We start from the raw sequence: 54,045 nt of genomic DNA, 5'->3' as shown, positions 1-54,045 counted from the left end.
CCAAAGAGAAGGCGACCCCGGTGCCCCCGTCCCTCCGCTGGCGCTCCGGGCAACCTGCGGTGCTCGCGGCCTGGGCGCATTGCACAACTCGCACCGTTCACTGCGTTCACTCAGCTCGAACAAGTGCAATGAGTCAGTTATTGAAGCGCGAGGTTCCCCGCGCCGCCCAGGCCACTGCGCTCCTCGGCGTGGGCACAGGGGGAACTCCCACACGGGCCATCGCTGCGCTCGGCCTGGGGCTCGGGCCTTCGCTGCGCTCGGCCTCGAATTCGCGTTGCGCGAGGCGCTGAACGCCATGCCTGCCGACCAGCGCACCGTCCGCCACCTGCACGTGAAGGCCCCGCGTGCCGAGCACGCCCGCCGCCTGCTGCCGGTGCTGGAAGACGCACTGCGCTGCGCCAGCCTGGGCGACGCCGAGGGCACGCGGCTGCTCGTGGTGCGCCGGCTCGCGCTGGGGCCGGTGGCGGCCGGCATCTCGGCGCAGGCCCTGTCACGCCTGATCGAGCAGCGCAGCGCCGAGGCCGTGCAGCACTGGGTCGATGCCACCCACGCCACGGCCGACACTGCCGCCTGCGTGGCATTCAGCGGCGCGCTGGACGCGCGCGTGCAACTGGCACTGCGCCTGCTGCGCGGCCAGCCGTGCACCGCCTGGTACTGGCCGCTGGCCGTGCCCGAGTACAGCGCGCAGGCGGATGTGGCGACCAACCTGCGCGTGATCGCCTGGACCGTGGCCAGGTGGCCCGAGGCGCGCAGCGCACTGCCGGCGTGGCTGGCCGCCGCCGTGCACGCAGGGCAGGCAGCGGCGCTGGCGCAGGCCATCGGGCCGGCGCTGGGGCCGGCGCTGGTTCAGCAAGCCGGGCTGGGGTCGGTGCCGGCGCAGCCCACGGACGCCGTGGCACGCCCGGCGCACGGCCCCTTCGCGCGCCGCGGCGACCTGGCACACCAGGCCGCGCCCGCCGCAGGTCCACGCGCGCCGCTGCCGCCCTGGCTGCAACACGCGCTGCGGCTGGCACCGCCAACGTGGTTGCCGCCGACCTCGGCGGCACCGGAGACGGCACCCCTGGCGCCCGACCTGGGCGCGCCGCCTGACAGCCCTGCGCCGGTGCCGGCCGTAGCAGCGCCCAAGCCGACGCGCGTGCGCCGCCGGCAGTCCGCACCACCCCGCGCGCAAGAGCAGCAGACCCGGGCCGCACCCATCACTCCGGACTTGCCTGAGCCAGGGCTCCCGGCCAAGCCCGCCCCCCAACCGCTGGCCCAGCCGCCCTGGCGCGAACCCACCGCCTGGGGCGGCCTGCTGTTCCTGCTGCCCGTGCTGCAGCGCCTGCAGTGGCCGCAGTGGCTGGACACCCAGCCCGCCGACGCCGGGCCGCGCTGCACCGCCATGCTGCTGCACCTGGCGCTGCGCCGCCTGGCCGCGCCGCCGGACGATCCGCTCTGGCAGCTCGCCCTGCCGCTGCCCCCCGACGAAGACCTGCACGTCGCCCTCGCCGGCTGGCTGGCCGACGCACGCCGCTGGCTGCACCGCGCCGGCCGCCTGGGCCTGGTCACGCTGGCACGCCGCCCCGCCCGCGTGGCGCTCACGCCTACCCACGTGGACCTGTTCTTCCGCCTCGACCAGGGCAACCTGCGGCTGCGCCGCCTGGGCCTGGACCTGGACCCCGGCTGGCTGCCCTGGCTCGGCCGCGTGGTCGCCTTCCACTACGGGGATGTGCCGTGAACGCCCCCGGCACCCACCGCCACCTGCTGGCGCCGACGACCCCACCACTGGCCGAGACGGCCCTGCTGCAACTGGCCCCCGCCACGGCCGAGGCCGATGCCGCGCCCGAAGCCCAGTGGCTGGCCGGCCTGCACGCGCGCTGGCCGCTGGCGCAAGACCTGGCCACGGCGCTGCAGCAGTGGCAGGACCAGCCGCCCGACTGCGACGCGGCTCTGCACCGGCTGGCCCAGGCCTTCGCGCTGACCGAGGTCGAACGCCTGGCCGTCGCGCTGGCCCTGGCCGTGGACACCGACCCGCTGGCCGCCCGCGCGGTCGGCTGGCTGCAGGCGCCGCTGCGCGAGCTGCGGCCCACGGCCGGCCTGGTGGCCGCGCTGCACGCCGGGCCGGGCGGCGACGCCGCCGCCAGCCTGGCCACGCTGCTGGACGGCGCGGCGCTGCGGCACCAGCTGCTGCGCCTGGTCGAGGCGCCCGAGCGCACGCTGCCCGACACCGCGCTGGCCCTGCCCACGCCCGTGGTGCTGGCCGCGCGCGGCGCGCGCGGGCACTGGCCGGGCGTGACGCTGGAAGAACCCGGCGCCCCGCTGCCGCCCAGCCTGCAGTGCGAGGCCGAGCGCCATGCCGGCCTGCTCGCGGCTAGCGCGACGGGCGCCGGCGCGCTGGTGCTGCGCAGCGCCCACCCCGCCGAAGCGCGCAGGGCCGCCGCCGCAGTGGCCGCGCTGCTGGGCCGCCGCACGGCCTGCATCGATGGCGCCGAGCCGCCGGCGGGCCTGTCGGCCTGGCTGGTGCTGCACGGCGCATTGCCGGTGTTCTGCGCCCCACTGGCGCCCGGCGAGCGCCGCCGCGTGCCGGCGCTGGCGCCCGCCACCGGCCCCTGCCTGCTGGCCAGCGGCCCAGACGGCAGCTGGACGCTGGACGGCCACGCGCCGGCCGAATGGGTTCTGGCACTGCCCACCGCCGCCGAGCGCAGCGCCCTGTGGGCCCAGGGCGGCGCCGATGCCACGCTCGCCGCCGAACTCGGCGCGCGGCACCGGCACAGCGCCGCGCGCATCGCCGCGCTGTGCCGCGCCGCCGGCCCCGGCGCGCTGCAGCGCCCCGCCCTGCACCGCGCCGCGCGGCAGCAGCGCAGCGAGCTCGGCACGCTGGCCGAGGCCCTGCCCACCGACGTGCCCGACGCCGCCCTTGTGCTGGCCGCGCCGCTGCGCGCCGAGCTGGCCCACCTGCTGCAGCGCTGCCGGCTGCGCGACGGCCTCGCCGACGGCCTGGGCCCCGGTGCGCGCACGCGCTACCGGCCCGGCGTGCGGGCGCTGCTGGTCGGCGCCTCGGGCACCGGCAAGACGCTGTCGGCCGGGTGGATCGCCACGCGGCTGTCGATGCCGCTGTACCGCGTCGACCTGGCGGCGGTGACCAGCAAGTACATCGGCGAGACCGAGAAGAACCTGGCCGAGCTGTTCGCGCGGGCCGAGCACGACGAGGTGGTGCTGCTGTTCGACGAGGCCGACGCGCTGTTCGGCAAGCGCACCGAGGTCAAGGACGCCAACGACCGCTTCGCCAACCAGCAGACCAACTACCTGCTGCAGCGCATCGAGAGCTACGACGGCATCGTGCTGCTGACCAGCAACAGCCGCGCGCGCTTCGACAGCGCGTTCACGCGCCGGCTCGACGCCATCCTCGAATTCCCCGCGCCCGGCCCGGAGGAGCGGCGCGCGCTGTGGCTGGCCCACCTGGGCGAGGCCCACGCACTGGCACCGGCCGCGCTGAACCGGCTGGCCGCCGGCTGCGAACTGGCGGGCGGCCACATCCGCAACGTGGTGCTGGGCGCGCGCGCGGCGGCCGGCGGCGGCAGCATCGACGCGCCAGCCCTGGCCGCCGCGCTGGGTGCCGAGTACCGCAAGCTCGGCAAGTCCATGCCGGCCATGCTGCTGGCCCCGGCGGGCTGAGGCCATGGGCCGCGCCGCGCTCCCGGCGCACCTGCGCGCGCGCGACCGCCCGCCCGCCGCCACGGCGGCGCGCCGGACCGGCGCAGCGCCGCACGAGGCCGCGCCCGTGGCCGGGCCCGACAGCGCCGCGGCCGACGCCGCGCCGGCCTGGCCGCGCTATCTGCCACTGCAGGCCGCGCCCGGGGCACAGGCGTTCGGCGCTGGATCGGTGCTGGATGCGCGTCTGGATCGCCCGCTGGATGCCCGCCTTGACGCCCGCCTCGATGCTGGCTTTGATGCGCCACTGCTGCCGCTGTACCCGGCCGACGCATCTCCGCTTGCGCCACCGCGGCGCGACGAGCCCATGGTGCGGTCCATACCGCCCGAGGCTGCCCTGCCCCGTGCTGCGGCCAGCCCGGCGGCGCCGGCCGCGGCCCCCGCCCCCGCGCCCGCCGCTGCCGCCACACCTGCCGCCGCACCCGGCACCGCTGCCGCAGCCGACGCGCCCGCCGCTGACCGTCCAGCGCCCGGCCCAGCCGCCCCCGGCACCCCGGGCGCGGCCACACCCGGCGCCGCCACCGGACGCCCTGCCGGCAGTGGTGGCGGGCCGGCCGGCCCGCCCCGCGCCGACGGCCAGCCTGCCGCAGAAGGAGAAGACGGCCAGGCCGAGGGCACAGCCCTGCCCGACGCTGTCGACGCGCTAGCCGACGCCGCGCTGCAGGCGCCCCCGCTGCCCTGGCAGGCCCTCGACGCCCCCTGGGAAGCACCCACCGAACTGCCCGGCGATGCGCTGCAGGCTGCGGCGGAGCCTGGCCGTCCACCGCGCCCGGCAGCCGCGGCGCCGGCCGGCCGCGACGCCGCGGCCACGCCGCCCGCCGGCACCAACGCCGAAGACCAGCGGCGCGCCCTGCGCGAGGCCGCAGGCCAGGCGCGCCAGGCCTACGCCGGCACCGCCGACCAGCTGCGCGGAATGCACCAGCAGCTGCTGGCACGCGCCAACGACATCAGCCACTACATGGCCCAGGCCCATGGCCTGCAGGCCGGCGAGATCGTGCAGCGCCACGACCTGGACGGCGGCGCCATCGACCAGGCCGCCGACGCGGCCGCCGCCGCAACCGAGGAGGCCGGCCAGATGGCGGCCATGGCGGTGGACTCGGCAGCGCTGGACGCCGGCCAGGCCATCGCCGCGGCCGGCCGCAGCGCGCACGGCCTCATCAACGCCGGCGAGCGCAGCGGCGCAGCCCGCATCGCCAGCGTCGTCGGCGGCCTGGTCAGCGGCCATGTGTCGGCCTACAACGGTGCCGTGCGCCAGGCCCAGGAGGCCCACCAGGCGGCCAGCCGGAGCTTGGCGCAGTGGAGCGAGGCGCGTGCCACGCACTACTCGTCGCAGCGCGGCGCCTGGCTGGCGCGGGCCAAGAACGAGAAGCGCCAGCTGCGCATCCCGCGCTGGGTCGATCCCGAGGTCAAGGGCCTGGAGCAGCGCTTCGACGCCAAGAAGCAGGCCTGGGAGCAATCGCGCGACACCACTGCGTGCAGCCTGTCGTGCAGCTACCAGGCAGCGCTGGCCGGCGAGAACGCGCGCCTGGCCACGCAGGGCCGCACCAGCGTGGCCGCGGCGCTGCGCCAGGCGCGCAGCCGGCTGCGCGAGCAGCAGCAGGCCGCGCAACGGGCGCTGGCGTCGCTCACGCAGGGCCAGCTGCAGCAGCTGCGCACCCAGCAGCGCGCCGCCCGGAGCCGGCTCAACAGCCAGGCGCGCGGCGCGCTGAGCGGCGTGCGGCGCGAGGCGCAGCAGGCCGTGGGCGGCCTGCAAGCCGCCACGCGCGGCGCGCTGCCGACCTACCTGCGCACGGCCCAGGGCCTGGAGCAGAACCTGCGCGCCAGCGCCGCGCGCGGCGCGCCAGCGCTGCGCCAGGCGGCCGAACGTGCGCCCGATGGCGCGCTGCAGGGCGCACGGGCCAGCAGCGACCGGCTGGACCAGCGCCTGCAGGCCAACCAGCAGCGGCTGGAGGGCACCCTGGCCGAACAGGCCGGCGCGCAGCTGCAGCGCTCCGAGCAGGAGGCCAGCGGGCTGCAGGCCACGCTGGCCCAGCTGCAGGCCCAGGGCGCCGCGCAGCGCGCGCAGAGCACGGCCGGGGTCACCGAGGCCTTCGGCGGCCTGGCCGGCACGGTGACGCAGGCGGCCCAGTCCTGGGCCCAGCCGCTCACGGTGCGCATGGCCGGCTTCATCGCCCAGCAGCGCGCCCAGGCCGCCAGCGCGCTGGCCAGCCTGCGCAGCGACGCGCCCGCCGCCACGCCGGCCCCGCCCCCGCCGGCGGCCGACAGCGGCGGCCCGCCGGCGGCGCCTGCACCGGACTGTGGGCACTGCGCCAGCGCCGGCGGTGGGGGCGGCGCCGCGGCCGGCGGTCCGGCCCCGGGTCTGGACCGCCAGGTCCGCGAGGAGGTGGACTACAACGCCACGCGCAACGAACCGGCCACCTACTTCGCCAGCCAGCTGGAGGCCGCCGGCGCCGAGACCCAGACCGCGCTGGACGGCCGCGCCAACCGGGTCGTGGGCGCGCTGGGCGGCGGCTTCGCGGGCACCGTGGACGAGTCCGGCGTGCTGGCCGCGCTGCGCGGCATGACGCTGGCCCAGGGCCGCGCGCTGGACACCCAGGTCTACCCGCGCCGCCACCGCGGCCGGCACCTGGACACCGACCTGCGCCGCGAACTGGGCGCCGACAGCACCGACTACGAAGCCGCCAGCGCCTACCTGTACGGCGACAACGTGACCGGCGCCCGGCTGGAGCTGGCCGATTCGCTGGGCACCTTCAACGACGACGAGGCGCGCATCGAGGAGGTCATGCGCGCGCTGTCGCCCGAGCAACTGGCCGCGCTGGGCCGCGATGCCGGCGGCACCATGGCCGAGGTGCGCGACGCGCTGGGCGGCACCGACCGCGAGGTGTTCGACGCACTGGCCCGCGGCGAGCACGCCACGGCCGACGCGCTGCGGCTGCGCGACGCGGTGGACGAGGCGCGCGTGGACGGCGAGGCCGATGCCGTGCACAGCGCCATCGAGCGCTACACCGGCGCGCCGCCCGACGGCGACTGGCGTGCGGCGCAGGAGATGGACGGCGACACGCGGCGCCAGGCCGTGGTGCAGGCGCTGGGCGGCATCGTCACCGACGCGGCGGTGGCGCGCGGCATTGCGCCCGGCACCGATGTCGGGGGTCTCAGCGCCGAGGACCGCGCCGCGGCCTACGTCAGCCGCGACATCGATGTCTACGTGGGCGGCGCCGGCCCCGAGGGCGAGCCGCAGATGGTCACGCGGCGGCTGGAGGGTGCCAACCGCGACCTGGCCGGCGCGCTGCTGCGCCACGGCGAGAGCAGCGTGGAGGCGCGCGCGGCGCGGCTGGGCGTGGAGATGCAGCGCACCGGCGATCCGCCCAACGCCGTCAACATCGACCGAGCCACCTTCGACCCGCGCTTTCGCGCCGACCTGTCGGCCGCCAGCCCGGCCGAGCGCGAGGCCCACCGCCGCGCGGCCGAGGAGCGCGCGCGCGTGGTGATGCTGGCCGCCGAGCGCTATGCGGGCGGCGCCACCACGCCCGAGGACTTCGCGCCCGCCCACGACCCGGCCAACCCGGCCGCGGCCATGGACGACACGCGCGTGACGGCCGCGCGCGACCGCGTGATCGGCCAGCTGCAGACCCGCTTCGGCTCCGACAGCACGGGCGCCGCGCTGGCCACCGGCCTGCTGACCGACGCCCGGCCCTCGCCCGAGACCGCGGCGCTGGCCATGCAGCATGCGATGGCCGGTTGCGGCACCAACGAGGACCTGCTGTTCCGCTTCACCGAGCGGATGGACCGCGACGAGATCGCGGCGATGCGCGCGGCCTACCGGCGCAACACCGGCAACTCGCTCGACGCCGACCTGGGCACCTTCGGCGAAGGCTTCCTGGGCGAGGTCTCGGGCGACGACCGCCTGCGCATGGAACGCGCCCTGCTCGGCCAGCCGCGCAACGACCGCGAGCGGCTGGAGGTGGCGGCCTTCGCCATCGAGCAGCAGCGCCGCGAGGCCAGCGGCTTCGGCGCCTGGCTGGCCGACGGCACGCTGGCCGACGAGGCCATGGGCGAGACCGAGACCGAACTGCGCACGCTGGCCGGCGGGCCGCTGGCCTTCGGCCCGCGCGGCGAGGTCATCATGCGCGCGGCCAGCCCCAATTTCGACGCCCAGGGCCGCTACACCGGTGGCGACCGCGACACCTTCGCCGCGACCACCGCCACGGCCCAGGCCATCGCCGAGACCTATGGCCGGCGCATCGACGCCTTCGCCGACATCGCCACCACCGGCATCGCCATCCTGGGCGCCATCGCCGCGGCGGTGATCACGGTGGCCACCGGCGGCGCGGCCGGGCCGCTGATCGCCGCGGCCATCGTGACCGGGCTGGCCTCGATGTCGGCCAACTACGCGATCAAGGGCGGGCGCTACGGCTGGGAGCAGGCCGCGGTGGACCTGGGCATGACGGCGGTGCAGGCGGTGACGGCCGGCGTCGGCGCGCAGCTGGGCGCGGCGGCGCAGATCGCGTCCAAGGGCGCGCAGGCGGCCAGCACCGCATCGCGCACGCTGGTCACGCTGTCGCGCATCTTCACCGGCAACCCGGTGATCGACCAGATCATCGTGGGCACCATCACCGGTTCCATCGGCGGCATGGCCAACGCCGCCTTCGACGAGCGCACCTGGGCCCACGGCGCGGACGACGCCATCGGCGCGCTCTTCGGCGGGCTGATCAAGGGCGGGCTGTCGGGCGCGGCGACGGCCACGCTGACCAACTCCATCGAGGCGCTGGGCCGCAACGGCGCCGTGATCGCCGAGCGCGCCCGCGCCTACGCCGCGCAGGGCGGCATGGCGCGCGGCCTGGTCGGCCTGGCCGGGCGCGGCATCGGCGGCATGGGCCGCGGCATTGACGCGGCGCTGAACATGTCGGCCCAGGGCGGCATGGCGCGAGGCGCCGGTGCCATGGCTGCGCGCGGCCTCACGCGCGGCAGCATCTCGGCCGTCGGCGGCATGGGCGGGCGCGCCACCGAAATCCTGGTGGACGCCGGCAGCGGCCGCTTCAAGGGCGACGCGGGCGATGCGCTGCTGGACATCGGCCAGGCCGGCGCACACGCCTTCGTGCAGGGCATCGGCGAAGGCGCGGGCGAGTCCGTGGGCCAAGCCCGTCATGCGCGCGGCGCACAGCGCATGGAAGCGGAGATCGCCGCCGGCCGCGCCGAACGCGGCCTGCCGCCGCTGGCCCCCGACGCGCTGCAGGCCGCCGCGCACGACCTGGCCTTCATGAACCAGGTCGGCGAAGGCGGCGCGCTGGGCCGCGCCATCCACTTGGACCACGTGGTCACCCACGGCGGCCTGGAGCCCATGGCGGCGCCGGTGCGGCCGGCCGCACCCGAGGCGGCGCCAGCCGCGCACCCACCGGCCACCGAGGCGGGCGGCGCGGCCCCGCCGCACCAGGGTGGCGCAGATGGCAACGGTGGCGGCGGCGGCGATGGCGGCCCGCCCGGCGGCACCGGGGCCCATGCGGCGCCCGCAGCGCCCGACGGCGACGGCAACCGCCTGCTGCCCGGCCTGCGCAGCGCCGAGGTCGATGCCGCCATCGACGCCGCCCAGGCCGGCCCGGTGCTGCGCATCGGCGCAGACCAGCCGGGGGCCGACACGCGCCCGCTGCCGGCCGACCACGCCACGCTGGCCCAGCGCCAGCGCGCCGGCGCGCTGCACGAACAGGCCGACGGCCTGATGCAGCACGCCAATGCGCTGCTGGACACGGCCATCGCGCACGAGGCCGCCGCCGCGCTGGCCGACAGCCACAACCCGCGCCGCGCCGCCGCGTTGCGCGCCGAAGCCGACCGGCTGCTGAACCAGGCCGTGGACCTGGAGGCCCATGCCACGGGGCTGCGCGCCGAGGCGGCCGAGTTCGCGAGCGGGCGCCGCTCGGCCACGGCCGACCTGCCCGGCCCGGACGACGTGGACGCGCTGTTCGCCGGCCTGGCCAGCGAGCAGCCGGGCCTGGTGCGCGTGCCGCTGTCCGACGTGGAGCGCAACCCGGCGCTGCTGCAGCGCCTGGTGCGTCCGCTGCTGGAGGGCGAAGGCGGCGGCCGCATGGTGTTCCGCGTGGAAAGCGAGCGCAGCCGCAGCCTGGTGCACGTGGACGCCCATGGCAACGTGACCATCGAGGGCGGCGCCTCGGCGCACCTGAACTTCGGCTCGTTCGAGCGCGCCGTGGAGTTCGTGCTGCAGAACAGCCAGGGCCGCGCCCGCATCATCGCGTTCGAGGTGGACGAGGGCTGGGTGCGCGCACTGCGCTCGGCCGCCATCCCCGAACACGGCACGGCCGACCTGCACGGCCAGCCGCGCCTGGTGGACGTGCGCTTCGCCGACGACCAGATGGAGATCCCGGCCGGCCTGATCGGCGAGCTGGGCCGCGCCGTCGTGCCGGGCAGCGGCCGGGTGCATGAGGTCGGCGCGCCCGGCGGCGGCCTGCCGCCAGCCGATGGCAGCGGCGGCCACGCACCGGCCGATGACGGCGCCGGCCCCGCCACGCCGCCGCCCGGCACCGGCCCGCGGCCCGCGCCGGGCCATACCGACGAGAGCGGCCACTCGACCACGGCGGCTGCCATCCCGGGCAGCGAGTTCCATGGCGGCTCGGGCTTCGTGGTGCGGCGCGGCGGCGCCTCGCTGGCCGAGGCCGAGGCCGGCGCCGCACTGCAACGGCTGATCGGGCCCGACGGCCAGTTGCACGGCACCGTGCGGCCGACCCGCAACGACCCGGGCGTGCTGCTGGTGCCGCAGCACGGCGGCGGCGAGCTGCAGGTGACGGTGCGCGTGGGCTCGGTGGAGCCCAACGCCGACGGCCTGCGCCCGGTGGCCACCTACCGGCGCAACGGCGACCGCGTGGAGATCACCGTGTCCGAGCACGCCTCGGCCGCACAGATCCAGCGCGCGCTGGCGCACGAGCTGAACGAGCTGCGCTTCTCGCGCCACCAGCGCGACGATGCGCTGCGCCCCGGCGTGCGCCCCACCCCGCCGCCGGACGCCAATGCCCAACTGTCGCGCCACGACCGTGGCCGCGTGGGCGAGGTCGAGCACCTGGCACGCGCCATCGAGACCGCCCGCAGCCAGGGCGACACCCGGGCCCTGGCCCGGCTGCAGGACGAGGCCGGCCGCCTGGTCGCACACCTGGGCCTGGTGCACGGCGGCGAGGCGGCCGATGCGCGGCGCGCGCTGGCCCTGTCGGCGCTGGAGCCCACGTCGGCCGGCCGCCGGCTGCTGGGCGAGATGGTGGAGGCGGCCCGCGCCAACCCCATGCTGGAGCCGCTGACGGGCAGCCTGGACGATGTGTTCGTGCTGGCGCGCCAGGCCGCCCACCAGCAGACGCTGGGCCGCGGCGACCACCAGCAGCTGGCGCTGGCCGCGCGCCGCGTGGTGGAGGAAGGCCTGGTGCGCAACGGCGGCCGCACGGTGGACCACGACGCCATCGCCCAGGCACGCGAGCAGTTGCCCGATCCGGCGGCCCGCGCGCTGCTGGACCGCGCCATCGACGAGGCCCGCGCCAAGGGCAGCGCGATCGAGCGCGAGATCGTGCGCGACCTGCGCGCGGCGCCCGATCCGCTGGCGCGCGAGCTGGCCGCGCAGCGCTTCGGCGACCACGTGAACTACCAGGATTTCGCGCTGTTCCAGGCCCGCTACCTGGCGGCTCACACCTCGCTGGACGGCGCAGACCCGGCACTGCAGCAGCGGCTCTTCACGCTGTGGGCCGGTGGCGCCTTCGTGACCGCGGGCGGCGGCGTGCGCGGCATCTCCATCGGCGCGGTGCGCGCCGTGGCCACCGACGTGCCGACGGCCGGCCTGAGCCTGCGCGACAACCCCGCGCAGGAAGCCCATGCCCGCGTGCAGACCGATGCGATCCGCGAGCGCAACGACATCCTGGCCGAGCTGGGCGGCAGGCCGCCGCCGAGCGGGCGCACGCCCGAGCAGTTGGCCACCGCGCTGAGCCAGGCCATGGTCACCATCCGCGACAGCGGCGAGGCCCTGGGCGAGCACGCCGCGAGCCGCTTCGCCACCGACACGCTGGGCCTGGGCACGCCGCTGCCCTGTTCGCGCACCGGTGCGGGCGTGCCCGACCTGGCCTTCAACGGGCCGGACGGCCGGCTGGTCGTGGTCGAGGCCAAGGGACCGCAGGCCGACCTGGGCTTTCGCCGCACGGCCGATGGCCGCCGCGCCGAGCAGGGCACGCCGGAGTACCTGGAGAGCCTGGCACGTGACATGATGCGGCCGACCAGCCCGGCCGACGTGCAGGCGCTTGGCGCGCGCATCCTGGCCGCCGTGCGGGCCAACCCGCCGCAGGTGGACTACTACGTGGTGCGCCAGCCGCTGGACCGCCGCGGCCGGCCCACGCCCCTGGAAGCGCAGAAGTTCGACCTGACCACCGGCCGCACCACGACCATGACCGCCACCACGCCGTGACCGCAGCACCCGACAACGCCGATCCGCGCGACCCCGTGCTGTGGCATGGCCATGCCCAGGCCCTCGCCACCCGCGACGCGCTGCGCGAGACCGTGCTGGCCGCGCACTACGACGACGATGCGGCGCAGCTGCTGGTGCTGGCCGCCGAGCGCGCGGCCCTCGCCTCGCTAGATGCCGGCGCCGCCGCCGGCGCCGTGCTCGCCGCGGCCCTGCGCGAGGGCGCGGCCTGCGGCGGCGCCGCGGCGCTGTGCGCGGCACGCACCGAAGGCCAGGCCGAGCTGGGGTTGGACGATGGCCGCACGCGCGTGTTCCGCGCCGGCGGCCGCGCCGGCATGAGCGGCCCGCGCTGGGCCCTCGCCACGGCAATGGCCAGCAGCGCGGGCGATGGCGTTGTGCTGGAGGTGCTGACCCATCCCGCGGCCGTGGCCGCCTGCCAGGAAGGCGCGCAGACGGCCGATCCGTTCTGGACACCGTACTGCGTGGGCTTGGCTGCGCTGTACCGCGGCGATGCCGCAGCCGGCACGCTGCTGCAGGCCGCGATGCAAGCTCTGCATGCGCCGCCGCGCATCGCCGATGCCACGCAGCTCGCCGAACTGCGGCGCCCTGTGCTGCAGCTGGCGCTGCAACTGGCGCAGGCCGACGCCCCGGCAGACGCCCCGGCCGCCGGCGCGGCCGGTGATGCGGCCGGTGATGCGACAGGTGATGCGACCGGGGACGCGGCCGCGGAAGTGGCCAGCGACGCACTGCTGCTGGCGCTGCAGGCCCACGCGCGCTACCACGGTGCGGGCCCGGGCCGGGGCGAGGCGCTGGGCCTGCTGGCCTTCGAGCTGGGCGGGCTGTGCGCCTGGGCGCAACGCGCGGGCCACCCGCTCGCGGCCCAGCCCGCCGCGCTGGCGGCGCTGCTGCCGCCGGTGCTGCCGCCCCGGGACGCGGCGTTGGTCTACCGCTTCGCGCCGCGCCGCATCCTGCACGACGGCGAGCCGCACTGGTTCCTGGACCTGCAGGGCTTCCCGCGCGCCGGGCGACGGCACGTCGTGGGCGAGCGCGACGGCGTGCTGCAGGCCATCTACGAGGCGCAGGGCGCGCCCGGCCTGCCGCCCAGCCGCGTTGCCTTTGCGCTGCCGGATGCCTCAGCTGCCCTCGGTTCCCCAGGTGCTCCAGGTGCCCCCGCGCCGCCGCCCTGGCCGCTGGCGCTGGACGCGACGGCTCTGCGGGGCTTGCTGCACAGCGGTACGGCACAGGCCCACGCCGAGGCCGAGCCGCTGCAGCAGGCCCTGGTGCGGTATGGCGTCGAGCACGTCGGGGAGGCCGCGAGCACCGAAAGCACCGGGCGCAACGGCGGCGGTGCCACTGCGCCGGCCGGCAACGCCCAGGCCATGGCCATGGCCAGCGCCGCGCTCATCTGCGCCGAGGCGATGCCGCTGCTGCAGGCCCTTGTCGGTGCGCAAGGCGCCGCACTGGCCGCGCAGCTGCGGCCCCGGCCCGAGGACTACGCGGCCGTGTTCCGCCCGGAGGTGGCCGCCGCGGCACGCCAGGCCTTCGATGCCGTGTGGGACGCCGCGCCGCCGCACCCGGCCCGTGCTGCGGCCGGCGCGCGCATCACCTGCCATGCGGCACCGGCCGGCATGCTGGCCGACGAGAACGCGCTGTCGCGTCCCTTCCCGGGCGGCTACCGCGTGTTGGCCGCGCTGCTGCAGCCACGGCGCGTGTGGCTGGCCTGGAAGGTCATCGCGCCGGGGCGCAACGCCGGCATGGCCTACGACGGCCTGGTCTGGCTGGACGACCGCTGGGCCTGGTTCCCCAAGCCGTACCGGGTGATGGCGGCGCTGCTGAAGACGTGAGGTGCAAATCGGGGATCATCGTCCCATGCACGTCACCATCTTCCACAACCCCGCCTGCAGCAACTCGCGCACTGCCCTCGCCCTGCTGCGCGAACGCGGCATCGAGCCCGAGATCGTCGAGTACCTGAAGACCCCGCCGAGTGCCGAACGCCTGGCCGGCCTGCTGGCCGCCATGGGCATCACGCCGCGCGAACTGCTGCGCAGCAAGGAGCCGCAGTACGCCGAACTGGGCCTGGACGATCCGAAGTGGACCGATGTGCAGCTCATCGCGCAGATGGTTTCGCATCCGGTGCTCATGAACCGCCCCATCGTCGAGACGCCGCACGGCACGCGGCTGTGCCGGCCCGGTGAACGGGTGCTGGACCTCATCGGGGTGGTGCAGCCATGAAGACCATCACGCTGGTGCGCCACGGCGAGAGCGAGGCCAACGCGGGGCTGCCCAGCCACGACCCGGCCCTGATCCCGCTGACCGCCAACGGCATCGCCCAGGCCGGGCACTGGGCCCGCGCCATGGACTGGCAGCCGCCCCGCGTCTTCAGCTCGTACTACCAGCGCGCGCAGCACACGGCCGCACCCTGCGCCGCCCGCTGGCAGCTGCCCATCGAGACCATCGAGAACCTGCACGAGTTCGTGACGCTGCCGCCTGCCGAGGTGGCCGGCACCACCAACCTGGCGCGCAAGCCGCTCATCGACGCCTACTGGGCGCGCGCCGAGCCCGCGCACTGCACGGGCCCGGGTGCCGAGAGCTTTCTGGATTTCGCCGGCCGCGTCGACCAGGTGCGCGCGCAGCTGGAGGCCCTGCCCGACCGCAGCGTGGTCTTCGGCCACGGCATGTGGCTGGCCATGCTGGTCTGGCGCTGCATGGGTTTTCCGGTGGACAGCACGCGCGCCATGCAGGCCTTCCGCGCGTTCCAGCTCGGCCTGCCCATGCCCAACTGCTGCAGCTATGCGCTGCATGGCAGCGACGGGCACTGGGCCATCCGCTTCGCCGCTGTGCTGCCGCGGGCCCTGCCGACGCCGGGCGAGCAGGCGGTGCAGATCCAGTAGCCTCCAGGCCGCTCAGGGCAGCACGCCGAGCAGGCTGGTGCCCGAGGCCGTGATGTCGCTGGCGCCGGCCTGCAGCGCCTCGTCGCGCCAGCGCTGCGCGGCGTCGACGCTGCAGTAGATGTACAGCGGCACCTGCGTGCCCTGCGCCCGCAGGCGGCGCACGAGGTCGATGCCGGCGGTGCGGCCCTCGGCCCGGCCCATGTCGGTGACGACCACGTCGTAGCGCTGGGCGGCGAACCGGGCCAGGCCTTCGTCGGTGCTCAGCGCCGTGTCCACCTCGACGCCGCGCTCCTGCAGGGCGGCGATCAGGTAGCTGTTGTTGCGCGGCACGTCGTCGACCCACAGCACGCGGTGCCCGCGCGCCGGCTGCACGGTGCGGGCGGCCATCGGCGCGGCCGCGGCCTCGGGCGGCGGGCCGAGCCGCTTCTCGAGTTCCGCCAGCTTGGTCTGCAGGTCCAGCACCACCTGGCTTTGCTGTTCTGCCGCCTCTTCCATGCTGAGCTCGTTGCCGGCGATGGCGATCTTGAACTTGCGCTGCTTGGCCGAGGCGATCAGGTCGCCGACCGGCCCGCGCAGCCAGACCAGCAGGAAGGCGCACACCGCCGGCCAGGCCAGCGATGCGAGGGCGGAAACCAGAGCGGCGAAATCCTGCATGGCAGATGCTCCCCATCGAGGCCTGGACGGCAACGCGCCACTGTAGCCGCAGCGCGCGCATATGCACATGCGAAGTTCTTCGTGGCGCACGCGATGCGGCCCGCCTACGCTGGCCACCGTTTTCACGACGGATCTCCCCATGCCTGTTCTCCGCCGCCGCCAGGCACTGCAATTTGCCGCCGCAGGTGCTGGCGCTGGCCACCGAACGGCGCAGCTACGGCGTGGTAGCCCTTGAGCGACGCCATCGCGCAGGACCAGCAGCTGCTGGCCGATGCGTTCGCCAAGATCAAGCTGATCCCGAGGCCCGTGCAGGTCAAGGACGCATTCCTGGACCTGGACCTGGGGCTGGCGTGAGTTCCAATCCCGCCCCATGAGCACCAACGACGAACCCTATGACGTGGCCGTGGTCGGCCTCGGCGCGCTGGGCAGCGCCATCGTGCGGCCGCTGGCCGAGCGTGGCGCGCGCGTGCTGGGGCTGGACCGGCATGCGCCGCCGCACGACCTGGGCTCCTCGCACGGCGAGTCGCGCATCACGCGGCTGGCCATCGGCGAAGGCGATGCCTATGTGCCGCTGGTGCGGCGCTCGCACGCCATCTGGCGCGCGCTCGAACGCCAGACCGGCGTGCCGCTGTACGAGGCCACCGGCGGCCTGGTGCTGGGCGGCGAACGCAGCCGCCGCACCCACCATGGCAAGCCCGATTTCCTGCAGCGCACCATCGGCAGCGCGCAGCGCCACGGCATCGCGCACGAACTGCTGGACGCGCGCGAGATCCGGCGGCGCTTTCCGCCCTTCGCGCTGCGCGGCGACGAGATCGGCTACTGGGAGCCCGAAGCCGGCCTGGTGCGGCCCGAGCAGGCAATCCGCGCGCAGCTGGCCGTGGCCCGCGCATCCGGCGCCCACCTGCGCACCGGGGAGACGGTGCTGGCGCTGGAGCCCCACGGCGACGGCAGCGTGCTGCTTGCCACCGACCAGCGCCGCTACCGCGCCCGCCAGGTGGTGCTGTCGGCCGGCGCCTGGCTGCCCGGGCTGCTGCAGGGCCTGGGCCGGGACATCGGGGCGGCCTGGGCGGGCGAGTTCGCCGTGTACCGCCAGGCCATGCACTGGTTCGCCCTGCCGCCCGACGCGGCGCCGGCCTTTGCGCCGGGGCGCTTCCCGGTCTTCATCTGGATGTACGGCGACGGCGAGGAGGACTACTTCTACGGCTTCCCCTCGGTCGATCCGCAGCAGCCGGCGCTCAAGGTGGCGACCGAGCAGTACCTGGCCCCGACCACGCCCGACGCGCTGCAGCGCGAGGTCGGCGCGGGCGAGGCTGCCGCCATGCATGCCAGCCGCGTCGCCCACCGCTTTCCGCAGGCCGGGCCGCAGGCGCTGCGCTCACGCGCCTGCATGTACACGGTGACGCGCGACCGCGATTTCGTGGTCGACCGGCTCGGCGACGGCCTGCCCGTGTGGGTGGCCTCGGCCTGCTCGGGCCACGGCTTCAAGCACTCGGCCGGGCTGGGCGAGGCCATCGCGCTCAAGCTGCTCGACGTGGGCACGGGCGCGCTGCTGGCCTCGTTCGAGCGCCGCCCCGCGCCTTTGGCTCAGGCCGCGTCGCCAGCGGCCGCGCCGAACCGGTAGCTCGACACCGAGAGCCCGCCCATGAAGTCGCTCTCGTGGTAGATGCGGGCGGCCCGCTCGCCCTCGGCCGCGCCGACCGCCACCATGAGCGGAATCAGGTGTTCCTCGCGCGGGTGCGCGATGCGCGCGGCCGGCGCCTGTTCCCAGTCCACCAGCGCCTGGCTGCGCGGCGCCGACGCGCTGGCCAGCGTCTGCCCGAGCCAGTCGTCGAAGGCCTTGGAAGGTGCGGCGGCCTGCGGGCCGAAGGCGCGCAGGTTGTGGTAGCTCAGGCCGCTGCCCACGATCAGCACGTCCTCGTCGCGCAGCGGCGCCAGCGCGCGGCCCAGGGCCAGGTGCTCCGCCGGGTCCAGGCCGCGCCGGAGCGAGAGCTGCAGCACCGGCACGTCGGCCTGCGGGTAGATGGCCTGCATGGGCGAGAACATGCCGTGGTCGTAGCCGCGCTCGGTGTCCACGGCAGCCGGCAGGCCGGCGGCCTGGAGCAGCGCCTGCACGCGCGCCGCGATGGCCGGCGCCCCCGGCGAGCGGTAGTGCACCTGGTAGGTGTGCGCCGGAAAGCCGCCGTAGTCATACAGCATGCCGGGCTGGGCCGCGGCCTGCACGGTGAACGCCGGCGCTTCCCAGTGGGCCGAGACCATGAGCACGGCGGCCGGTTTGCGGCCGATCTGGTGCGGCATGTCGGCCAGCGCGGCCTCCAGCTTGGCGTAGGTGTTGCCCATCTCGGCCTTCATCCACGGCCAGGGGCCACCGCCGTGGGAAATGAAATAGGTGGGCAGGCGCGCAGCGGTGGCAGATGAGGCGGTCATGGGATGGCAGACAGTCGGGTGTAGGACGACATGTTAGGCCGCCGTGTCGCTTTGCAATGCGCGGTGCGCAGTCGGGCCAGGTCCGGCGAACCTGCATGCGCGGTTTGGGTCGTGCGGGCCCGCCATGCGCCGATCAGCGCTGTTGTTCGCCACCGTCGCGCTGCGGGTCTCGGCGCTGAGCGCCTGCAAGCTGCTCAGGTTGTTCTGGGCCGCATCAGCGCGGCTGCAGCAGCGCCAGCAGCTGTTGCGCCACCGGATCGACGCCGGCGGCCGGCCGCTGCAGCCCCTGCAGCAAGCGCTCGGCCACGCCCGCCGTGGGCAGCACCGGGCCGCAGAACAGCGGCTCGCCCTCCTGCGCGATCAGCAGCACCGGGAAGGTCTCGATGTCCATGACATCCAGCACGGCCTCCTGCGCATCCACGTCGACCCAGACGAAATGGTCCTGCGGGTGCGCCGCGGCGAGTGCGTCGAAGCGCGCGCGCCACTCGCGGCACACGCCGCACCATTCGGCACACAGGCAGTAGACATGGCGTGCGGCGGAGCGCGGGCTGGGGTCGGTGGCTGGCATGGGGCGCCATCATGCCAAAGGCGCCGGCAGCCTGCCGGGCGGCACTGCCCCGGTGGCCCTTGCCGGTGTCCCTTCTCGGCTCAGCGGCATTGCAGGCAGGGCCTGCTGGCGGTGTCGGGCCGCGCATCGGCCACGAAGCCGTCGCGGTTGGGCATGCGCACCTGCGGCAGGCTGGTGGCGTCGAGCACCGCGTCGGCCGGGACGATGCCGTTCAGGTGCAGCAGGTAGGCGGTGGCGGCGTAGACCTCGTCGGCCGACAGGCTCTGCGGCGCCTGGTAGGGCATGGCGCGGCGGATGAAATCGAACACCGTCGTGGCGTAGGGCCAGAAGCTGCCGATGGTCTTGACCGGCTTGCCTGTTGCCAATGTGCCCAGCCCGCCGACCAGCGCATCGGCCGGCTTGCCCTCGCCCTTGGCGCCATGGCAGGCCGCGCATTGCGCGGCGTAGACCGCCTGGCCCGCGGCCACGGAGCCGCTGCCCGGGGGCAGGCCCGTGCCATCGGGCGCCACATCGATGTTCCAGGCGGCGATGGCAGCCGGGCTGCCGGGCTTGCCCAGGCCGTAGACCTGGGCCTGCGTGGCACCGGCGAACAGCGCACCGGCCAGCAGCACGAGCTCAGACTTGCGCATTGGCGATGCTCCCGTCGGTGGCGACCTTCCAACTCTGGATGGCGTTGTAGTGGTACAGGGAGTTCAAGCCGCGTTGCGCGATCAGCTGGCGCCCGGTCGGCTGCACGTAGCCGGTCTCGTCCGTCACGCGGCTCTGCAGCACGGCGGGGCCGCCGTCCCACTGCCAGTCAGCGCGGAAACGGGTCAGCGCACGGTCGAGCACCGGGCCTTCCAGGCGCGCCTCGCGCCAGCTGGCGCCGCCGTCGGTCGACACGTCCACGCGTTTGACGCGGCCCTGCCCGGTCCAGGCCAGGCCACTGATCTCGTAGTAGCCCCTGCCGCGCAGCCGGTGGTCCACGGCCGGGTAGGTGATGACGGACTTGGCCTCCATCGTGAACGTGAACTGGCGCGCCTTGCCGTCGGGCAGCGAATCGGTGTATTTGGAGGTTTCCTCGCGCGTCATGAAGGGCGCGGCGCCCAGCTTCAGGCGCCGCAGCCACTTGATGCTGGCGTTGCCTTCCCAGCCCGGCAGGAACAGCCGCAGCGGGTAGCCGTGTTCAGGCCGCAGCATCTCGCCGTTCTGGGCGTAGACCAGCAGCGCGTCTTCCCAGGCCTTGGCGATCGGGATGCTGCGCGACATGGCGGCGCCGTCCGCGCCCTCGGCCAGCACCCAGGCGGCCGCAGGGTCCACGCCCACCTCCTGCAGGATGGTCGACAGGCGCACGCCGGTCCATTCGCAGCACGACAGCAGGCCGTGGCTTTGCTGGATGGAGGTGCTGGCGGCGCCACGCCACTCCACGCCGGTGTTGCCCGAGCATTCGAGGAAGTGGATGCGCGAGACCGCCGGGAAGCGCACCAGGTCGTCCATCGAGAGGATCAGCGGGCGCTGCACCAGGCCGTGCACCACCAGCCGGTGCTGTGCCGGGTCGATCTGCGGGATGCCGGCGTGGTGGCGCTCGAACACCAGGCCGGTCGGCGTGATGATGCCGTGCAGGTTCTGCAGCGGCGTCAACGACGAGGCCGCGCCGGGCAGCACGGCCGTGCCACGCGTGCGCCGCACCACATGGGCCTCGTGTGCATCGGGCTGGCCGTAGGCATGCCAGAGCACGGGCTCGCCAGGTGTGCGGGTCCAGGCCGGCACCTCCAGCGCGGGTTCGGCGCCGGTGGCGCGCGCGGCCGGCAAGGCGGCGGCGCCCAGCGCGGCCGAAGCCCGCAGGAAGCGGCGGCGCGGCGTGGCCGCGGATCGGGAAATAGGCATGTCTGGCGCATCCATCGCAGGGAGAAGCGGCGCATTCTGGGCAGGCCTGGGGCCAGAACGAACGACCGAAATCGCGTTTGCTTATGCGCAGAGCGTTGGCGGCAGTGGCGGCGCGGCGGATGCGAAGAAGGGAAGGCCCCGCTGTGGCGAAGTCATCAGACAACTAGCCGACAACACCTATCCGCCGTAGGCGCATCTAACGACGCGCCCTGCACGTTGTCGTACAACGAGGCACAATGCACCGTTTTGGTTCACGCATCCACCCATGTCGGCCTCCCCCGCATCCGTTCCCCACGACCGCCCTTCTGCGCTGACCGACCGCAAGACCGTCTTCCTGCTGGCCATGTTCTGCTGCCTGCTCTGGGGCAGCTCCTATCCGGCCATCAAGGGCGGCTATGCGCTGTTCGGCATCGCCACCGACGACATCGCGTCCAAGCTGGTGTTCGCGGGCTGGCGCTTCGCGTTGGCCGGGGCGGTGCTGCTGGCCTGGGCCGCGGCCAGCGGCAAGCGAGTGGGTGGCTGGCCGGCGCGCACGCTGGGCCAGTTCGCGCTGCTGGGCCTGGTGCAGACCACGCTGCAGTACGTGTTCTTCTACATCGGCCTGGCCCACACCACGGGCGTGAAGAGCTCGATCATGAACGCCACCGGCACCTTCTTCAGCGTGCTGCTGGCGCACTGGATCTACGCCAACGACCGGCTCAGCTACGGCAAGGCGATCGGCTGCGTGGTGGGCTTCGCGGGCGTGATGGTGGTGAATCTCGGGGCCGGCCTGGGCGGCCTGCTGGCGCTGGACTTCACGCTGCTGGGCGAAGGTTTCGTGGTGATCGCCGCAGGCGTGCTGGCCGCGGCCAGCATCTATGGCAAGCGCATCTCGCAGGGCGTGGACCCGATCGTCATGACGGGCTGGCAGCTGGCGATCGGCGGCGCGGCGCTGCTGGCGCTGGGCTACGGGCTGGGCGGCACGCTCACGCGCTTCACGCCGGCGTCGACCGCCCTGCTGGCCTACATGGTGCTGCTGTCCTCGCTCGCGATCTCGATCTGGAGCCTCTTGCTCAAGCACAACCGGGTGAGCCTGATCACGGCCTTCAACTTCATGGTGCCGGTGTTCGGCGCGCTGCTGTCGGCGCTGTTCCTGCACGAGACCATTTTGGAGTGGCGCAATGCCATCGCGCTGGTGCTGGTCTGCGCGGGCATCTGGCTGGTGACGCGCGAGCCCAAGGCCGGCTGACAAGCTGTAACCACTTTCTCGGCCGCACTGCATCCAAGGGCGCCGCCCATCGGTAGTGCTGGGGAGTCCACGCCATCCAGGCCTGGGCCACCCCATTCCCAAGGAGCCACCCGATGATCTTGCGCACCGCCATCCACTCTTCCCTGCTCGTCCTGGCCACGGCCGGCCTCGTCGCCTGCGGCGGCAGTGACGACGACGACACGCTCCCTGCCAGCGTGCAGGTCGGCGACACCATCGTGCTGACCAGCGCCGGGCGCCTCGTCTCGTTCAACCGCGCAGCGCCGGCCACCGAGGTCGGCGCGGTCGCCGTGACCGGCCTCGCCAGCGGCGACGCGCTGGTCGGCATCGACCTGCGGCCGGCCGACGGTGCGCTTTATGCGCTGGGCACCAGCGGCAACCTCTACACCGTGGACCCATCCACCGGCGTGGCCACGCGCAAGTCCACCCTGATCGCCGCGCCCGGCGACAGCGCGCCCTACACGGCGCTCACGGGCACGCAGTTCGCGGTCGACTTCAACCCCGCGGCCGACCGGCTGCGTGTGGTCAGCGACACGGGCCTGAAACTGCGCATCAACGTCGACACCGGCGAAGCCACCACCGACGGCAGCATCACCCCAGCCACCACCTTCGTGACCGCGGCGGCCTACACCAATTCATTCGCCGGCACCGTCGGCACGCAGCTGTTCGGCATCGACGCCGCCGCCGGCCGCCTGGTGCTGCAGGACCCGCCGAACGACGGCGTCGTCAACGCCGGCGTGCCGCTGGGCGTGGTGGCCGACACGGCCAACGGCTTCGACATCGACCCGCGCACCAACACCGGCTATGCCGCGCTGCGCGTGGGCGGCAGCACGGCCCTGTACACCATCGACCTGGCCGCCACCGGCAATGCCGCCACGCGCGTGGCCACCATCGCCGGCGGCGAAGCCGTGCGCGGCCTGGCACTGAACGGCCCGGCCAAGCTGCAGGCGCTGGCGCTCAGCGCGGACAACCGCCTGCTGGCCTTCGACCCGGCGGCGCCCAACACCATCACCGCCACCATGCCGATCACCGGCCTGCAGGCCGGCGACACGGTGCTGGGCATCGACTTCCGGCCCAGGGACGGCATGCTCTACGCGCTGGCCACGGGCGGGCGGCTTTACACGGTGGACGCGGCCAATGGCGCGGCCACGCTGCGCGCCACGCTCATGGCCGACCCGACCGACGCCACGGCGCCGTATGCCGGCCTCACCGCACCGCGCTACACGGTGGACTTCAACCCCGTGGCCGACCGCATGCGCGCCATCGGCAGCGACGGCCAAAACCTGCGCATCGTGGTCGAGACGGCCACCACCAACGGCACCACGGTGACGGCCGGCCGCACCATCACGGACGGCGCCATCAACCGCGCCGGCACGCCGGCTTCGGTGATCGCTTCGGCCTACACCAACAGCTTTGCGGGCACCACCGCCACCGCGCTGTACAACCTGGATGAAACCAGCGACCAGCTCACGCTGCAGAACCCGCCCAACGACGGCACGCAGGTCAACGTGGGTGCGCTGGGCCTGGACGTGACGGGCGCGGCTGGCTTCGACATCGCAGGCGGCGGCAACGGTGCGGCATTGGCGGCGCTGCGCAACGGGGCGACGGGGCCGTTCACCCTGTACTCCGTCACGCTGGCCACGGGTGCCACGGCGCTATACCGCAACACCACGGGCGATGCGAGCCGCTCGCTGATCGGCGGTGCGGGCGGGCCGACGAACCTGGTCGACCTGGCGCTCCGCTTCTAAGGGAAATCGGCTGGGCGCATCGGCCATTCCTAGAATGGCGCGCCCATGCCCTCCCAGCCCACCGACTTCGACTACGAATCCACCGTGGAAGCCTGTGCCCGTGGCGACGCCGCCGCCCTGCAAGCGCTGTACACCCGCGAGTCGCGCTGGCTGCTGGGCGTGGCGCAGCGCATCGTGCGCGACCGCGACGCGGCGCACGACGTGCTGCAAGATGCCTTCGTGCAGATCTGGCAGCGTGCATCGACCTTCGACCGCGCGCTGGGCTCGGCCCGCGGCTGGGTCTACACCGTGGTGCGCCACAAGGCGCTGGACGAAAGCCGGCGCGCGCAGCGCGAGCTGCCGGCCGGCGACCTGCTGGAGCAACTCAGCACTGAGGCCGCACCCGAGGCCGTGGCCAGCGACGCCGATGCGCTGAGCCGCTGCCTCGATGCGCTGGACGCCCCCAAGCGCGACTGCATCGTGAGTGCCTTCGTCGAGGGCCTCACGCACGAGCAGATCGCGGCGCGGCTGGCTGCGCCGCTGGGTTCGGTCAAGTCGTGGATCCGCCGCGGCCTGCTCTCGCTGCGGGACTGCCTGTCATGAACCTGCAAGACGCCAACGACCGCAGCGTGGCCGCAGCCGAGTACGTGCTGGGCACGCTGGACGCGCCCACGCGCGCCGAATTCGAACGCCTGCTGCAAGACGACGCCGGCCTGCGCGCCGAGGTCTACACCTGGCAGGACCGGCTGCTGCCGCTGGCGATGCGCACGGGCCCCGAGACGCCGCGCGAGGGCTTGTGGCCTGGCATCGCGGCGCGCATTGCGCCGGCGTCCATCGACACCGCCACGCCCGCCGCCAACGACGCGCTGTGGCGCAGCCAGCGCCGCTGGCGCGCCACCGCCCTGCTCTCGATGGCGGCCTCGGTGGCGCTGGCCGCCGTGCTGGTGCTGCGGCCGGCCGAGACCCAGGTGCGCTACATCACGCTGCTGCAGGCACCAGAGACGCAGCGCACCGGCTGGGTGGTCGAGACGACTGCGGGCGAGCGCATCCGCCTGGTGCCCATCGACGCGGGCACCGTGGTGCCGGCCGACAAATCACTGCAGTTCTGGACCAAGCCGCAGGGCGCGGACCGGCCGACATCGCTGGGCCTCGTGAATCCCAATGCGCGGCTGGAACTGCCCGTGGCCCGCTCGCCCGGCGTGGGCGAGCAGCAGCTGTTCGAACTCACGCTGGAGCCGCAAGGCGGCTCGCCGACCGGCCTGCCGACCGGGCCCATCCTGTTCGTCGGGCGCTCCGTCCGGCTCTGAACGCCCTACGCGGGCTGCGCGCCTTCGAGCAGCGCCGCCACCCGGCGCATCGCTGCCGCCACCGGCGAGATCACCGGCACGCCGAAGCGCCCGGCCAGGCGCTCGGCACTTTCTGCCAGCGGACCACCGCCGATCACCACCGCCTGGGCGCCATCGGCCTCGATGCAGGCGCGCACGGCCTCGCCGAGCAGCTGGTCCTGCAGACCAGGGTCGGCGGCCAGCCGAAGTGGATCGTCCTGCGGAATGCGCGTGCCGCTGAACTGCGCCGCGAGCCCCAGCCGTGTTACGGCCTGGGCGATGGAAACGGCCAGCCCCGGCGTGGTGGTGGCCACGCCGAAGCGCCGCCCCTGCGCCGCCGCCTCGCGCATCGAGGCTTCGCCGATGCCGACCACCGGCACCTGCACGCGCGTGCGCAGCGCAGCGACCGCCGGGTCGCCGAAGGCCGCCACCACGATGGCCGCCACGCCGGCAGCCTCGCGCACGCCGATGGCCAGCACCTCGTCCACGGCCGTGGCGAGTTCGGCATCGCTCGTGATCATGGGCGCGCCGCGTGCCGCCGTGGCGCTGCGCAGGGCCAGCCCCGGCGGCAGCGCTGCGCGCGCCAGCGCCAGCATCATGTCGGTGGTGGCGGTGGAGGTGTTCGGATTGACCAGCAACACAGTGGGGCGCATGTCCGCACCCATCACCGTGTGGCCTGTGCCGGCTGCAGCACCGCGGCCGGTTCACCGGCCTCGGCCTCGTCCTCGATGGACTTGCCAAAGGTCTCGGGCGCGAACTGCACGGCCACCCCGAAGATGGCGTACATCGTCGCGATCATCCCGAACATGCCCGCGACGCCGTAGAGGTCGAACATCCTGCCGGCCAGCAGTTGCGACAGCGCGCCGCCCACCGTGCCCAGCGCGAGAAGGAAGGACGTGCCCAGGCCACGCATGCGCGTGGGGTACAGCTCGGGCGCAAAAATCCAGATCGAGGTGTTCAGTGTCAGCACGCAGAACTGGAACAGCGCGCCGCAGACCAGCACCATGGCCACGCTGTTGGTCAGGTTGCCGAAGGCCAGGCCCGCCAGGCATGCCGAGATGGCGCCGACCGTCAGCACGCGCTTGCGCGGGAACCTGTAGCCCAGCACCGACGCCGCGATGGCCCCCAGCAGACTGCCGCTCTGCATCACGATGGTGAAGGCGAAGCTCTTGGTGATCGAATAGCCCTGCGCCACCAGGATGGTCGGCATCAAGGTCAGCACCGACAACTGGGCACCGAAGGTCATCCACGAGGCGATGCCGACAGCGATGGTGCGCCGCGCGTAGCCGCCGCTGAAGATGTCGGCCAGGCGCGTCTTGCGCACCGGCTCTGCGGTCGTCTCGGCGTCGGCGGTGATCCAGTCACGGTGCGGGAACTGCGCATTGGCGAGCTTGCCCGAGGCCAGCATCGACAGCACGTGGTTGGCCTCCTGCACGCGGCCCTGCGACAGCAGGTAGCGCGGCGTCTCGGGCACGAAGCGCCGATAGAACACGATGAACACGGCCGGCAGCACCAGGCAGCCGAACAGCCAGCGCCAAGCGTTCTCGCCCGGGAACAGTGCGAACACGCCCAGCGCGAACGCCGGCGCCAGCATATTGCCCAGCCCGCCGCCGCCCACGTTGATGAGACCCACCGCGGTGCCGCGGAACTTGGACGAGCAGAACTCAGCCAGCATGGTCACAGCCGTGGTGATCTCGCCACCCAGGCCCAGGCCCACGATGAAGCGGCCCACCGCCAGCACCGCGTAGTTGGGCGACAGCGCGCACAGGATGGCGCCGAAGGTGAACAGGCCCAGGTTCACGTTGAGCATGAAGCGCCGGCCCTTGCGGTCGGCGAAGTAGCCCGATCCCAGCCGGCCGATGGCGGCGGCGATGAAGGTGATGGTGTTGAGGAAACCGATGTCGGTCGCGTCCAGCCCCCAGTGCTGGCGCAACAGCGGACCGACCAGGCCCACGGCGTTCTGCTCGAACACGTCGAACAGCACGCCGCAGACCACGAGGAAGATGATGCTTTTGTGCGAGCGCGTGACCCCGATCTGCTCGAGCGCAGATTCGAGTTGGTGCATCTGCGCCGTCTGGGGCTTTGACGCCGAGACCATTGCTTCTCCGGCCATGGTGAGAACCTCCGTTTGCCTGTGATGAACGACTGGCAGCCGCCAAGGCCGCACCCGTGTGGTGCCCGGCATCGGGCACTGGGACTGAAAAGCATTTTTCAGACCAGATTGTTTGTGAAATACGGTTTTCACAAACATCCGGACAAACCCGCGGAGCCGGTGACAGCGGTAGACGCCGTCGCGCCCTGCTGCTCGCTCGCTGGATGCCGAGTCTGTTCAGGGCTGCAGGGGCGCCGTTGCTATCGGCAACGGGGTGGCTCGCTCGGGCCACGGAGGCGCTGGGGCCGGCGCTGAGCCCCAGGCTGTGCGGCGCGCCAGCCGCGGCGGGCGGCTGCCAGGCGTGCACATTGGGCAGCCGCAGGTGCGGCTACCGGCCCCGTCCAGGCACGCGCCTGGGCCGGGGCTTGGAGGCGCTCAGGCCTTCTTGCGGCGGCGGTTGGCAGCCAGGCCGGCCAGCGCCAGGCCGACCAGGGCGAGCGAGGCCGGCTCGGGGACTTCGCCAGGCTCCTGCGGCTCCACCGGGCGCAGGTTCGGGTCGAACCAGATGTACTGGTTGTCGACCACGTCGTTCATGCCCGGCGTGTTGGAGCCGGCGATCACCACGGCATTGCCCTGCCCGTCGCCGAAGCCGACGGCAGCGGTCCGGCTGGTGTCGGTCTGCTCCCAGTCCATGTTGCCGTAGAAGAAGCCGATCTGGCCTTCGCCTTCCGGCAGCACGTAGTCGTTGCTGCGCAGCACCAGCTGAAAGCTGTTGAACAGGTCGGCCTTGCCATCGAAGTAGCCGACCTGGTCCCAGGTCACGACCAGCTGGTTGGCGCTCAGGCTGTAGCGCATCACGCCCGACGCGGCGTTGGTGGTGTCCACGTCGCCGAAGTAGGTCGAGATGATGGGGGCATTGGCGCCCGTGGGACCTTCCGGGTTGTACGCCGAGATCCCGCTGCCAAAGCTCACGTTGCCGTTGTTGTTCAGGAACAGGCTGGTGTAGGTCTGGCCGAAGAAGCTGAAGCTGAACCCCAGGTTCAGGGCCATGTAGCCGTCATCGTTGCGGCCGTCGGCCCCACCGATGTTGGGCGTGGCGCCGCCGCCGGTCATGACAGCCACCTGGCCGAAATTGTTGGTGTAGTAGCCATTGGGCGTGTAGACGCCGCTGGATGCGCTCAGCGCCGAGGTCGGAAGCGTGACGACGGCAGCGGAAGCGGCAGGCGCCACCACGGCGCTGGCGAGCGCCAGCACGGTAGCCGCTTGCTTGAAAGACAGCATGGAGATCTCCGAATAGTTGAGGAAATGGACCAAGTTCGAGATTCGAACGAGGCTTTTAGAGCAGCATCTGTGCCAAATGACCCAAGTCCTTGACACAACAAGAAAATTTCGGAGAAAAGCGTGACAAATCATGCGCGCCGCATGAAGGGTTGTCAGGTATTCCGACGCGCCGTCGGAAAGGCGTCAGAGGTCGGCGGCGTCGCCTCTTGGCGCAGCGCGCAGCTGGCCCAGTGCCGCGTGCGCGGCCTCCACGCTGGCCAGCCGCTGGCGGCCTGCCGCGCCGGCTGCCTCGAGCGTGCGCGTGGCGAGCAGCTCGCACAGCAGCATCAACGCCACATGGCTGTCCAGCGCACCGGGCGCGGCCGTGTGGCAGCGCAAGACCCAGCGCGCACCCGCGCCGTCCGCCGACGAGGGCTCGGTCACCAAGACGACCTGTGCGCCCGCCTGCGCAGCACGCTGGGCGAAGGCCGCCGCCACGGCCGGGCTGCGGCGCAGCGCGAACACCACGAGCACATCGCCCGCGGCGATGTCCACGGCGTACTCGGCCAGCGTCTCGCCCGGGCCCGGCAGCACCTGGGTGCGCGGCAGCACCTGGGCCAGCTGCCAGCGCAGGTAGGCGGCAAAGCTGCGGTTGTTGCGAAAGCCCAGGAACCAGACCGCGCGCGCCTGCACCATGGCCTGGGCGATCGCATCGAGCTGTGCATCGTCGATGCCGCGCAGGGTGGCGGCGATGTTGTCGTGCGCGGCCTGCACATGGGCGGCGGGCCCCGCACCCGGCGCCCCGGCGGTGCGCGGAGACAGGTACAGCGGCGAGCCGGCCGAGCGCTGGTCGCGTGCGTGGCGGCGTGCCTCCTCGTAGCTGGCATAGCCCAGCCGCTGCACGAAGCGCGTGACGCTCGCATTGGACACCCCCACCAGTCCAGCCAGTTCGGAAGCGCTGTAGCTGGCCAGTTCACCCGGGAAGTCGAGGATGAAGCGGCCCAGCCGCTGCTCGGTCGGCGGCAGCTGGTCCAGCAGCTCGCGGATGCGCGCGAGGAAGGAGCCGGAAGGGTCGTCGTTGGCAGGCATGGGCGCTGGCGATGCTAAGCCAAGGCGATCGACAGGCCCATCGATGCCTGACCCATAATGTTTTCGATGCATGCGTCGCTTGCCCGCCGACTCCCCGAAATCGCTGCCCTGTGCAAGCGATACGGCGTGGCGCACCTGGAACTCTTCGGTTCGGCGACCACACCCGATTTCCAGCCGACCACCAGCGACTACGACTTCCTCGTGGAACTGGATGCGCAGGCGCCTGGCTCGCTGGCACGCCGCTGGACCGAACTGGCCGATGCATTGGAGGCATTGCTGGGACGCCCGGTGGACCTGGTGAACCCACGCTACATCCGGAACCCGTATTTCCTGGAAGCGGTCAACCGCAGCCGGACCGTGGTCTATGACCGACAGGCTTCCCAAGCTACTGGTTGATGCGCTCGGCGCCATTGCCGCAGCGCAGGAGTTCGTCGCAGGGATCTCGCTGCAGGGCTACCTGGCCGACAAGATGCGGCGCTCGGCCGTCGAACGCCAGCTGGAGATTCTCGGAGAGGCATGCTCACGCCTGGCCAAGCTGGAGCCAGACACCGCCGGCGCCATCACCGACCTGAAACTCGCCATCGCCTTGCGCAACCGCGTGATCCACGGCTACGACGCCGTGGACGACGAAGTCCTCTACGCCACCGTGGTGGACGATCTGGATGCGTTGCAATCCGACCTGGCGCGTCTGCTGACCGCCCGCATCACAGCTTCGCGATCGACACCTCCGTCGACTTGACCAGCGCGACCACATCCGAGCCCGGCTTGAGCGCGAGCTCGTCGACCGAGCGCGTGGTGATGACGGAGGTGACGATGCCCCAGGGCGTTTCGACATCGACCTCGGAGACGACGTCGCCGCGGATGATCTCCTTGACCTTGCCGCGGAACTGGTTGCGCACGTTGATGGCTTGGATGCTCATGGACTAACTCCCTGTGGTGGTGAAGGATCAGACCGCCCAGCGCAGGGCATGCGCGGGGTGCAGGCGGTCGGGTTCGGGTTGCTCGATGCCGGGCTTTTGCAGCACGCGGTCGAGGATGCGTTTCTCGATGGCCGCGAAGGCCGCGTCGCCCTGCGAGCGTGGGCGCGCCAAGTCGATGCGCTGGTCCAGCGCGATGCGGCCGTCTTCGATCAGCACCACGCGGTCGGCAAGGGCCACGGCCTCCTGCACGTCGTGCGTGACCAAGAGCGCGGTGAAGCGGTGGCGCTGCCACAGGCCTTCGATGAGGCGGTGCATCTCGATGCGCGTGAGCGCGTCCAGCGCGCCCAGCGGCTCGTCGAGCAGCAGCAGTTGCGGGCGGTGCACCAGCGCGCGCGCCAAGGCCACGCGCTGGCGCTGGCCGCCGGACAGGCGGGCCGGCCATTCGCGTGCACGCTCGGCCAGACCGACCTGGGCCAGCACCTCCTCGCCACGCGGGCGGGCCGCTTCGGGCAGGCACAGCAGCACGTTGCCCAGCACGCGTTTCCAGGGCAGCAAGCGCGCCTCCTGGAACATGATGCGGGTCTGCGGGTTCAGGCCGGCTATGGCCTGGCCGTCGACCTGCAGGCTGCCGCCGCTCGCCGCCTCAAGGCCGGCAACAAGGCGCAGCAAGGTGCTCTTGCCGCAGCCGCTGCGGCCGACGATGGCGATGAACTCGCCCGGCGCGATGTCCAGCTGCGTGTGCTGCAGCACGGTGCGCGCGCCGTAGCGCTTGCTGAGATTGCGCGCCTGCAGGCGCACGCCGCCGCCTTCGCTCATGTGGCGCTCCCGTATCCCGGGTGCCAGCGCAGCCACCAGTGCTCGAGGGCGCGCGCCAGCAGGTCGGCCAGCTTGCCGAGCAGCGCGTAGAGGAGGATGCCGACCAGCACCACGTCGGTCTGCAGGAACTCGCGGGCGTTCATGGTCAGGTAGCCGATGCCGGCCTGGGCCGAAATGGTCTCGGCCACGATCAGGATCACCCACATCAGGCCCAGCGAGAAGCGCAGGCCGACGAGGATGGACGAGACCGCGCCGGGCAGGATCACCTCCCTGTAGAGCTGCCAGCGCGACAGCCCGTAGGTGCGGCCCATCTCGATCAGCTGCGGGTCGACGTTGCGGATGCCGTGGAAGGTGTTCAGGTAGATCGGGAAGAACACCGACACCGCGATCAGGAACAGCTTGGCCGTCTCGTCGATGCCGAACCACAGGATCACGAGCGGGATCAGCGCCAGCGCGGGGATGTTGCGCACCATCTGGATGGTGGAGTCGAGCAGGGTCTCGAAGAACTTGACCGAGCCCGTCAGCAGGCCGAGCAGCAGGCCCAGGCCGCCGCCGATGGCCAGTCCCGCCAGCGCGCGGCCGGCACTCACCTTCACATGGGTCCAGAGTTCGCCCGAGGCGGTCAGCGTCCAGGCGGCCGTGACCACGTCGATGGGCGCGGGCAGCACGCGCGTGGACAGCCAGCCCAGGCTGGAGGCGGCCTGCCAGGCCACCACCAGTGCCACGGGCACGAGCCAGGGCAGCAACTGGCGCGCGAAGACGGCCAGCCAGGCCGGTGCCTCGGTGCGGTCGGGCGCATCGGCCACGTCGGGAACCGGGGTGACTTGCGGCTCGCGGATCTCGGAAATCAGGGTGCTCATGTGCCGTTCCCTAGCTCTGGGACGCGAGCCGCACCGGCGCATCCAGGTTGGCCACGACCTCGCCGAATGGCCCCGTCACGTTGCCGCCGGACAGGCGCTCGCGCAGCCGGAGCGGCAGCAGCGGGAACACCAGTTCGGCGAAGCGGTAGGCCTCCTCCAGGTGCGGATAGCCCGAGAGGATGAAGGTGTCGATGCCCAGGTCGGCGTACTCCTGCATGCGCGCGGCCACGGTCGCGGGGCTGCCCACCAGGGCGGTGCCCGCACCGCCGCGCACCAGGCCGATGCCGGCCCACAGGTTGGGGCTGATCTCCAGCGCTGCGCGCGATCGGCTGGAGGCACCGCCCTTGGCGCGCGCCTGCGCGTGCAGCGCGGCCATGCGCTGCTGGCCCACGGAATCCATCTTGGCGAACACCGCCTGGGCGCGGTCCACGGTGGCGTCATCGAGCCGGCTGATCAGCGCGTCGGCCGCGCGCCAGGCTTCGTCCTCGGTCTCGCGCACGATCACGTGCAGGCGGATGCCGAACTGGAGCTGGCGGCCCTGCCGGACGGCGCGCGTGCGTACCGCATCGATCTTGGCGGCCACGTCGGCCGGCGGCTCGCCCCAGGTCAGGTAGGCCTCGACCTGCTCGGCCGCCAGGTCTTGCGCGGCCGCAGAGGAGCCCCCGAACCACACCGGCGGGTGCGGCTTCTGCACCGGCGGGTACAGCAGCCGCGCGCCCTTGACGCTCAGGTGCTTGCCCGCGAAGTCGTAGCTTTCCGTGCCATGGCTGCGCGCCAGGATCTCGCGCCAGATGCGGATGAACTCGGCCGACTGCGCGTAGCGCGATGCGTGGTCCTGGAACACGCCATCGCCCTCCAGTTCGCCCTGGTCGCCACCGGTGACGAGGTTGACCAGCAGGCGCCCGCCCGAGAGCCGGTCGAAGGTCGCGGCCATGCGCGCGGCCAGGGCCGGCTGATGCAGGCCGGGCCGCACGGCGACGAGGAACTTCAGGCGCTGCGTCGCGCCGACCAGGCTGGATGCGATCACCCAGGGGTCTTCGCACGAGCGGCCCGTGGGGATCAGCACGCCCTCGTAGCCCAGGCGGTCGGCCGCACCGGCCACCTGCTGCAGATAGGACAGATCGACCTGGCGCGCGCCCTCGGCGGTGCCGAGGTAGCGGCTGTCGCCGTGGGTGGGGAGGAACCAGAAGACTTGCATGGTCGATCAGGCGGCGATGCCGGGCGCTGCGGCCTCGAGCACCTTGATGGGCTTGGGGATGAGCTTGAGTCCGTAGAAGGTGTCGGCGATCTGCTGCTGCTCGGCGAGGATGGCGCGCGTGATCGGCGTGGTGCCGTAGCGGCTGCGGCCGACGGACAGCTCCAGCACCGGCTTGGGCAGGCCCAGCAGCGCGGCCAGTTCGCCCGCGAAGGCGTTGTTGTTGGCCTCCGCCCAGCGGTCCAGCGCGTCGATCTCCGCGACCACGGCGGCCAGCACGTCGGCGTTCCTGGCCGCGTAGTCCAGCGAGGAGAAGTAGTAGGCACGGTTGCCCACCACGCCCTGCGCATCGGCCAGCACGCGCCCACCCAGTGTCTTCTCGGCGGCAGCGAGGAACGGGTCCCAGATCACCCAGGCGTCGATCGAGCCCTTCTCGAAGGCCGCGCGCGCATCGGCCGGCGCCAGGAAGACCAGGTTCAGGTCGCTGTACGCCAGGCCGTGCTTTTCGAACAGCTTGACGATGAAGTAGTGGACGTTGCTGCCCTTGTTCAGCGCGATCTTCTTGCCCTTGAGATCGGCCACGCTCTTGATGGCCGACTGCGCCGGCACCAGCACGGCCTCGGACGCCGGCCGGTGCACGGTGGCGGCCACGTAGGCCAGCGGCGCGCCGGCGGCCTGGGCGAAGATGGGCGGCGCTTCGCCCACGTCGCCGAAGTCGATGGAGCCGACGTTGAGCGCTTCCAGCTGCACCGGGCCGGCCGTGAACTCGGTCCACTGGACGGCCAAGCCGAGCGGCGCCAGCCGCTTGTCCAGCGTGCCGCGGCCCTTGAGAACGCTGAGCACGCCCTTCTGGTGGCCGATGCGCAGGCTGCGCTGCGGTGCCCGCGCGAAGGCGCCGAAGGTTGGCAAGGCGATGGCGGCGGCCGTGGCCTGCACCAGGCGGCGGCGCGGAAGGGAGATGGTGGTGGTCATGTCTTGTGTCTCTGAACAATCAATCCTGGGCGAACGCCGCGGCCTGGCCCACCCGGAAGGGCTGGCGAGCCGGCTCGGGCGCGTGCAAGCTGTCGGCGATCCCCTGCGGACCGGCCGCCCAGCCACGGGCGATGGGCTGGGCGTTGATCCCGTCGCGGCGCAGTGCGGGTTCGCCCCCTTCTGCGGGCAGGCCCTGCAGCGTCGCGATGCGCTCGGCACGCGCCTGGGCCTTGACGGGCATGGACAGCAGGCCCACGGCCAGCGCGATGGCGGCCACGGCCAGCAGGGCCGCGCCGAAATGGCGCAGTGCGCTGCGCCAGAACGGGGCTTCAGGGGTCGGCGCTTGGGCAGGCGCAGCGGCTTGGGGCAGCATGGACGGGTCTCCGGCAGGGTTGGTGCCGCCAGTGTCCGAAGCCCGGTCCCTCATGAGAACGAATCAATGTGTGCGTGCTTATGCGTTTTCCGAGCAAGCACGCCATGCGACGCGCCGTCACGTGAATGGGGGATGTGCGGCGGCCCCACCCCGTCCTAGCATCCACCCGCCGCCCCGCACATCGGCCGGGGCCTGGGGAGTCGCAATGCAACACGCCAACGCAGTGCTTCTGGGAATCACCCTGCTGCTCGGTGCCTGCGCCAGCATGGACACCGCGCCGCCGCCCGCGCCGCAGAGCCGGCCTGCCACCGCCGAGGAACAGGCGACCGCCGCCTTCTATCTCCAGTACGCGGTGCTCGCGGCCGATGTCTACACCTCGGAGATGGAGCTGCAGATGCAGGTGGTGCGCTCGCTGAGTTCCCCGCTGATCGCCCAGGATGCCGAGGTGGCCGAGAAGATCAAGAACTTCGGGACGGACGCCTATGCCGCCAACCTGCTGGCGGGCTATCTGAAGGCCATCTCGGACGGCTGCCGGGACGCGGACCCGACCTCGGTCGAGCTGCTGCACCAGGAGGAAGACCTCGCCTCGCTGGTGCAGGACATCCAGACCATGGGCTGCGCGGAGGCACGGCGCCGGCATGGAGGCAACACCGAGCCGCGGAGCCGACAGGCCGGCCGCGACTGCGGCCTGAAGGATGTGGCGCCCGCGCTGTACGCCCCAGCGCCCGAGATGCAATGGCGGTATGTGCCGGAGCTGCAGAAGTACGCCCGCGCCAGGAGTTGGGCCGTCTTCGTGCCGCATCTGAAGATCGACGTCTGGTACCGGACTCGGCTGACGGAAAAGGATGCACCCATCACGGAGTACGCCATCGTCTTCCGTGGAACCGCCGGCTCGGGCGGCTGGCTGTCGAACCTGCGTGGCGTCTCGATCGTGACGCCGTTCATCTACGACCACTATCTGCAGGCGCGCAAGTCGACCGAGGACATCATCCAGCAGATCGTCTTCACCCACAGGCTCAAGGCCAGGATCCTCGGCAAGCCGGACGACAAGGTCCTCATCACCGCCGTCGGCCATTCGCTGGGCGGCGGCCTGGCGCAGTACGCCTACCTGACCAACCCGCAGATCACCCGCGTGGTGGGCTTCAATCCCTCACCGGTCAATGGCGCCTCGACCATTCCCGTCTCCGAGCGGGCCAACGTCAACAGCGGGCGTCCGGTCAACCTCCGGGCGCCCGCCCATCCGAACCGCGACGACAGCGAGGGCGCGTACAACGCTGAGATGCTGCGCCGGCTGGACAAGGCGTCGGAAGAGGCCGGCCCCAGGACCATCGACGCAGATCCCCGCCCGACGGCGGCACCGCTGCGCAAGCACATCGCCCGCCTGGCCGAGCCCGGGCACACCGATGCGGCCATCTTCCTGCTGTACGAACGCGGGGAGATCCTGACGGGCTTGTTCCCCTGTGCGCGCGGTGCCATGTGGTCCGCCGGCACCGGCCCGGTGGTGGCCTGCGACGCGGTCAACTACCAGGTGGGCAATTCGCTGCGCCAGCATGAGATGGGGCCGCTGGTCTGCGGCCTGGCCGCATCGGCGCGCCACCCCCAGCCTTCCCAACTTGCAGGAGTTCAGCCATGAGCACGGTCCATTCCCCGATGAAGCTTCTCGGCGCCGTGTGCCTCGCGCTGTCGATGGCCCTGTCTGCAGGCTGCGGCGCCTTGCCACCCGTCCAGGAGAAGATCAGCACACCGGACACCGAGGATGCGGCCGCGCCGCGGGACATCTTCGTGTTCCTGGACGGCACGCGCAACGACCCCTCGAGCGCCACGAACGTGTGGCGGCTGTACGAAGCGGTCAGCCGCGCCGGGCGGCACGCCATCTACATCGAAGGCGTCGGCTCCGCAGAGACGCCGCTGCTGGGCGCCGCCTGGGGTGTGGGCATGGAGGCGCGGATCCTGCGGGGCTACGCCTATCTGTCCAGCACCTACCGCCCTGGCGACCGGATCTTCATCTTCGGATTCAGCCGCGGCGCGCACCAGGCGCGCGCGCTGGCCGGACTCATCGCCTATGCGGGCCTGATCGGCAACGCCGGCCAGTACAGCGCATCGCAGTTGCGCACCCGCGGCAACAGGGTTCTGGAACTCACCAAGCAGTACGACGACATCGCCACCAGCGCCCCGATGCAGGCGCATCCCGAGACGCCGCCCCTGCTCGGCGTCGTCGCGTCCAGGCTGGGCATGTCCAACGTCGTGGCGCCCGTCGAATTCCTGGGCCTGTGGGACACGGTGCCGGGCTCGTCCTTCAAGGACTACAAGGACTGCCGCGAGGTGGCCGACGGCCGCGAAGGCGACCGGTACAAGGTGGGTTCGTATCCGCTGATCAGGCACATCGCCCACGCCGTGGCGCTGGACGAAAAGCGCAGCAAGTTCGCCCCCATCGCCCTGTGCCAGCCGGTGGCGGGCCACCTCACCCGCACCGACGAACAGTGGTTCGCGGGCGCGCACTCGGACGTCGGGGGCGGCTATGCCGTGTCGACGATGCACCTCGCTGCGCTGAACTGGATGGTCGGGCTGCTGCGCCCGCACCTGAGCGCAGCGATCGCGGACTTCCCCGGCGCGGCGCCCGCGCAGCCGGCCCATTGGTCCATGGCCGATGCACCGGGCAATGCGTTGAGCGAATGCATCGACCGCGCGGTGCCCGACGGTGCCACGCTCCACCCGTCCGCACTGGCCTACAGAAGCGCCGCCAGCGCGCCTCTCCTGGTCAAGGGGCGGGTGGTGGACAGCCCCAACCCGCCCCGCTGCGACAACGTCGGCGCTCGTTAGCGCCACGCCAACGCCGGCCGGCGGCGGGCCACTGCCCAGCGATTGGGCAATCCGTGTGCAGGCCGCGCCGTTGCTGGGCCTGCGCCCACTGCCCAGCCGTTCTTCACAGTGTTGTCCACAGGACCTGGGGGCAAGCTGCCGGCGCCCGCGCGCCACAATCGCCGGCAAGGGAGGCGCACAGGATGCTGGAAGGCTACGCAGCGGTGCTGCTGGTGGGGCTGCTCGCGGGTGCGGTCAGCGGGGTGATCGGCACGGGCTCGTCGGTGATGCTGCTGCCGGTGCTGGTCCACGCCTTCGGGCCCAAGCAGGCGGTTCCCGTCATGGCGGTGGCCGCCGTCGTCGGCAATGCGGCACGCGTGCTGGCCTGGTGGCGCCTGGTGGATTGGCGGGCCGTCTGCGCCTACGCGCTGCCGGGCGCGCCGGCCGCAGCGCTCGGCGCGCGCACGCTGTGGGCCATGCCCGCGCACGCCGTCGACATCGCGCTAGGCCTGTTCTTCCTGCTCGTGGTGCCGCTGCGCCACTGGCTGCAGCAGCGCCAGTGGCGCCTGCAGCTGTGGCAGCTGGCCGTGGCCGGTGCCTTCATCGGCTACCTGACCGGGCTGGTGCTGTCGACCGGGCCGCTCAGCGTGCCGGCCTTCTCGGCCTACGGCCTGGTCAAGGGCGCCTTCATCGGCACGGAAGCCGCCAGCGCACTGCTGCTGTACGTGGCCAAGTCGCTGGCCTTCGCGCAGCTCGGCGGCCTGCCCCCGGAGGTGCTGGCCAAGGGCCTCATCGTGGGCGCGGCGCTGATGGCCGGCACCTTCGCCGGCAAGGCCTTCGTGCTGCGCCTGCCGGGGACGCTGTTCCAGCGCCTGCTGGACGCGCTGCTGCTGCTCTCGGGGCTGGCGCTGCTGGCGGCGGCCTGGCGCTGAGCCGACCGGCCTGCCCCGTTGTTGCCCGGCGGTCAGCCCAGCTTCAGCTTCCTGGTGGAGATCAGCCGCTCGACCTGCCCGGCCCCGGTGCGGATCAGGTCTTGCAGTCCGCCCGGTGCCGGATCGCTGTCGACCGTCAGGTGCTCACGCCCCAGCGCCGTCCTGAAGTCCGGATCCATCACCACGCTGGCCGCGGCCGCCACCAGCGCGCGCAGGCGCACGGCCGGCACGCGCCGGTGGACGAACAGGCCGTGCCAGTTCTCGATGTCCACGCCGGGCATGCCGGCCTCCCGCAACGTCGGGACCGCGGGCAGGGACGGCAACCGCGATGCCGAGCTGACCGCAAGCGGCCGCACGCGCCCCTCGCGCTGCAGCGTGAGGGCCGTGCCGACGTTGACCAGGTTCAGGTGCAGACGCCCGGCCACCAGATCGGGCAACGAGGCCGCGACGGACTTGTACGGCACATGCAGCAAGGAGACGCCAGCCTGCGCGCACACTGCCTCCATCACCAGGTGCGGCAGGCTTGCCTCGCCGGTGGAGCCATAGGCCAGGGCACCCGGCCTGGCGCGCGCCAATGCGAGCACATCGGCAAGCTGCGCCGCGGGCACGCTGGCCGATGCCATCAGCACCGCGGCGGTGGAAGCCAGCTTGGCAACGGGAACGAGCCGGTCCGGATCGGGCGACTGGCGGATCGCCGGCCGCACCACCTGGGTGCCGGTGTTGCCGAGCAGCAGCATGGAGCCATTGGTCGGACCCTGCGCGATGGTCTGCAGCGCAATCGCACCCGCGCCACCGGGCCGCTCGAGCGCGACCATGGCCTGCCCGGCATAGGTGGGCCACGCCGACGCGAGCGCGTGGGCCAGCTTGTAGGAAGCACCGCCGGCCGCCGCCGGCACCACCAGCTGGACCCACGGCGTGGCCGCCTCGACGGCCGCCAGCGCCGCCGCCGGCCGCAGCACCAGGCAGGCCGCGCCCATGCAGGCCGTGCGCCGCCTCATGCGGGCGCTCCGGCGGGCGGCACGAGGCAGCCGCAGCGCGCGGCCACGCTGCGCACGGTCTGGCGCATCCAGTCCAGCCCGCCGTCGCCCTCACGGTGCTGGCTCCACTGCATCAGCATGCGCACCGGCGACAGGCGCCACGGCGTGGGGAGGATCTGCAGGGGCAGTTCCTCGGCCTGGCGCCGCGCCAGCTTGGAGGCCACGGTCGCGATCCGGTCGGTGCCGACGACGAACGCCGCCAGCATCGCCGGGCTCGCGCAGACCACCTCCACACGGCGCACGATCTGCAGCCTGTCCACCGCATGCTGCTCGCCGCCCGGCAGGCCCTGCGGGCCGTAGCGCGTGCCCACGTGGCCCAGGGCCTGGTAGGTGCGCCGGCTCAGGCCGCGCGCCACACGGCGGTTGCCTTTCCAGGCGATGCAGACGTACTCATCCTCGATGACGGGGACGCTCGGGAACGCGGGGCTGGCGAACGGTTCGCCTGCAAACGCCAGGTCGATGTCGCCGCGCCGCAGATGGTCGCCGATGCGGTCCGGCGAGGTTTCCATCCACTCGAGCGTGACGCCAGGCGCCGCCTTGCGCAGGTGCTGCACCAGGGGTGCACCCAGCACCAGCAGCGTCATGTGCGATGCGCACAGCACGAAGCGCCGCCGGTCGCGCAGCGGCTCGAAGGTGGGCCGCAGCGATACCGTCTCCTCGACCTGCTGCAGCAAGGCGCGGACTGGCGTGCGCAGCACCTGGCCCAGGGGCGTGAGCATCAGCACGCGCCCTGCCGGCACCAGCAGTGGATCGTTGAAGTGCTCGCGCAGCCGGGCCAGTGATCCGCTCATGGTCGACTGGGTCACGTGCAGGCGCTCTGCCGCAGCGGTGACGCGCTCGGTCTGGAGCAATGCATCCAGCGCCAGCAGCAGGTTCAGGTCCAGTCCGTGCAATCGCATGCGCTGACTATAGGCAGCAGGGCCCGTGCGCCGGATCGGGGCTTACGTCAGGTATCGGCGCCGCCGATGTGTCCCATGGCGGCAAACCATTGTTCAGCTGCCCGCTGCATCGCTAAGGTTGCGCTCGCCGGAACCGACCGGATTCCTACAGGAGACAACATGCAAGCACACCAGGGACCCAGCCCGCGCTGGAAGCACGCCGGCCATGCCGCGCTGGCCACGGCCACCATCGGACTCATCGCGGCCTGCGGCGGCGGTGGCGACGACGACACCGCCGCGCCACCGCCGGCCGCGGCACCGCTGGCCATCAAGACCTGCGAAGGCCTGCAGGGCCAGAGCGTCGCGGCCGCGGAGATCGGCCTGCCCAGCGGCGGCGCGACCATCACCTCGGCGACGCGCGCAGCGGCCGTGGCGCCCTATGCCGATGCAGAGGGCGAACACCTGCTGACCACGCCGGCGCGCTGCCTGGTGCTGGGCCAGATCGCCTCCGTCGATCCGGCGGCGCCGCCGGTCAACTTCGCCATCAACCTGCCGCTGGAGAACTGGAACCGCCGTGCACTGCAGTCGGGCGGCGGCGGCCTGGGCGGGGCCGTCGTCACGGCCCCGGGCCAGAAGGCATCGGGCCGTTTCGACCCGATGCCGGTGGACGCGCCCTACCCGATCACGCTGGGCTACGTGACCTTCGGCAGCGACGGCGGCCACAGCGGCTCGGCCGACTATGCGTTCACGCGCAGCGACGAGGCCATGCGCAACTGGGCTTCCGAGCACCTGAAGAAGACGCGCGATGTGGCGCTGGCCGTGGTCCGGCGGGCCTATGGCGAAGCCGCGCAGAAGGTGTTCTTCAGCGGCGAATCGGCCGGCGGGCGCGAGGCGCTGATGGTGGCCCAGAAGTACCCCAACGACTACGACGGCGTGATCGCCACCTCGCCGGTGATCCAGTGGAACGGCATCCACCTGTTCGACAACCGGCTGCGCGACCGGCTGGCCACGGGTTTCCTGGACGCGGCGGCCATCCGGCTCGTCGCCGACAGGACACGCGCCAGCTGCGACCTGGCCGACGGGCTGGCCGACGGCGTGGTCGCGCAGTACCTTGCTTGCAGCAACGACGTGGCGACGCTGCGCTGTCCGGACGGCAACACCGGCACAGGCTGCCTGTCCGACGCGCAGATCGCCTCGGTCAACGCGCTGCGCGAGCCCGCCGAACTCGGCGTCACGCTGGCCAACGGCAGCAGCCGCTTCCCCGGCTATGCGGTCACGGGCGACGAGGACGGCACGGGCTTCCAGTGGCCCTTCTATCCCGTCGGCAGCGTGGCTCCGTCGCTGGATCTGCCGCCGGGGCGCGGCAACGAGGCCGGCCGCGGCGCGGTCCTGAACTTCGCGACCTACTGGATCCGGCACGCCATCGTGCAGGACGACAGCTTCAACCCCTACGGCTTCGACCCCGCGCCCTATGCGGCCCGCATCCAGTACCTGTCCAGGCTGTTCGACGCGACCAACCCCGACCTCGCCGCGTTCTCCGCGCGCGGCGGCCGGCTCATCGTGGTCCATCCTTCTGCGGACAACGCGGCACCGCTGACGATGTCGGGCCAGTACTACCGCAGCGTGGTCGCCACGATGGGGCAGGAGGCGGCGGACCGCGCCATGCGCCTGTACGTCGGTCCCGGCGGCAGCCACAACGTCGGCGGCGTCACGCAGATCGACGCGCTGACGCTGCTGGAGAACTGGGTCCTGAAGGGCGAGGCGCCGCCGGATGCCCCGGTGGCCTACTACAAGAGCGTGGCCGATGCCAGCACCATCCGCGCCATGCCGGCCTGCCGCTACCCCGCCTACCCACGCTATGTGGGCGGCGACCAGAAGCTCGCGGCAAGCTTCACCTGCACCACCCGCAGCGACCCGCTGGGGGGCTGAGCGCCCCGGCCCGGCCTTGCCGGGCCGCTGCCCTACCGGCATGCCCGAGGCCTGGGCCGGCGCACCGCGGTCGGCCACAATCCAGCCAGCAGAATCACCCGCTGGAGCATGACCAAAGCACCGCAGCCCCGCGCCCCGGCCCGCACACCGGGCGCGCAGAAGAAGCCCCATCCGACCGTCGACCTCGACCACTACGCGCCGGCTTACCTCACCTGGATCGCGAACAAGCTGTCCGGGGGCGCATCCAGCGCCTACCTGCGCGCGTTCGAGGTCGGCATCGAGACCTGGCGCATCCTCGTCCTGCTGGCCATCGAGGATGAGCTCACCGCGCAATCCATCTCCAGGACGCTCGGCATGGACAAGGCCTCCGTGAGCCGGGTCTTCAAGACCATGCAGGCCGACGGCCTGCTCACGTTCGGCCTGGACGACAAGGATGGCCGGCTGCGGCTGGCGACCATCACGGAGAAGGGCCGCACGCTGCACAACCAGATCCTGGCGCTGGCACGCGAGCGCGAGCGCGTGTTCCTGTCGGTGCTCTCCCCTTCGGAGCAGGGCACCCTGCTGGACCTGCTGCGCCGGCTGCACGACAACCTTCCTGCCGTGGAGAAGGCCACCTCGGCCTTTCTCGAACAGCACTACCCCGCGGCCGCCACACGCCGGCCGCGCGGCTGACGCGCACGCTCAGGCCGACGCGGCCAGCAGGCGCTGGACCACCCGGCGGGCCCGGTTCCCGCCCGCGTCGACATGGATGTCGATCCACTCGGGCTTGCCGCCGAACTGCCGGATGTTGCGGTACTGCTCCTCGATGACGAGGCGGTCCTCGTCGAAGGTGAACGCGGTCTGCTGGATGACCGCCTGGCTGTTGTCCGGCTTGTCCGGGTGGCGCGTGCTGGACATGCTCCAGAAGTAGTGGCAGGTGTCCTCGGTCTCGGGCGTGATGCCGTGCAGGCCGCGCATGTGGAAACCGCCGCGCTGCGGATCGTCGATGGAATCCGTGCCGGGCTCGATGGCTCCCGTCCAGATCCTCAGGTGCGACAGCGCGAACTCGATCTCCTGCCATCGGTCGCAGGTGTCGCCGAACGGCCAGGCCGCCTTGTAGGTGGGCGGCGGCCGCGAGCCCGGCATCTGCCGCACCACCTTGACGGTGTCGCCGTCCTGCGTGACCTGCATGCCCGCGTTCATGTGCAGCCGCGCATCGCCGCCGATGGTCTGCAGGTGCACGTAGCCCAGGTGGCTCAGGTCCAGCAGGTTGTCGTGGATGAGCTGCCACGGTGCCTTGTAGTGGTATGCGCCCGTTCCGAAGGTGTAGCGGGGGTCGTTGTGCCAGGGATAGTCCGGCGCCTCGCAGGTCGGCGCACCGCCGGCCTCCCTGGGCATCCAGATCCACAGGATGTGGTTCTTCTCGGCGATGTGGTACGCCCGCACCTTGGCCTTGCTCGGAACGCGCTCCTGGCCCGGTATCTCCAGGCACTGGCCGTTGGGTGCGTACAGCATGCCGTGGTAGCCGCAGCGCACGCCCTTCTCCTCCACCGTGCCGCAGGACAACGGCAGCGAACGGTGGCAGCAGCGGTCTTCCAGCGCCGCCACCTGGCCGTCGGCGGTGCGGAACATCACCACGCGCTGCTCCAGGAACGTGCGGCCGACCGGCTTGTCCACCACGTCGGTGGAAAAGCCGGCCATGTACCACTGGTCGAGCGGGAACTTGGGGGCGGCCGGGGTCGCCGACACCGGCTGGATGGGAATGCACTGGGCGGTCATGGGTTCTCCTTCAAGGGCGTGGGCTGTGGCTCACAGGTCTAGAACAAGGGCGGCTGTCCTGGCGCGCGAACAGCACGGCGTGAAGAGCCGGTTGTCCGCGCGCTCGGCGTCCATCAGGCAGCTGTCGCGGTGCTCGGGCGTTCCCTCGAGCACGGCGGTGGTGCAGGTCCCGCACACGCCGGACTCGCATGAATAATTTACGTCGATGCCGGCGTCCAGCAGCACCTGCAGGGCCGTCGTGCCGGCGGGCACATCGAGCGTGGCGCCAGACCTGGCCAGCCGCAGCTGGAACGGCCGGTCGCTCGAGGCATCTGGGGCGGTGCCCGCGAAATGCTCGCGGTGCAGGCGCTCCTGCGCCCAGCCAGCGGTCGCGGCCGAGGCGAGCACGTGGTCCATGAACCCGGCCGGGCCGCAGACGTAGAGGTGCGCACCCGGCGGCGCCGCGCACAACGCCGCCACGGCATCGAACTGCCGGGTGGCCGCCTCGCTGAAGTACAGGCGGGACCGGTTGCCGAAGGCCCCCAGCGCAATCTCGTCGCGGAACGCCATGCGCGCAGGTGAACGCGCGCAGTAGTGCAGTTCGAAGGGCTTGCCGTCCCGGTGCAGCTGCCGCGCCATGGCCAGGATGGGCGTCACCCCGATGCCGCCGGCGACCAGCACGCTGTGCGGCGCATCGCACAGCGCGAACAGGTTCTTCGGTGCGCTGACCTGCAGCCGCGAGCCGACCTGCACGAGCTCGTGCATGCCCGACGACCCGCCGCGCGACGCCGGCTCGCGCAACACGCCGATGCGCCAGAAGCTGGCGTCCCCCGGGTCGCTGCACAGCGAATACTGGCGCACCTGGCCCGACGGCACACGCACGTCGATGTGCGCGCCCGCGCGGAAGGCCGGGAGCGATGCGCCCCCTGCGCGCTCGAGCTCGAAGCTGCAGATGCCGTCCGCCTCGACACGGCGCGCACGCACCCTGACATCCAGTTCAACCATCTCGTCTACCTCTCTCCGTGCCGCCCCGACCTGGGCGGCTCTTGGGTTCCCGGGCGGAGAGAAACCGCTCGGTCGCTTCCTCCACATGGGGCAGGTTCTCGTGCACGCGCTGGAGCAGCGACAGCAAGGACTTCGCCTCTTCGTCGGTGAGCACCTTCAGCAGCGCCCGCTCGCGCTCCAGCGCCACGCCGCGGATGGCGTCGTGCAGGGACCGTCCCTTCTCCGTGAGCACCGCGATGCGCGCACGGCCGTCGTTCTGGTCGAGCGCAATGCGGATGAGGCCGCCCTGCTGCATGCTCTTGAAGCAGCGGCTGACCGAGGCCTTGTCCATGCCGATCACGCGCGAGACCTGGTGGGCCGAGCAGGCACCGTCCACCGCCAGCAGCACCAGGCAGCGCCAGACCTCGATGCCGACGCCGAAGTGCCTGAGGTAGAAGCCGGAGGCGCCACGCGACAGCTTGTTCGCGGTCCAGGTCAGGTACGCCGGGACATAGCGCTCCAGGTCGATGTGCGTGCCGCGTTGGCCTGCCCGCGGCCGGCCTGCCCGCAGATCGCGGTTCTCGGCGTGCATCTCAATGCACCGCCATGCCGACCCAGCGTTCCAGCGTGTCGGTGTCTTTCGCCAGCTTCGCGGCATCGTCCTCGTGCACCACGGCCCCGTGGTCGAGGATCACGGCACGGCCCGCGTAGGCCAGGGCCTCGTCGACCTGCTGCTCCACGATGACGACGCTGATGCCGGTCTGCTGGCCCATGTGGCGAAAGGCCGCCAGCAACTCCTGGCGGATCAGCGGCGCCAGGCCTTCGAGCGGCTCGTCCATGAGCAGCAGCCTGGGCTGGCCCAGCAAGGCACGCGCAACGGACAGCATCTGCTGCTCGCCGCCCGACAGCTGGTTGCCGCCGTTGTGGCGCCGCTCCGCCAGGCGCGGGAACAGGTCGTAGGCCTCGCTGAGCGCGGCCTTGGGCCGGCGCTTCAGACCGGCCAGCAGGTTCTCTTCCACCGTGAGCGAGGGGAACACGTCGCGCGTCTGCGGCACCAGGCCCAGCCCGCGCTCCGCGCGCTGGTGGGCCGACAGCCGCGACACGTCCTCACCGGCGAAGAGGATGGAGCCACCGCGCAACGGCACCACGCCCATGACCGCACGCAAGGCCGTTGTCTTGCCAACGCCGTTGCGGCCGATCATGGCGAGCCGCTCGCCGCGCGCGACCTGGAAGGACAGGCCATCGAGCACCGTCATCGGACCGTAGCCGGCCTGGACGGATTTCACTTCGAGCATCAGGGCAGACATGTCAGTTTCCGAGGTAGGCGGCGCGCACCCGGGGGTCGCGCCGGATGTCGTCCGGGCTGCCTTCGGCCAGCACCGCGCCTTCGCACAGCACCACGATGCGGTTGGCGAAGCGGAACACCAGGTCCATGTCGTGCTCGATGATGAGCACGCCCAGGTCTTTGGGCAGCGCATCCAGCGCAGAGAGCAGCCGGGCGCCGTCGCCCTTGGGCACGCCCGCCATGGGCTCGTCCAGCAGCAGCACCTTGGGCCGCAGCGCCATGGCCAGCGCCATCTCGATGAGGCGCTGCTCGCCGTAGGCCAGGTCTTCGGTGGCGGTCGCGGCATGGGCGCGCAGGCCGAAGCGTCCCAGCAGCTCCTGCGCCTCGGCGGTCAGCGCCGGGTAGCTGTCCACGCTGCGCCAGGCGCTGGCGCTCAGGCCTTCGCGCTCGAACAGCGCCATCTCGATCTGCCGCTGCACGGGCAGGTGCGGCGCCAGCGTGGTGATCTGGAAGGTGCGGGCCAGCCCGTGCCGGACCCGCCTGGCCTGCGGCAGCCGCGTGACGTTCTCGCCGCGCAGCCAGACCTCGCCGCTGTCCGAGGGCACGACGCCGCTGATCTGGTGCACCAGCGTCGTCTTGCCGGCGCCGTTGGGGCCGATCAGTGCGAGGCGGTCGCCGGCGTCCAGGCGGAACGACACCTGGCGCGTGACGTGCAGGCCGCCGTAGCGCTTGTCGACCTGGCGCAATTGCAGCAAGGGGCTCATGGCGCACCTCCGAGGCGGGCGCGCAGCCAGGCCGTGGCCTTGGCCGGCGGGACCAGCACCACCAGCATGAGCAGGCCACCGACGATGAACAGCCAGTGGTAGGGATTGATGGACGAGGCCGTGTGGTGCAGCACCAGGAAGACGGCAGCGCCGATGAGCGCTCCCGTCAACCGCCCCGCCCCGCCCAGGATGAGCATGACCAGCGCCTCGGCGGACAGCGCGAACGACAGGCTGTCCAGGCCAACCACGGCCGTGGTCTGCGCAGACAGGGCGCCCGCGGCGCCGGCCAGTGCACCGGCCGCGGTGTAGATGCCCAGCAGCCGCCGGTAGACAGGCGTGCCCAACGCGGCCATGCGGGCCCGGCTCTCGTGGATGCCCCGTACCGCCAGGCCGAAGGGCGAGTCGACCAGGCGCCGGGCCGCGTAGAAGCCCAGCACGAGCACGCCCAGCGTGTAGCAGGCAGCGACGCGGCCTTCCAGGTCGAATGCGAACCGGCCCAGCAGCGGACCCATGCTGAAGCCCGACAGCCCGTCGTCACCGCCGGTCCAGGCCCGGGCCTTGTGGGCCGCCGACAGCACCAGCTGCGACACCGCCACCGTCAGCATCAGGAAGGTGAAGCCCTGGTAGCGCAGCAGGAAAGCGCCGCTCAGACCGGCCAGCAATGCGCCTGCCAGCAGGCCCACGCCCAGCCCGACCAGCGGATCGGGTGCGACGCGGAGCGCGAACACGCCGGCCGCGTAGGCGCCCATGCCGAACATCGCGGCATGGCCCAGTGTCGCCAGCCCGGCGATGCCCACGACCAGGTCGAGCGACAGCACGAACAGGCCGACGATGAAGATGCGCGTCAGCAGGCCCAACTGGTCGGGCATGCCGGCGCAGGCCGCCAGGCCCAGTGCCAGGGTCAGGGCCGGCGCACGCCAGGCGGGCGCGCAGCGTGGGCCGGCTGCAGCGGCCCCGGCGGTGGCCGCTGCGGGTTCGGTAAGGGAGATCGTGTTCATCGCTTCAGCAATCCGTTCGGGCGCCACGCCAGCACGATGGCCATCGCCGCGAAGAAGAAGAGGCTGCCCCAGTCGGATGCGAGGTACTTGCTCGCCGTCTCGATGAGGCCCAGCAAGATGGCCGCGCACAGCGAGCCGGCGATGCTGCCCATGCCGCCCACGGCCACGACCACCAGCACCAGCACCAGGTACTTGAGCGCGTAGTACGGCTCGAGCGGCATGACCTCGGCGCCGAGCACGCCACCCAGGCCCGCAAGGGCGGCGCCGGCGGCGAAGGTCAGGCACTGCACGGTGCGGATGGGAATGCCCAGGGACGACGCCGTGCCCGGGTGGTCCACGGTGGCGCGCAGCCAGATGCCGAAGCGCGTGCGGGTCACGGTCAACGCCGCGGCCAGCGCGACGGCGACGCCCACCGCGATCACCAGCAGGCGCTGCGCCGGCATGGTGCGGAACCCGAGGTCGATGGAGCCGGCCAGCGAGGGCGGCAGCTGCACCATCTGCACCTGCGGCCCGGCCAGCGCGTTCGTCGTGGCGATCAGCACGAAGGTCAGGCCGATGGTGAACAGCACCTGGTCGAGCTCCTTGCGCTGGTAGAGGTGGCGCAGCACGGTGGCTTCGAGCACGGCACCCAGGCACCCGGTGGCCAGCACGGCCAGCGGCACGGCGAGCCAGAAGCTCCATTGCAGCTCCCGCGTGAGCAGCGCCGCGCAGTAGCCCCCGACCATGGCGAAGGCGCCGTGGCTCAGGTTGACGAAGCGCATCAGTCCCAGCGTGACCGACAGCCCGACGGCGATCACGAACAGCACCATGCCGTACGCGAGTCCGTCGATGAGGATGTTGGAGAGCGTGTTCACGTGGCCTCGCGCGTCACTGGCCCAGACCGAAGTCGACCTGCGGCCCGAAGCTCAGCGTCTCCGTGTTGACCAGCGCACCGCCCTGCTTCTCCACCTTGCGCAGGTAGACGTTCTGCGTGATGTGGCGCGACTTGCCGTCGATGCGCACGGGCCCGCGCGGGCTCTCCCACTGCAGTTCGCGGGCGGCGGCCAGCGCCTTGGCACCGTCCCTGGCGCCGCCGGTCGCCTCGATCATCTTGTGGATGACGTACATGCCGTCCCAGGCGCCCACCGATGCGTAGTTCGCCACGGCCGCCGGGTCCTGCTTCCTGAGCGCGGCCACGAAGGCCTTGTTCTGCGGCGAGTCGTGCGCGCCGGAGTAATGGAAGGCCGTGGTCAGGCCCAGCGCGCTGTCGCCGAACTTCTGCAGGTCGAACTCGTCGGTCTCGGCCGTGCCCAGGAACTGGATGCCGGCACGGGCCAGTCCGTTCTCGTTGTAGGCCTTCACGAAGCCCAGGTTCGGCGGGCCGCCGGGCAGGAAGGTGTAGACGGCCTGCGCGCCGCTGGCGCGGATGCGCTGCGCGAAGGGGCCGAAGTCGGTCGTGGCGATCGGCATGCGGATGCTCTCGACCACCACGCCGCCATGCTTGGCGAACTCGCTCTTGAACGCCGCCTCGGCGTCGATGCCCGGACCGTAGTCGGTCACGGCCGTGACGACCTTCTGCATGCCCTGCTTCGCCGCCCATTGGGCCAGCGGCACGGTGACCTGCCACAGCGTGTAGCTGGTGCGGATGAAGTACTCGGACTTCTCGGTGATGGACGAGGTCGCGGCGTTGAAGATGACCGTCGGCGTCCTGGACTGCTGGATCAACGGTGCCACCGCCATCGCGTTCGGCGTGAACACGAAGCCCCCCAGGTAGTCGACCTTGTTCTTGACGATGAGCTCCTGCGCCATGACCTTGGTCTGCGCGGGATTCGGGCCGCCCGTGTCGCGGTAGATGAGCTCGACGCTCTTGCCCGCGAGCTTGCCGCCCTGGCTGGCGACATAGGCCTCTGCCCCCGCCTTGAACAGCGTGCCGTAGTGGGCGAACGGGCCCGAGAACGGCCCGATGATGCCGATCTTGACGGTGGAATCCTGCGCCAGCGCGAGGTGGGGAATGAGAGCCATAGCGGCCAGCGCTGCGCCGCACAGAACACGTCGGGTCAGTGGCATGTTTGCCTCCTTGGTTGTCGTGCCGCTCGGGGGGTGCGGCCATCGGAGCGCGATTTTGGTTGAATTACCAACTAGTTGCAATCACAACTACTTGGGGGTTAACCCTTGTTGCCGGTCAGCGGAGTGGCGGGGCGATGGGGAAAGGCTCTGCAGGCCGGGCGGTCCGGGTGCCTGCAGGGCGGGCGCCGCGTGGCGGCCCCGGTGCGGTGCAGTCCGTTGCATGGCGAGGGCGAGACCAAGACCCCTCCATGGGCGGGGCAGCCTGGCTTGTCACCCAGGTCCGGTGTCTGCCGTGTTCAGCGTCGCGGCCCTTGCCGGCCATGCGGCGCTCGGGCACTGCGGCAAGGCTGCCGAGGTGCGCTCGACGCATGCGCCGGCGCGTTCGGCGCTCTCGCTTCTGTTGCTCTGTCGGGCAGGTCGCCGCCGCCGACAGGCTGGTTCAGAACAGGACCTCTGCCCTGCCCTACTTCAGCGGTGCGGTCAGCTGCTGGAAGCTGCCGACCAGCACGCCCTTGGCCAGCACATGGCCACGCATGGCGGCCAGCAGTTGGTCGCGGTCGGCGGCGGGCGGCAACTCCAGCGTGCGGTCGAGCGCGAAGACCTGGAAGTGGTAGCGGTGCGGCGGGTCCATCACAGGAGGCTTGGGGCCGTAGTAGCCCGGCGCGCCGCGCGTCGTCGTGCCCTGCAGCACGCCTTCGGGCTCGGTCAGGCGCAGCTGCTCCTGCAGGCCCTCGGGCAACTGTGTCACGCCGGCCGGGATGTTCCAGGCCAGCCAGTGCACGAAGGGCGTCACGGGCCGGGCGTCGGGGTCTTCCATGATGAGCGCATAGGACTTCGCGCCGGCCACGGGCGTCCAGCGCAACTGCGGCGACACGCCGTCCGCGTACTCGCTGTGGCGCAGCGGGATCGTGCCCTGCGGCGCGATGCTGGCGGAGCCGACCTGCAGCGTGCCGGCCGCGCGCGTCTCCTCGCGCTCCATGGCCAGCGGCACGCCACTGCCGCGCATGGCCTGCGCGCGCATGGGCTCGGCCGGCGGCGCACCGGCGCTGCCACCGGCGCCCTGGCCCGTGTAGGCGATGCGGTAGACCACGCCGTTCGCGTCGTCGGCCATCAGCAAAGCGCCGTCCCGGGCCATCGCCAGGCCCACGGGCCGCGCCACATGCGTGCTGCCGCCGTCGGTCAGGAAGCCCGTCACGAAGGGCTCGAACCTCTGCGGCCGGCCATCGGCGAAGCGGATGCGCACGATCTCGTAGCCCGAAGCCGGCTTGCGGTTCCACGAGCCGCGCATGGTGACGAAGGCATCGCCCTGGTACTCCGCCGGGAAGGCGCCGCCCGTGTAGAACAGCATCTGCATGGGCGCGGCATGGGCCGTGTAGCCCATCACCATGGGTGTGCTGAGCGCCGCCCACTGTGCCTTGCTGACTTCGCCCACGGGTGTGCTCTGCGGGTTGACGCCGTCCTGGCCCCAGATGTGCGGCCAGCCGTACTGCTTGCCCCGCTCGATGCGGTTGAGTTCCTCCGGCTGCACGTCGTCGCCCAGGAAGTCGATGCCATGGTCCATGCCCCACAGCGCGCCGGTGCGCGGCTCCCAGTCGAAGCCGATGGTGTTGCGCAGGCCGCTGGCGAAGATGGTGCGGCTCTTGCCGTCGGGCGCGATGCGCAGCAGCGCTGCGTTCTCGTGGTTGGATTCGTTGCAGGCATTGCAGGTCGAGCCCACGCTCAGGTACAGCATGCCGTCGGGCCCGAAGGCCATGGTGCGGTTGGGGTGCTGGCCCGCGTCGGGCAGGTCGCCGAGCAGCATCTCCAGCGGGCCCAGCAGGCCGTCGGCCAGGATCGGTGCCCGGAACAACTCCCGGACGGTGGCGATGTACAGATGGCCCGCGTGGATGGCCAGGCCGTGGGCGCCGGCACGGTTGGCCACGATCACGCCGGGGCCGTCGGCCTGGCCGTCGCCATCGGCGTCGCGCAGCATGACCACGTCGCCCTGGTCGCGCCGGCTCAGGTAGACCGTGCCGTCGGGCGCGACCGCGAGGATGCGCGCGTTCTTGAGGCCGGCCGCGAACACCGAGACCGCAAATCCCGGCGGCGCTCGCAGGGCCTGCACCCCGGCCTGCGTCAGCGCGACCTTGGCGGGCTTGAACACATGGGTGCGGATCGGCACGTCGGTGCCGTCGCCTTGTTGGGCGGAGGCGGCCAGGGCGCAGAGCGCGCCCAAAGCCAGCACGGCGGCACGCAAGGGGCGGAAAGCGGGAAAGGTCATGGGGGGAAGCAGGGTGGAGTCAATCGCCGCAGTCTGGGCGGTGCCCGGCGGCCGCCCTGTCGGCGTGCGGCGCGTCGGCGGCACGGCAATGTCCGACCGGCTGCGACACGGCAGCTGCGCCGCCGCCGCGCTCACACAGCCGCGGCGGGCTCTGGCCGGGCGAAGCAGTAGCCCAGGCAGGCGTCGAGCTCGGTGTCCTTGTCGAAGAACCGGTCTGCCCCGAGGCGCAAGGCCTGCTGCCGGGCCTCGACCCGCGCGTAGTTGGAGAGCATCACCACGCGCTGGTGCGAGTGCTGGCGCTGGCAATGCTTGAGCACGGTGTAGCCGTTGCCACCCGCGAGGAAGGCATCGACCACGGCCAAGTCCCAGCCGTCGGCATGGGCCTGGAGCCAGGCGATGGCCTCGTCGGCCGTCGCGGCCTCGTGCACCACGGCGTGGCCAGCGGCGCCGGCCCAGCGCCGCAGCTGCGCTCGCCAGTGCGGGTTGTCTTCCACCAGCAGCACCCGCTGCACCGGCGCCGTCACCAGGGAAAGAACACCGCGAACAACAGGAAGGCGACGATGACGCCTCCCACCACCAGGGTGCGCTTGCTGGCGTAGCGGTTGCGGCTGGACGAGGTGGGCACGGCGCCGGGGGAGTTCTTGGGTGCATTCATGCCGCATAGCTTGGCAGGCGGCGAAGGCCCTGCGCGTCGGACGGGAGCGCAATGCCCTTGCAGACGATGTCGCCTGCAGCGCGTCTCAGCCAGGCTGTGCGGCTACACGGCCCGCACGCGACGGGCCGGCGCCCGCCGTGGAGGCGCGCACCGCGCACTTCATAACGGTGGCCATGTGGCGCAGCGCGCGGCGCTTGGCCTCGGGGGTCTCGGCGGCCGTGCAGTCCGACGGCACCCAGACGCTGTAGCCGTGCATGTAGGCCTCGGCGGTGGTCAGCTGCACGCACATGTCGGTGGCCAGGCCCACCAGCACGATTTCGCGGGCCTGCATCTGGCGCAGCAGCAGGTCCAGCGGCGTTGCGAAGAAGGCCGAATGGCGCGGCTTGAGGATGGTCAGGTCCTGCGGTGCAGGGGCCAGCAGCCGGGCGATCTGGCCGCGGGGGCCTGGCAGCGCCTGGCAGGCGCGCAGCACGTCGCTGAACTCGGCATGCCAGGTGCCGTAGTGGTCGTTGGCATAGATGGCCGGCACGCCGGCCTGGGCCAGGCGTGCCTTGAGCCGGGCCGTCGCGCGGGCGGCGCGCAGCGCCCCGGGCACGAGGCGTTCGGCGCCGGGAAAGTCGAGCGGGTTGATGAAGTCCACGAGCACCAGCACGCGCTCGGCGCGCGGCAGCGGCGTGGCACGCAGGGCGGGTTCGGCGTCCGCCGGTGGTGTGTGTCGCGGCATGGGGCGCAGCCTAGGCGGCGCCGCCGATGGGCGTCCGTCGGCGGTCCCCGCATCCGAGGCTGTCGCCATGTCCTACACCACGGCACACCCAGTGTTCGTAGCGTGTCTGTTTCGGCAATGTCGCCGCTGCAACCCAGGACCCCACGCACAACACCATGGCCAAATCTCCCAAGTCTGCCGCCCCCGCCCGGGCCACCCCTGCCCGCGGCCGCACCGCCCCGGCCGCAGCCCACCACACCGACAGCGGCCCCGCGCAGGGCCCGGCGGGCGACCCCGCCGATCCCGCGGCCCGGCAGAAGGCCGAGGTGCAGGCGCTGGCGGCGGGCATGCCGTCCAACCCGACCAAGCCGGACGAGCACGGCTTCGTGAACGGCGTGGCGCCCAAGCCTGGCGTGAGCATCGCCCCGCCTTCGCGCCTGCCCGGCGCCAGCACGCTGTCCGAAGCCAACGCCTCGGAGAAAACCGGGGGCGTGGCGCCCGAGGGCGGCAACCCGACGGTCGCCCCGCTGGACCGCGTGCGGGTGGACTCCACCGGCCAGCGCCTGACGACCAACCAGGGCGTTCCCATCGCGGACAACCAGAACTCGCTCAAGTACGGCCTGCGCGGGCCCG

General features: G+C 72.5%; 49 protein-coding genes (1 of these 49 only partly in view). 20 read left to right on the top strand and 29 right to left on the bottom strand.

What is annotated here, in order from left to right; all coding sequences use genetic code 11:
- Positions 1-295: 295 nt before the first annotated feature.
- The 6 genes from DES41_RS34000 to DES41_RS33975 are packed head-to-tail and all read left to right on the top strand — an operon-like array spanning position 296 to position 15,018.
- Complete coding sequence (locus DES41_RS34000; protein ID WP_147283044.1) at positions 296-1,717, top strand: hypothetical protein; 1,422 nt, start codon at positions 296-298, stop codon at positions 1,715-1,717.
- Positions 1,714-3,654 carry an AAA family ATPase gene (locus DES41_RS33995; RefSeq protein ID WP_114472049.1) on the top strand — a complete coding sequence of 647 codons (1,941 nt, stop codon included), beginning with the start codon at positions 1,714-1,716 and terminating at the stop codon, positions 3,652-3,654. Before DES41_RS34000 ends, DES41_RS33995 begins: the two co-directional genes overlap by 4 nt.
- A 4-nt stretch (positions 3,655-3,658) precedes the next feature.
- Positions 3,659-12,130 (top strand): hypothetical protein, encoded by an 8,472-nt coding sequence (locus DES41_RS33990; protein ID WP_114472048.1) that lies wholly within the window; start codon positions 3,659-3,661, stop codon positions 12,128-12,130.
- Positions 12,127-13,971, top strand: a complete 1,845-nt coding sequence (locus tag DES41_RS33985; protein ID WP_114472047.1) for a hypothetical protein — start codon at positions 12,127-12,129, stop codon at positions 13,969-13,971. Before DES41_RS33990 ends, DES41_RS33985 begins: the two co-directional genes overlap by 4 nt.
- A gap of 25 nt (positions 13,972-13,996) precedes the next feature.
- Complete coding sequence (arsC, locus tag DES41_RS33980; protein WP_114472046.1) at positions 13,997-14,359, top strand: arsenate reductase (glutaredoxin); 363 nt, start codon at positions 13,997-13,999, stop codon at positions 14,357-14,359.
- Positions 14,356-15,018 (top strand): histidine phosphatase family protein, encoded by a 663-nt coding sequence (locus DES41_RS33975; protein ID WP_114472045.1) that lies wholly within the window; start codon positions 14,356-14,358, stop codon positions 15,016-15,018. Before arsC ends, DES41_RS33975 begins: the two co-directional genes overlap by 4 nt.
- A 12-nt stretch (positions 15,019-15,030) precedes the next feature.
- Here the strand turns inward: DES41_RS33975 and DES41_RS33970 are convergent, their stop codons facing one another.
- Positions 15,031-15,672: a response regulator gene (locus DES41_RS33970; protein ID WP_114472044.1), complete on the bottom strand. Its 642-nt coding sequence runs from the start codon at positions 15,670-15,672 to the stop codon at positions 15,031-15,033.
- Between the two features lie 231 nt (positions 15,673-15,903).
- On the opposite strand from DES41_RS33970, the gene DES41_RS39695 reads away from it, so the two are divergent.
- The gene (locus DES41_RS39695) at positions 15,904-16,026 is read left to right on the top strand and encodes a hypothetical protein (RefSeq protein WP_281277259.1); all 123 of its coding nucleotides are present in this window, start codon (positions 15,904-15,906) and stop codon (positions 16,024-16,026) included.
- 16 nt (positions 16,027-16,042) lie between these two features.
- On the top strand, positions 16,043-17,293 hold the full coding sequence (gene solA, locus DES41_RS33965; protein WP_114472043.1) for an N-methyl-L-tryptophan oxidase: 1,251 nt from the start codon (positions 16,043-16,045) through the stop codon (positions 17,291-17,293).
- Here the strand turns inward: solA and DES41_RS33960 are convergent.
- The 4 genes from DES41_RS33960 to soxC form a co-directional block, all read right to left on the bottom strand.
- Positions 17,257-18,096: a DODA-type extradiol aromatic ring-opening family dioxygenase gene (locus DES41_RS33960; RefSeq protein ID WP_114472042.1), complete on the bottom strand. Its 840-nt coding sequence runs from the start codon at positions 18,094-18,096 to the stop codon at positions 17,257-17,259. The two genes, solA and DES41_RS33960, sit on opposite strands and share 37 nt — an antisense overlap.
- A gap of 214 nt (positions 18,097-18,310) precedes the next feature.
- Entirely contained in the window at positions 18,311-18,664 is a 354-nt protein-coding gene (locus DES41_RS33955; RefSeq protein ID WP_114472041.1) for a thioredoxin family protein, read from the bottom strand.
- Between the two features lie 80 nt (positions 18,665-18,744).
- Positions 18,745-19,293, bottom strand: a complete 549-nt coding sequence (locus tag DES41_RS33950) for a c-type cytochrome (protein ID WP_114472040.1) — start codon at positions 19,291-19,293, stop codon at positions 18,745-18,747.
- The gene (gene soxC / locus DES41_RS33945) at positions 19,280-20,530 is read right to left on the bottom strand and encodes a sulfite dehydrogenase (RefSeq protein ID WP_114472073.1); all 1,251 of its coding nucleotides are present in this window, start codon (positions 20,528-20,530) and stop codon (positions 19,280-19,282) included. Before soxC ends, DES41_RS33950 begins: the two co-directional genes overlap by 14 nt.
- 265 nt (positions 20,531-20,795) lie before the next feature.
- On the opposite strand from soxC, the gene DES41_RS33940 reads away from it, so the two are divergent.
- The 4 genes from DES41_RS33940 to DES41_RS33925 all read left to right on the top strand — a co-directional run bounded on the left by DES41_RS33940 (position 20,796) and on the right by DES41_RS33925 (position 24,810).
- The gene (locus DES41_RS33940) at positions 20,796-21,758 is read left to right on the top strand and encodes a DMT family transporter (protein ID WP_114472039.1); all 963 of its coding nucleotides are present in this window, start codon (positions 20,796-20,798) and stop codon (positions 21,756-21,758) included.
- Between the two features lie 113 nt (positions 21,759-21,871).
- A complete protein-coding gene (locus DES41_RS33935) occupies positions 21,872-23,524 on the top strand; it encodes a DUF4394 domain-containing protein (RefSeq protein ID WP_245966003.1) in 1,653 nt (550 codons plus the stop codon).
- A 45-nt stretch (positions 23,525-23,569) separates the two neighbouring features.
- Positions 23,570-24,106 carry a sigma-70 family RNA polymerase sigma factor gene (locus DES41_RS33930; protein ID WP_114472038.1) on the top strand — a complete coding sequence of 179 codons (537 nt, stop codon included), beginning with the start codon at positions 23,570-23,572 and terminating at the stop codon, positions 24,104-24,106.
- Entirely contained in the window at positions 24,103-24,810 is a 708-nt protein-coding gene (locus DES41_RS33925; protein WP_114472037.1) for an anti-sigma factor, read from the top strand. The genes DES41_RS33930 and DES41_RS33925 overlap by 4 nt, the downstream gene beginning before the upstream one ends.
- Positions 24,811-24,815: 5 nt before the next feature.
- Here the strand turns inward: DES41_RS33925 and DES41_RS33920 are convergent, their stop codons facing one another.
- From DES41_RS33920 to DES41_RS33905, 4 genes are all read right to left on the bottom strand, one after another.
- Positions 24,816-25,481 carry an aspartate/glutamate racemase family protein gene (locus DES41_RS33920; protein ID WP_245966002.1) on the bottom strand — a complete coding sequence of 222 codons (666 nt, stop codon included), beginning with the start codon at positions 25,479-25,481 and terminating at the stop codon, positions 24,816-24,818.
- An 11-nt stretch (positions 25,482-25,492) separates the two neighbouring features.
- Entirely contained in the window at positions 25,493-26,941 is a 1,449-nt protein-coding gene (locus DES41_RS33915) for an MFS transporter (RefSeq protein WP_114472035.1), read from the bottom strand.
- Positions 26,942-27,355: 414 nt separating this feature from the next.
- Positions 27,356-28,201, bottom strand: coding sequence for a nidogen-like domain-containing protein (locus DES41_RS33910; protein WP_114472034.1), 846 nt, complete (start codon positions 28,199-28,201; stop codon positions 27,356-27,358).
- Positions 28,202-28,384: 183 nt separating this feature from the next.
- A complete protein-coding gene (locus DES41_RS33905; RefSeq protein ID WP_114472033.1) occupies positions 28,385-29,269 on the bottom strand; it encodes a MurR/RpiR family transcriptional regulator in 885 nt (294 codons plus the stop codon).
- Between the two features lie 66 nt (positions 29,270-29,335).
- Here DES41_RS33905 and DES41_RS33900 point away from each other — a divergent pair, with 66 nt between their 5' ends.
- The gene (locus DES41_RS33900) at positions 29,336-29,665 is read left to right on the top strand and encodes a nucleotidyltransferase family protein (protein ID WP_114472071.1); all 330 of its coding nucleotides are present in this window, start codon (positions 29,336-29,338) and stop codon (positions 29,663-29,665) included.
- Positions 29,634-30,008: a HepT-like ribonuclease domain-containing protein gene (locus tag DES41_RS33895; protein ID WP_114472032.1), complete on the top strand. Its 375-nt coding sequence runs from the start codon at positions 29,634-29,636 to the stop codon at positions 30,006-30,008. The genes DES41_RS33900 and DES41_RS33895 overlap by 32 nt, the downstream gene beginning before the upstream one ends.
- Here the strand turns inward: DES41_RS33895 and DES41_RS33890 are convergent.
- The 6 genes from DES41_RS33890 to DES41_RS33865 are packed head-to-tail and all read right to left on the bottom strand — an operon-like array spanning position 29,974 to position 34,405.
- Positions 29,974-30,189, bottom strand: a complete 216-nt coding sequence (locus DES41_RS33890; protein WP_056670856.1) for a TOBE domain-containing protein — start codon at positions 30,187-30,189, stop codon at positions 29,974-29,976. The two genes, DES41_RS33895 and DES41_RS33890, sit on opposite strands and share 35 nt — an antisense overlap.
- Positions 30,190-30,216: 27 nt before the next feature.
- Entirely contained in the window at positions 30,217-31,005 is a 789-nt protein-coding gene (locus DES41_RS33885; protein ID WP_114472031.1) for an ATP-binding cassette domain-containing protein, read from the bottom strand.
- Positions 31,002-31,865: an aliphatic sulfonate ABC transporter permease SsuC gene (gene ssuC / locus DES41_RS33880; RefSeq protein ID WP_114472030.1), complete on the bottom strand. Its 864-nt coding sequence runs from the start codon at positions 31,863-31,865 to the stop codon at positions 31,002-31,004. The genes DES41_RS33885 and ssuC overlap by 4 nt, the downstream gene beginning before the upstream one ends.
- 10 nt (positions 31,866-31,875) lie before the next feature.
- Entirely contained in the window at positions 31,876-33,063 is a 1,188-nt protein-coding gene (gene ssuD, locus DES41_RS33875; RefSeq protein ID WP_114472029.1) for an FMNH2-dependent alkanesulfonate monooxygenase, read from the bottom strand.
- 6 nt (positions 33,064-33,069) lie between these two features.
- Positions 33,070-34,032: a sulfonate ABC transporter substrate-binding protein gene (locus DES41_RS33870; protein WP_114472028.1), complete on the bottom strand. Its 963-nt coding sequence runs from the start codon at positions 34,030-34,032 to the stop codon at positions 33,070-33,072.
- Between the two features lie 19 nt (positions 34,033-34,051).
- The gene (locus DES41_RS33865; protein WP_114472027.1) at positions 34,052-34,405 is read right to left on the bottom strand and encodes a hypothetical protein; all 354 of its coding nucleotides are present in this window, start codon (positions 34,403-34,405) and stop codon (positions 34,052-34,054) included.
- 205 nt (positions 34,406-34,610) lie between these two features.
- Here DES41_RS33865 and DES41_RS33860 point away from each other — a divergent pair, with 205 nt between their 5' ends.
- The 3 genes from DES41_RS33860 (at position 34,611) to DES41_RS33850 (ending at position 38,136) form a co-directional block, all read left to right on the top strand.
- Entirely contained in the window at positions 34,611-36,038 is a 1,428-nt protein-coding gene (locus tag DES41_RS33860) for an alpha/beta hydrolase family protein (RefSeq protein WP_114472026.1), read from the top strand.
- Positions 36,035-37,225 carry a phospholipase effector Tle1 domain-containing protein gene (locus DES41_RS33855; RefSeq protein WP_114472025.1) on the top strand — a complete coding sequence of 397 codons (1,191 nt, stop codon included), beginning with the start codon at positions 36,035-36,037 and terminating at the stop codon, positions 37,223-37,225. Before DES41_RS33860 ends, DES41_RS33855 begins: the two co-directional genes overlap by 4 nt.
- A gap of 182 nt (positions 37,226-37,407) precedes the next feature.
- Complete coding sequence (locus DES41_RS33850; protein WP_114472024.1) at positions 37,408-38,136, top strand: sulfite exporter TauE/SafE family protein; 729 nt, start codon at positions 37,408-37,410, stop codon at positions 38,134-38,136.
- 32 nt (positions 38,137-38,168) lie between these two features.
- Here the strand turns inward: DES41_RS33850 and DES41_RS33845 are convergent, their stop codons facing one another.
- Both DES41_RS33845 and DES41_RS33840 read right to left on the bottom strand, forming a co-directional pair.
- Positions 38,169-39,134 carry a tripartite tricarboxylate transporter substrate binding protein gene (locus DES41_RS33845; RefSeq protein ID WP_114472023.1) on the bottom strand — a complete coding sequence of 322 codons (966 nt, stop codon included), beginning with the start codon at positions 39,132-39,134 and terminating at the stop codon, positions 38,169-38,171.
- Positions 39,131-40,072, bottom strand: coding sequence for a LysR family transcriptional regulator (locus DES41_RS33840; protein WP_114472022.1), 942 nt, complete (start codon positions 40,070-40,072; stop codon positions 39,131-39,133). The genes DES41_RS33845 and DES41_RS33840 overlap by 4 nt, the downstream gene beginning before the upstream one ends.
- 159 nt (positions 40,073-40,231) lie before the next feature.
- Between DES41_RS33840 and DES41_RS33835 the strand changes: the two genes are divergently transcribed.
- Both DES41_RS33835 and DES41_RS33830 read left to right on the top strand, forming a co-directional pair.
- Positions 40,232-41,980 (top strand): tannase/feruloyl esterase family alpha/beta hydrolase, encoded by a 1,749-nt coding sequence (locus DES41_RS33835; protein ID WP_170168378.1) that lies wholly within the window; start codon positions 40,232-40,234, stop codon positions 41,978-41,980.
- A gap of 108 nt (positions 41,981-42,088) precedes the next feature.
- Positions 42,089-42,652: a MarR family winged helix-turn-helix transcriptional regulator gene (locus DES41_RS33830; protein WP_114472020.1), complete on the top strand. Its 564-nt coding sequence runs from the start codon at positions 42,089-42,091 to the stop codon at positions 42,650-42,652.
- A gap of 9 nt (positions 42,653-42,661) precedes the next feature.
- Here DES41_RS33830 and DES41_RS33825 read toward each other — a convergent pair whose 3' ends face one another.
- The 12 genes from DES41_RS33825 to DES41_RS33775 form a co-directional block, all read right to left on the bottom strand.
- Positions 42,662-43,738 (bottom strand): aromatic ring-hydroxylating oxygenase subunit alpha, encoded by a 1,077-nt coding sequence (locus DES41_RS33825; RefSeq protein WP_114472019.1) that lies wholly within the window; start codon positions 43,736-43,738, stop codon positions 42,662-42,664.
- Positions 43,739-43,768: 30 nt separating this feature from the next.
- Complete coding sequence (locus tag DES41_RS33820; RefSeq protein ID WP_114472018.1) at positions 43,769-44,722, bottom strand: PDR/VanB family oxidoreductase; 954 nt, start codon at positions 44,720-44,722, stop codon at positions 43,769-43,771.
- Positions 44,715-45,293 (bottom strand): MarR family winged helix-turn-helix transcriptional regulator, encoded by a 579-nt coding sequence (locus tag DES41_RS33815; protein ID WP_170168377.1) that lies wholly within the window; start codon positions 45,291-45,293, stop codon positions 44,715-44,717. Before DES41_RS33815 ends, DES41_RS33820 begins: the two co-directional genes overlap by 8 nt.
- A gap of 1 nt (position 45,294) precedes the next feature.
- Positions 45,295-46,008, bottom strand: a complete 714-nt coding sequence (locus DES41_RS33810) for an ABC transporter ATP-binding protein (RefSeq protein WP_114472016.1) — start codon at positions 46,006-46,008, stop codon at positions 45,295-45,297.
- A 1-nt stretch (position 46,009) separates the two neighbouring features.
- Entirely contained in the window at positions 46,010-46,750 is a 741-nt protein-coding gene (locus DES41_RS33805; RefSeq protein ID WP_114472015.1) for an ABC transporter ATP-binding protein, read from the bottom strand.
- On the bottom strand, positions 46,747-47,748 hold the full coding sequence (locus tag DES41_RS33800) for a branched-chain amino acid ABC transporter permease (protein WP_114472014.1): 1,002 nt from the start codon (positions 47,746-47,748) through the stop codon (positions 46,747-46,749). The genes DES41_RS33805 and DES41_RS33800 overlap by 4 nt, the downstream gene beginning before the upstream one ends.
- Positions 47,745-48,602 (bottom strand): branched-chain amino acid ABC transporter permease, encoded by an 858-nt coding sequence (locus DES41_RS33795; protein WP_114472013.1) that lies wholly within the window; start codon positions 48,600-48,602, stop codon positions 47,745-47,747. The genes DES41_RS33800 and DES41_RS33795 overlap by 4 nt, the downstream gene beginning before the upstream one ends.
- 13 nt (positions 48,603-48,615) lie before the next feature.
- Positions 48,616-49,794, bottom strand: a complete 1,179-nt coding sequence (locus DES41_RS33790; RefSeq protein WP_170168376.1) for an ABC transporter substrate-binding protein — start codon at positions 49,792-49,794, stop codon at positions 48,616-48,618.
- A 463-nt stretch (positions 49,795-50,257) separates the two neighbouring features.
- Positions 50,258-52,054 carry a YbhB/YbcL family Raf kinase inhibitor-like protein gene (locus DES41_RS33785; protein WP_114472011.1) on the bottom strand — a complete coding sequence of 599 codons (1,797 nt, stop codon included), beginning with the start codon at positions 52,052-52,054 and terminating at the stop codon, positions 50,258-50,260.
- Positions 52,055-52,185: 131 nt separating this feature from the next.
- A complete protein-coding gene (locus DES41_RS33780) occupies positions 52,186-52,578 on the bottom strand; it encodes a response regulator transcription factor (RefSeq protein WP_170168375.1) in 393 nt (130 codons plus the stop codon).
- On the bottom strand, positions 52,575-52,709 hold the full coding sequence (locus DES41_RS39690; RefSeq protein ID WP_281277257.1) for a hypothetical protein: 135 nt from the start codon (positions 52,707-52,709) through the stop codon (positions 52,575-52,577). Before DES41_RS39690 ends, DES41_RS33780 begins: the two co-directional genes overlap by 4 nt.
- 85 nt (positions 52,710-52,794) lie before the next feature.
- Complete coding sequence (locus DES41_RS33775; protein ID WP_114472009.1) at positions 52,795-53,433, bottom strand: cysteine hydrolase family protein; 639 nt, start codon at positions 53,431-53,433, stop codon at positions 52,795-52,797.
- A 155-nt stretch (positions 53,434-53,588) separates the two neighbouring features.
- Here DES41_RS33775 and DES41_RS33770 point away from each other — a divergent pair, with 155 nt between their 5' ends.
- Positions 53,589-54,045 carry the 5' portion of a catalase gene (locus tag DES41_RS33770; RefSeq protein WP_114472008.1) on the top strand. The gene runs 1,979 nt beyond the window's last position, so 457 of the gene's 2,436 nt are visible here — the first part of the coding sequence; it begins with the start codon at positions 53,589-53,591; its stop codon lies off the right edge, out of view.

It is taken from the genome of Pseudorhodoferax soli, assembly GCF_003337555.1.
GTDB lineage: Bacteria > Pseudomonadota > Gammaproteobacteria > Burkholderiales > Burkholderiaceae_C > Pseudorhodoferax > Pseudorhodoferax soli.
Note: the sequence above shows the minus strand (reverse complement) of the source record. Positions and strands in the feature narration are given on the sequence as shown.

What these genes read in the sequence shown, in the direction of transcription:
- DES41_RS33855 (WP_114472025.1), top strand. Translation starts at nt 36,035, where the DNA reads ATGAGCACGGTCCATTCCCCGATGAAGCTTCTCGGCGCCGTGTGCCTC.
- DES41_RS33895 (WP_114472032.1), top strand. Translation starts at nt 29,634, where the DNA reads ATGACCGACAGGCTTCCCAAGCTACTGGTTGATGCGCTCGGCGCCATT.
- DES41_RS33865 (WP_114472027.1), bottom strand. Translation starts at nt 34,405, where the DNA reads ATGCTGCCCCAAGCCGCTGCGCCTGCCCAAGCGCCGACCCCTGAAGCC.
- DES41_RS39690 (WP_281277257.1), bottom strand. Translation starts at nt 52,709, where the DNA reads ATGAATGCACCCAAGAACTCCCCCGGCGCCGTGCCCACCTCGTCCAGC.
- DES41_RS33930 (WP_114472038.1), top strand. Translation starts at nt 23,570, where the DNA reads ATGCCCTCCCAGCCCACCGACTTCGACTACGAATCCACCGTGGAAGCC.
- DES41_RS33800 (WP_114472014.1), bottom strand. Translation starts at nt 47,748, where the DNA reads ATGAACACGATCTCCCTTACCGAACCCGCAGCGGCCACCGCCGGGGCC.
- solA (WP_114472043.1), top strand. Translation starts at nt 16,043, where the DNA reads ATGAGCACCAACGACGAACCCTATGACGTGGCCGTGGTCGGCCTCGGC.
- DES41_RS34000 (WP_147283044.1), top strand. Translation starts at nt 296, where the DNA reads ATGCCTGCCGACCAGCGCACCGTCCGCCACCTGCACGTGAAGGCCCCG.
- DES41_RS33785 (WP_114472011.1), bottom strand. Translation starts at nt 52,054, where the DNA reads ATGACCTTTCCCGCTTTCCGCCCCTTGCGTGCCGCCGTGCTGGCTTTG.
- DES41_RS33925 (WP_114472037.1), top strand. Translation starts at nt 24,103, where the DNA reads ATGAACCTGCAAGACGCCAACGACCGCAGCGTGGCCGCAGCCGAGTAC.
- DES41_RS33920 (WP_245966002.1), bottom strand. Translation starts at nt 25,481, where the DNA reads ATGCGCCCCACTGTGTTGCTGGTCAATCCGAACACCTCCACCGCCACC.
- DES41_RS33890 (WP_056670856.1), bottom strand. Translation starts at nt 30,189, where the DNA reads ATGAGCATCCAAGCCATCAACGTGCGCAACCAGTTCCGCGGCAAGGTC.
- DES41_RS33830 (WP_114472020.1), top strand. Translation starts at nt 42,089, where the DNA reads ATGACCAAAGCACCGCAGCCCCGCGCCCCGGCCCGCACACCGGGCGCG.
- DES41_RS33990 (WP_114472048.1), top strand. Translation starts at nt 3,659, where the DNA reads ATGGGCCGCGCCGCGCTCCCGGCGCACCTGCGCGCGCGCGACCGCCCG.
- DES41_RS33845 (WP_114472023.1), bottom strand. Translation starts at nt 39,134, where the DNA reads ATGAGGCGGCGCACGGCCTGCATGGGCGCGGCCTGCCTGGTGCTGCGG.
- DES41_RS33900 (WP_114472071.1), top strand. Translation starts at nt 29,336, where the DNA reads ATGCATGCGTCGCTTGCCCGCCGACTCCCCGAAATCGCTGCCCTGTGC.
- DES41_RS33905 (WP_114472033.1), bottom strand. Translation starts at nt 29,269, where the DNA reads ATGCCTGCCAACGACGACCCTTCCGGCTCCTTCCTCGCGCGCATCCGC.
- DES41_RS33790 (WP_170168376.1), bottom strand. Translation starts at nt 49,794, where the DNA reads ATGCCACTGACCCGACGTGTTCTGTGCGGCGCAGCGCTGGCCGCTATG.
- DES41_RS33885 (WP_114472031.1), bottom strand. Translation starts at nt 31,005, where the DNA reads ATGAGCGAAGGCGGCGGCGTGCGCCTGCAGGCGCGCAATCTCAGCAAG.
- DES41_RS33810 (WP_114472016.1), bottom strand. Translation starts at nt 46,008, where the DNA reads ATGTCTGCCCTGATGCTCGAAGTGAAATCCGTCCAGGCCGGCTACGGT.
- DES41_RS33870 (WP_114472028.1), bottom strand. Translation starts at nt 34,032, where the DNA reads ATGACCACCACCATCTCCCTTCCGCGCCGCCGCCTGGTGCAGGCCACG.
- DES41_RS33835 (WP_170168378.1), top strand. Translation starts at nt 40,232, where the DNA reads ATGCAAGCACACCAGGGACCCAGCCCGCGCTGGAAGCACGCCGGCCAT.
- DES41_RS33950 (WP_114472040.1), bottom strand. Translation starts at nt 19,293, where the DNA reads ATGCGCAAGTCTGAGCTCGTGCTGCTGGCCGGTGCGCTGTTCGCCGGT.
- soxC (WP_114472073.1), bottom strand. Translation starts at nt 20,530, where the DNA reads ATGCCTATTTCCCGATCCGCGGCCACGCCGCGCCGCCGCTTCCTGCGG.
- DES41_RS33970 (WP_114472044.1), bottom strand. Translation starts at nt 15,672, where the DNA reads ATGCAGGATTTCGCCGCTCTGGTTTCCGCCCTCGCATCGCTGGCCTGG.
- DES41_RS33840 (WP_114472022.1), bottom strand. Translation starts at nt 40,072, where the DNA reads ATGCGATTGCACGGACTGGACCTGAACCTGCTGCTGGCGCTGGATGCA.
- DES41_RS33850 (WP_114472024.1), top strand. Translation starts at nt 37,408, where the DNA reads ATGCTGGAAGGCTACGCAGCGGTGCTGCTGGTGGGGCTGCTCGCGGGT.
- DES41_RS33805 (WP_114472015.1), bottom strand. Translation starts at nt 46,750, where the DNA reads ATGAGCCCCTTGCTGCAATTGCGCCAGGTCGACAAGCGCTACGGCGGC.
- arsC (WP_114472046.1), top strand. Translation starts at nt 13,997, where the DNA reads ATGCACGTCACCATCTTCCACAACCCCGCCTGCAGCAACTCGCGCACT.
- DES41_RS33860 (WP_114472026.1), top strand. Translation starts at nt 34,611, where the DNA reads ATGCAACACGCCAACGCAGTGCTTCTGGGAATCACCCTGCTGCTCGGT.
- DES41_RS33960 (WP_114472042.1), bottom strand. Translation starts at nt 18,096, where the DNA reads ATGACCGCCTCATCTGCCACCGCTGCGCGCCTGCCCACCTATTTCATT.
- DES41_RS33775 (WP_114472009.1), bottom strand. Translation starts at nt 53,433, where the DNA reads ATGCCGCGACACACACCACCGGCGGACGCCGAACCCGCCCTGCGTGCC.
- DES41_RS33915 (WP_114472035.1), bottom strand. Translation starts at nt 26,941, where the DNA reads ATGGCCGGAGAAGCAATGGTCTCGGCGTCAAAGCCCCAGACGGCGCAG.
- ssuC (WP_114472030.1), bottom strand. Translation starts at nt 31,865, where the DNA reads ATGAGCACCCTGATTTCCGAGATCCGCGAGCCGCAAGTCACCCCGGTT.
- DES41_RS33910 (WP_114472034.1), bottom strand. Translation starts at nt 28,201, where the DNA reads ATGCTGTCTTTCAAGCAAGCGGCTACCGTGCTGGCGCTCGCCAGCGCC.
- DES41_RS33940 (WP_114472039.1), top strand. Translation starts at nt 20,796, where the DNA reads ATGTCGGCCTCCCCCGCATCCGTTCCCCACGACCGCCCTTCTGCGCTG.
- DES41_RS33935 (WP_245966003.1), top strand. Translation starts at nt 21,872, where the DNA reads ATGATCTTGCGCACCGCCATCCACTCTTCCCTGCTCGTCCTGGCCACG.
- DES41_RS33825 (WP_114472019.1), bottom strand. Translation starts at nt 43,738, where the DNA reads ATGACCGCCCAGTGCATTCCCATCCAGCCGGTGTCGGCGACCCCGGCC.
- ssuD (WP_114472029.1), bottom strand. Translation starts at nt 33,063, where the DNA reads ATGCAAGTCTTCTGGTTCCTCCCCACCCACGGCGACAGCCGCTACCTC.
- DES41_RS33820 (WP_114472018.1), bottom strand. Translation starts at nt 44,722, where the DNA reads ATGGTTGAACTGGATGTCAGGGTGCGTGCGCGCCGTGTCGAGGCGGAC.
- DES41_RS33975 (WP_114472045.1), top strand. Translation starts at nt 14,356, where the DNA reads ATGAAGACCATCACGCTGGTGCGCCACGGCGAGAGCGAGGCCAACGCG.
- DES41_RS33815 (WP_170168377.1), bottom strand. Translation starts at nt 45,293, where the DNA reads ATGCACGCCGAGAACCGCGATCTGCGGGCAGGCCGGCCGCGGGCAGGC.
- DES41_RS33955 (WP_114472041.1), bottom strand. Translation starts at nt 18,664, where the DNA reads ATGCCAGCCACCGACCCCAGCCCGCGCTCCGCCGCACGCCATGTCTAC.